Annotated in this window: 51 protein-coding genes and 7 tRNA genes (2 of these 58 only partly in view); 13 read left to right on the top strand and 45 right to left on the bottom strand. The window is 71.3% G+C overall.

All coding sequences use genetic code 11. The features are described 5' to 3' along the window. The 14 genes from ACFY1J_RS19450 to pgsA all read right to left on the bottom strand — a co-directional run. Positions 1 to 313: the 5' portion of an adenine phosphoribosyltransferase gene (locus tag ACFY1J_RS19450; RefSeq protein ID WP_390710859.1), read on the bottom strand. It extends 227 nt beyond the left edge of the window; the window shows 313 of its 540 coding nt (coding positions 1-313); its start codon is at positions 311 to 313; its stop codon lies beyond the left edge, outside the window. Beyond that, the gene (gene secF, locus ACFY1J_RS19445) at positions 310 to 1419 is read right to left on the bottom strand and encodes a protein translocase subunit SecF (RefSeq protein WP_390710860.1); all 1110 of its coding nucleotides are present in this window, start codon (positions 1417 to 1419) and stop codon (positions 310 to 312) included. Before secF ends, ACFY1J_RS19450 begins: the two co-directional genes overlap by 4 nt. Position 1420: 1 nt before the next feature. Further along, the gene (secD, locus tag ACFY1J_RS19440) at positions 1421 to 3199 is read right to left on the bottom strand and encodes a protein translocase subunit SecD (protein ID WP_390731565.1); all 1779 of its coding nucleotides are present in this window, start codon (positions 3197 to 3199) and stop codon (positions 1421 to 1423) included. A 140-nt stretch (positions 3200 to 3339) separates the two neighbouring features. Beyond that, entirely contained in the window at positions 3340 to 3837 is a 498-nt protein-coding gene (gene yajC, locus ACFY1J_RS19435; protein ID WP_390710862.1) for a preprotein translocase subunit YajC, read from the bottom strand. A gap of 167 nt (positions 3838 to 4004) precedes the next feature. Further along, complete coding sequence (ruvB, locus tag ACFY1J_RS19430) at positions 4005 to 5075, bottom strand: Holliday junction branch migration DNA helicase RuvB (protein ID WP_390731564.1); 1071 nt, start codon at positions 5073 to 5075, stop codon at positions 4005 to 4007. A gap of 33 nt (positions 5076 to 5108) precedes the next feature. Next, entirely contained in the window at positions 5109 to 5714 is a 606-nt protein-coding gene (gene ruvA, locus ACFY1J_RS19425; protein WP_263206653.1) for a Holliday junction branch migration protein RuvA, read from the bottom strand. Beyond that, a complete protein-coding gene (gene ruvC / locus ACFY1J_RS19420; protein ID WP_390710863.1) occupies positions 5711 to 6250 on the bottom strand; it encodes a crossover junction endodeoxyribonuclease RuvC in 540 nt (179 codons plus the stop codon). Before ruvC ends, ruvA begins: the two co-directional genes overlap by 4 nt. Before the next feature lie 125 nt (positions 6251 to 6375). Then, on the bottom strand, positions 6376 to 7128 hold the full coding sequence (locus tag ACFY1J_RS19415) for a YebC/PmpR family DNA-binding transcriptional regulator (protein WP_390710864.1): 753 nt from the start codon (positions 7126 to 7128) through the stop codon (positions 6376 to 6378). A gap of 49 nt (positions 7129 to 7177) precedes the next feature. Then, positions 7178 to 7783: a pyridoxal 5'-phosphate synthase glutaminase subunit PdxT gene (gene pdxT / locus ACFY1J_RS19410; protein ID WP_390710865.1), complete on the bottom strand. Its 606-nt coding sequence runs from the start codon at positions 7781 to 7783 to the stop codon at positions 7178 to 7180. Positions 7784 to 7803: 20 nt separating this feature from the next. Further along, the gene (gene pdxS / locus ACFY1J_RS19405; protein WP_390710866.1) at positions 7804 to 8709 is read right to left on the bottom strand and encodes a pyridoxal 5'-phosphate synthase lyase subunit PdxS; all 906 of its coding nucleotides are present in this window, start codon (positions 8707 to 8709) and stop codon (positions 7804 to 7806) included. A gap of 126 nt (positions 8710 to 8835) precedes the next feature. Next, on the bottom strand, positions 8836 to 9378 hold the full coding sequence (locus ACFY1J_RS19400; RefSeq protein ID WP_390710867.1) for a hypothetical protein: 543 nt from the start codon (positions 9376 to 9378) through the stop codon (positions 8836 to 8838). Positions 9379 to 10096: 718 nt separating this feature from the next. Beyond that, the gene (locus ACFY1J_RS19395; protein WP_390710868.1) at positions 10097 to 11257 is read right to left on the bottom strand and encodes a glycosyltransferase family 4 protein; all 1161 of its coding nucleotides are present in this window, start codon (positions 11255 to 11257) and stop codon (positions 10097 to 10099) included. Beyond that, positions 11254 to 12162, bottom strand: a complete 909-nt coding sequence (locus ACFY1J_RS19390) for a phosphatidylinositol mannoside acyltransferase (RefSeq protein ID WP_390710869.1) — start codon at positions 12160 to 12162, stop codon at positions 11254 to 11256. The genes ACFY1J_RS19395 and ACFY1J_RS19390 overlap by 4 nt, the downstream gene beginning before the upstream one ends. Beyond that, entirely contained in the window at positions 12159 to 12842 is a 684-nt protein-coding gene (gene pgsA / locus ACFY1J_RS19385; protein WP_390710870.1) for a phosphatidylinositol phosphate synthase, read from the bottom strand. The genes ACFY1J_RS19390 and pgsA overlap by 4 nt, the downstream gene beginning before the upstream one ends. Before the next feature lie 284 nt (positions 12843 to 13126). Here pgsA and ACFY1J_RS19380 point away from each other — a divergent pair, with 284 nt between their 5' ends. Continuing rightward, positions 13127 to 15325, top strand: a complete 2199-nt coding sequence (locus ACFY1J_RS19380; protein WP_390711028.1) for an elongation factor G-like protein EF-G2 — start codon at positions 13127 to 13129, stop codon at positions 15323 to 15325. A gap of 217 nt (positions 15326 to 15542) precedes the next feature. After that, on the top strand, positions 15543 to 17189 hold the full coding sequence (locus ACFY1J_RS19375) for a hypothetical protein (protein ID WP_390710871.1): 1647 nt from the start codon (positions 15543 to 15545) through the stop codon (positions 17187 to 17189). Between the two features lie 180 nt (positions 17190 to 17369). On the opposite strand, the gene ACFY1J_RS19370 is transcribed toward ACFY1J_RS19375, so the two are convergent. From ACFY1J_RS19370 to ACFY1J_RS19355, 4 genes are all read right to left on the bottom strand, one after another. Beyond that, on the bottom strand, positions 17370 to 17930 hold the full coding sequence (locus ACFY1J_RS19370) for an HIT family protein (RefSeq protein ID WP_390710872.1): 561 nt from the start codon (positions 17928 to 17930) through the stop codon (positions 17370 to 17372). Between the two features lie 103 nt (positions 17931 to 18033). Continuing rightward, positions 18034 to 20010 carry a threonine--tRNA ligase gene (gene thrS / locus ACFY1J_RS19365; RefSeq protein ID WP_390731563.1) on the bottom strand — a complete coding sequence of 659 codons (1977 nt, stop codon included), beginning with the start codon at positions 20008 to 20010 and terminating at the stop codon, positions 18034 to 18036. A 144-nt stretch (positions 20011 to 20154) separates the two neighbouring features. Then, a complete protein-coding gene (locus ACFY1J_RS19360; RefSeq protein ID WP_390710874.1) occupies positions 20155 to 21390 on the bottom strand; it encodes a hypothetical protein in 1236 nt (411 codons plus the stop codon). Further along, positions 21387 to 21953, bottom strand: a complete 567-nt coding sequence (locus ACFY1J_RS19355; RefSeq protein WP_390710875.1) for a DUF4365 domain-containing protein — start codon at positions 21951 to 21953, stop codon at positions 21387 to 21389. Before ACFY1J_RS19355 ends, ACFY1J_RS19360 begins: the two co-directional genes overlap by 4 nt. 168 nt (positions 21954 to 22121) lie before the next feature. Between ACFY1J_RS19355 and ACFY1J_RS19350 the strand changes: the two genes are divergently transcribed. Continuing rightward, on the top strand, positions 22122 to 22847 hold the full coding sequence (locus tag ACFY1J_RS19350; protein ID WP_390710876.1) for a 3'-5' exonuclease: 726 nt from the start codon (positions 22122 to 22124) through the stop codon (positions 22845 to 22847). A gap of 81 nt (positions 22848 to 22928) precedes the next feature. Here the strand turns inward: ACFY1J_RS19350 and ACFY1J_RS19345 are convergent. Next, positions 22929 to 23000 (bottom strand) — tRNA-Val (locus tag ACFY1J_RS19345). 39 nt (positions 23001 to 23039) lie between these two features. Next, the gene (locus ACFY1J_RS19340) at positions 23040 to 23486 is read right to left on the bottom strand and encodes an SRPBCC family protein (protein ID WP_390710877.1); all 447 of its coding nucleotides are present in this window, start codon (positions 23484 to 23486) and stop codon (positions 23040 to 23042) included. Positions 23487 to 23589: 103 nt separating this feature from the next. Here ACFY1J_RS19340 and ACFY1J_RS19335 point away from each other — a divergent pair, with 103 nt between their 5' ends. Continuing rightward, complete coding sequence (locus ACFY1J_RS19335; RefSeq protein WP_390731562.1) at positions 23590 to 25998, top strand: SCO7613 C-terminal domain-containing membrane protein; 2409 nt, start codon at positions 23590 to 23592, stop codon at positions 25996 to 25998. 4 nt (positions 25999 to 26002) lie between these two features. On the opposite strand, the gene ACFY1J_RS19330 is transcribed toward ACFY1J_RS19335, so the two are convergent. The 7 genes from ACFY1J_RS19330 to ACFY1J_RS19300 all read right to left on the bottom strand — a co-directional run bounded on the left by ACFY1J_RS19330 (position 26003) and on the right by ACFY1J_RS19300 (position 33589). Continuing rightward, on the bottom strand, positions 26003 to 28741 hold the full coding sequence (locus ACFY1J_RS19330) for a Tat pathway signal sequence domain protein (RefSeq protein WP_390731561.1): 2739 nt from the start codon (positions 28739 to 28741) through the stop codon (positions 26003 to 26005). Between the two features lie 102 nt (positions 28742 to 28843). Beyond that, entirely contained in the window at positions 28844 to 29434 is a 591-nt protein-coding gene (locus ACFY1J_RS19325) for a hypothetical protein (RefSeq protein ID WP_390710880.1), read from the bottom strand. A 4-nt stretch (positions 29435 to 29438) separates the two neighbouring features. Then, positions 29439 to 30311: a carbohydrate ABC transporter permease gene (locus tag ACFY1J_RS19320; protein WP_390710881.1), complete on the bottom strand. Its 873-nt coding sequence runs from the start codon at positions 30309 to 30311 to the stop codon at positions 29439 to 29441. Then, a complete protein-coding gene (locus tag ACFY1J_RS19315) occupies positions 30308 to 31276 on the bottom strand; it encodes a carbohydrate ABC transporter permease (RefSeq protein ID WP_390710882.1) in 969 nt (322 codons plus the stop codon). The genes ACFY1J_RS19320 and ACFY1J_RS19315 overlap by 4 nt, the downstream gene beginning before the upstream one ends. A gap of 99 nt (positions 31277 to 31375) precedes the next feature. After that, the gene (locus tag ACFY1J_RS19310) at positions 31376 to 32662 is read right to left on the bottom strand and encodes an ABC transporter substrate-binding protein (protein WP_390710883.1); all 1287 of its coding nucleotides are present in this window, start codon (positions 32660 to 32662) and stop codon (positions 31376 to 31378) included. 339 nt (positions 32663 to 33001) lie between these two features. Further along, positions 33002 to 33073: transfer RNA gene (locus tag ACFY1J_RS19305), tRNA-Val, on the bottom strand. Positions 33074 to 33136: 63 nt separating this feature from the next. Beyond that, complete coding sequence (locus tag ACFY1J_RS19300) at positions 33137 to 33589, bottom strand: TIGR02611 family protein (protein ID WP_390710884.1); 453 nt, start codon at positions 33587 to 33589, stop codon at positions 33137 to 33139. 191 nt (positions 33590 to 33780) lie between these two features. Between ACFY1J_RS19300 and ACFY1J_RS19295 the strand changes: the two genes are divergently transcribed. Together ACFY1J_RS19295 and ACFY1J_RS19290 are read left to right on the top strand one after the other, a co-directional pair. Further along, positions 33781 to 34194, top strand: coding sequence for an SsgA family sporulation/cell division regulator (locus ACFY1J_RS19295; protein WP_004002642.1), 414 nt, complete (start codon positions 33781 to 33783; stop codon positions 34192 to 34194). 265 nt (positions 34195 to 34459) lie between these two features. After that, entirely contained in the window at positions 34460 to 35020 is a 561-nt protein-coding gene (locus ACFY1J_RS19290; protein ID WP_390710885.1) for a CGNR zinc finger domain-containing protein, read from the top strand. Between the two features lie 84 nt (positions 35021 to 35104). Here ACFY1J_RS19290 and ACFY1J_RS19285 read toward each other — a convergent pair whose 3' ends face one another. Beyond that, entirely contained in the window at positions 35105 to 35257 is a 153-nt protein-coding gene (locus ACFY1J_RS19285) for a hypothetical protein (RefSeq protein WP_263206696.1), read from the bottom strand. 189 nt (positions 35258 to 35446) lie between these two features. Next, positions 35447 to 35881, bottom strand: coding sequence for a hypothetical protein (locus ACFY1J_RS19280; RefSeq protein ID WP_390710886.1), 435 nt, complete (start codon positions 35879 to 35881; stop codon positions 35447 to 35449). 224 nt (positions 35882 to 36105) lie between these two features. Here ACFY1J_RS19280 and ACFY1J_RS19275 point away from each other — a divergent pair, with 224 nt between their 5' ends. After that, complete coding sequence (locus ACFY1J_RS19275; RefSeq protein ID WP_390710887.1) at positions 36106 to 36633, top strand: DsbA family protein; 528 nt, start codon at positions 36106 to 36108, stop codon at positions 36631 to 36633. A 30-nt stretch (positions 36634 to 36663) separates the two neighbouring features. Here the strand turns inward: ACFY1J_RS19275 and ACFY1J_RS19270 are convergent, their stop codons facing one another. From ACFY1J_RS19270 to ACFY1J_RS19260, 3 genes are all read right to left on the bottom strand, one after another. Next, complete coding sequence (locus ACFY1J_RS19270) at positions 36664 to 37488, bottom strand: GNAT family N-acetyltransferase (RefSeq protein WP_390731560.1); 825 nt, start codon at positions 37486 to 37488, stop codon at positions 36664 to 36666. Positions 37489 to 37573: 85 nt separating this feature from the next. Next, on the bottom strand, positions 37574 to 38395 hold the full coding sequence (locus ACFY1J_RS19265) for an aminotransferase class IV (protein ID WP_390731559.1): 822 nt from the start codon (positions 38393 to 38395) through the stop codon (positions 37574 to 37576). Further along, positions 38392 to 39444: a chorismate-binding protein gene (locus ACFY1J_RS19260; RefSeq protein ID WP_390710890.1), complete on the bottom strand. Its 1053-nt coding sequence runs from the start codon at positions 39442 to 39444 to the stop codon at positions 38392 to 38394. The genes ACFY1J_RS19265 and ACFY1J_RS19260 overlap by 4 nt, the downstream gene beginning before the upstream one ends. A 177-nt stretch (positions 39445 to 39621) precedes the next feature. On the opposite strand from ACFY1J_RS19260, the gene ACFY1J_RS19255 reads away from it, so the two are divergent. The 5 genes from ACFY1J_RS19255 to ACFY1J_RS19235 all read left to right on the top strand — a co-directional run bounded on the left by ACFY1J_RS19255 (position 39622) and on the right by ACFY1J_RS19235 (position 40054). Beyond that, positions 39622 to 39694, top strand: a tRNA-Gly gene (locus ACFY1J_RS19255). 38 nt (positions 39695 to 39732) lie between these two features. Then, positions 39733 to 39806 (top strand) — tRNA-Cys (locus ACFY1J_RS19250). 1 nt (position 39807) lies between these two features. Then, a tRNA-Val gene (locus ACFY1J_RS19245) sits at positions 39808 to 39879 on the top strand. Positions 39880 to 39898: 19 nt separating this feature from the next. Continuing rightward, positions 39899 to 39970 (top strand) — tRNA-Val (locus tag ACFY1J_RS19240). Between the two features lie 12 nt (positions 39971 to 39982). Next, a tRNA-Val gene (locus ACFY1J_RS19235) sits at positions 39983 to 40054 on the top strand. Between the two features lie 53 nt (positions 40055 to 40107). Here the strand turns inward: ACFY1J_RS19235 and ACFY1J_RS19230 are convergent. The 4 genes from ACFY1J_RS19230 to ACFY1J_RS19215 all read right to left on the bottom strand — a co-directional run bounded on the left by ACFY1J_RS19230 (position 40108) and on the right by ACFY1J_RS19215 (position 42501). Further along, positions 40108 to 40407 carry a zf-TFIIB domain-containing protein gene (locus ACFY1J_RS19230; RefSeq protein ID WP_363296784.1) on the bottom strand — a complete coding sequence of 100 codons (300 nt, stop codon included), beginning with the start codon at positions 40405 to 40407 and terminating at the stop codon, positions 40108 to 40110. Positions 40408 to 40487: 80 nt separating this feature from the next. Continuing rightward, entirely contained in the window at positions 40488 to 41597 is a 1110-nt protein-coding gene (locus ACFY1J_RS19225) for a phosphotransferase family protein (RefSeq protein ID WP_390731558.1), read from the bottom strand. A 239-nt stretch (positions 41598 to 41836) separates the two neighbouring features. After that, positions 41837 to 42028 (bottom strand): hypothetical protein, encoded by a 192-nt coding sequence (locus ACFY1J_RS19220; RefSeq protein WP_263206707.1) that lies wholly within the window; start codon positions 42026 to 42028, stop codon positions 41837 to 41839. A 203-nt stretch (positions 42029 to 42231) separates the two neighbouring features. Further along, positions 42232 to 42501: a hypothetical protein gene (locus ACFY1J_RS19215; RefSeq protein WP_390710891.1), complete on the bottom strand. Its 270-nt coding sequence runs from the start codon at positions 42499 to 42501 to the stop codon at positions 42232 to 42234. Positions 42502 to 42697: 196 nt separating this feature from the next. Here ACFY1J_RS19215 and ACFY1J_RS19210 point away from each other — a divergent pair, with 196 nt between their 5' ends. After that, positions 42698 to 44050, top strand: coding sequence for a serine/threonine-protein kinase (locus ACFY1J_RS19210; protein ID WP_390731601.1), 1353 nt, complete (start codon positions 42698 to 42700; stop codon positions 44048 to 44050). A gap of 592 nt (positions 44051 to 44642) precedes the next feature. On the opposite strand, the gene ACFY1J_RS19205 is transcribed toward ACFY1J_RS19210, so the two are convergent. The 9 genes from ACFY1J_RS19205 to ACFY1J_RS19165 all read right to left on the bottom strand — a co-directional run. Further along, entirely contained in the window at positions 44643 to 45044 is a 402-nt protein-coding gene (locus tag ACFY1J_RS19205; RefSeq protein WP_390710892.1) for an NUDIX domain-containing protein, read from the bottom strand. A gap of 8 nt (positions 45045 to 45052) precedes the next feature. Continuing rightward, positions 45053 to 45871 (bottom strand): TrmH family RNA methyltransferase, encoded by an 819-nt coding sequence (locus tag ACFY1J_RS19200; protein WP_390710893.1) that lies wholly within the window; start codon positions 45869 to 45871, stop codon positions 45053 to 45055. 63 nt (positions 45872 to 45934) lie between these two features. Continuing rightward, complete coding sequence (gene cobA, locus ACFY1J_RS19195; RefSeq protein WP_390710894.1) at positions 45935 to 47179, bottom strand: uroporphyrinogen-III C-methyltransferase; 1245 nt, start codon at positions 47177 to 47179, stop codon at positions 45935 to 45937. A gap of 144 nt (positions 47180 to 47323) precedes the next feature. Beyond that, on the bottom strand, positions 47324 to 51310 hold the full coding sequence (cobT, locus tag ACFY1J_RS19190) for a nicotinate-nucleotide--dimethylbenzimidazole phosphoribosyltransferase (RefSeq protein WP_390731557.1): 3987 nt from the start codon (positions 51308 to 51310) through the stop codon (positions 47324 to 47326). Positions 51311 to 51655: 345 nt separating this feature from the next. Beyond that, entirely contained in the window at positions 51656 to 52867 is a 1212-nt protein-coding gene (cbiE, locus tag ACFY1J_RS19185; RefSeq protein WP_390710896.1) for a precorrin-6y C5,15-methyltransferase (decarboxylating) subunit CbiE, read from the bottom strand. 123 nt (positions 52868 to 52990) lie between these two features. Next, on the bottom strand, positions 52991 to 53629 hold the full coding sequence (locus tag ACFY1J_RS19180; protein WP_390710897.1) for a GNAT family N-acetyltransferase: 639 nt from the start codon (positions 53627 to 53629) through the stop codon (positions 52991 to 52993). Positions 53630 to 53771: 142 nt separating this feature from the next. Continuing rightward, on the bottom strand, positions 53772 to 54608 hold the full coding sequence (locus ACFY1J_RS19175; RefSeq protein ID WP_390710898.1) for a MetQ/NlpA family ABC transporter substrate-binding protein: 837 nt from the start codon (positions 54606 to 54608) through the stop codon (positions 53772 to 53774). A 123-nt stretch (positions 54609 to 54731) separates the two neighbouring features. Then, the gene (locus ACFY1J_RS19170; RefSeq protein WP_363296774.1) at positions 54732 to 55469 is read right to left on the bottom strand and encodes a methionine ABC transporter permease; all 738 of its coding nucleotides are present in this window, start codon (positions 55467 to 55469) and stop codon (positions 54732 to 54734) included. After that, a protein-coding gene (locus ACFY1J_RS19165) for a methionine ABC transporter ATP-binding protein (RefSeq protein ID WP_390710899.1) crosses the window boundary here: on the bottom strand, positions 55466 to 55921 show its end. Its footprint extends 588 nt past the window's final position; the window shows 456 of its 1044 coding nt (coding positions 589-1044); the start codon falls outside the window, past its right edge; it ends in the stop codon at positions 55466 to 55468. Before ACFY1J_RS19165 ends, ACFY1J_RS19170 begins: the two co-directional genes overlap by 4 nt.

Raw genomic sequence — 55921 nt, 5'->3', positions numbered from 1 at the left:
CCGCCGAGCCGTACTCCAGGTCGTATGCCTGGCGCAGCGTGGCACCGGGAAGCTTGCCCGCCTTGCGCACGGGGATGAACCCGAGGCCCGCGCGGACGGCGACCGGAGCGCCGAGGATGAAGCCACGGGCCTCCAGGCCGACGATCTTGGTGGCACCGCTGTTCCCGGCGATCTCCGCCAGCGCGTCGGTGAGCACGGTGAACGCCGCCGGGTCCGCCAGGAGCGGGGTGATGTCCTTGAACATCACCCCCGGCTCCGGGTAGTCGGCCACATCGCGGATGCGGCTGAGCAGCAGTTCCTCGATACCCGTCATCGGCGCTTGCCCGAGGCTCGCCCACGGCCCCGGCTGCGGGACGCGGACTGGCCGCGGGGGCCGACCACGGCGGCCGCGGCGTCCTCCGGCTCATCCGCGGCCACGGACCGGTTCTCCGCGAGCTCTTCCTCCGCGGCGGCCTGGGCCCGCTTGGCCAGGACGCGCTTGCGGAGGGCCTTCATCTGCGGCTCGCGCTCCTTGAGGTCGGCGACGAGCGGCGTGGCAATGAAGATCGAGGAGTACGCACCTGCCGCGAGGCCGACGAACAGCGACAGCGAGATGTCGTTGAGCGTGCCGGCACCGAGGAAACCGCCACCGATGAACAGCAGGCCCGCCACCGGCAGCAGCGCGACCACCGTGGTGTTGATCGAACGGACCAGGGTGCCGTTGATCGACTGATTGGCGATGTCGCTGTAGGTGAAGCGGGTCTGCTTGGTGATGTCCTTCGTCTGCTCCTTGAGGCTGTCGAAGACGACGACCGTGTCGTAGAGCGAGTAACCGAGGATCGTCAGCAGACCGATGACCGTACCCGGGGTGACCTCGAAGCCGACCAGGGCGTAGATACCGGTCGTGATCGTGATGTCGTGGATCAGCGCGACGAGTGCCGCGACGGCCATGCGCCACTCGAAGGCGATCGCCAGATAGATCACGACGAGGACCATGAAGATCGCCAGGCCCTGCCAGGCCTTGGAGGCGATCTGCTCGCCCCAGCTGGGGCCGACCAGGTCGGCCGCGAGCTTCTCCGGGTCGATGCTCAGGTCCTTGGCCAGCGTCTGCTTGACCTGGTCGGACTGGTTGGTCTCGATGCCGGCGATCTGGATGCGCATGCTGCCGTCGCCGAGCTTCTGCACGATCGCCGCATGGCCGGAGGCGTCCTTCGCGTACTCCTCCGCCTGGGTCACCGAGACGTTCATGCCCTTGGGCGTCGTGAAGACCGCTCCGCCCTGGAACTCGATGCCCATGTTCAGTCCGCGCACCGCCAGGCCGAGGATGGCCGTGATGGTGATCAGGATGGAGATGCCGTACCAGAGCTTGCGGTGGCCGATGAAGTCGTAGCTGACCTCACCACGGTGCAGTCGGGCGCCGAGGTTGCCGAGTTTCGACATCTCACGCTTCCTTCGGGTCGACAGGGCCGGCGGCAGGACCGGCGGGACGGCGGGTGCGGCGCAGCGGGGCCTTGGCACCCAGGCTCTTCGGGTCGAGGCCGGACCACTTGTGGCCGCTCGCGAAGAACTTGCGGCGGGCGAGGATCGTCATCAGCGGCTTGGTGAAGAGGAAGACGACGACCACGTCGAGCACGGTGGTCAGACCCAGTGTGAACGCGAAGCCCTGGACCTTGCCGACGGTGACGATGAACAGCACCGCAGCGGCGAGGAACGACACGAAGTCGGAGACCAGGATGGTGCGCCGGGCACGCGGCCAGGCCCGCTCGACGGCGGGTCGCAGCGAGCGGCCCTCGCGGATCTCGTCCCGGATGCGTTCGAAGTACACGATGAACGAGTCCGCGGTGATACCGATGGCCACGATGGCACCACAGACCGCGGGCAGGTTCAGCGCGAAGCCGATGGCCGGGCCGAGCAGCGCCATGAGCACGTAGGTGAGGACGGCGGAGACCAGCAGCGAGGCCATCGCGACGAGCGACAGACCGCGGTAGTAGACCACCAGGTAGATCACGACCAGCGCGAGGCCGATCGCGCCGGCGAGCAGACCGGCGTGCAGCTGGTCGCCACCGAGCGCGGCGGTCACGGTGGTGACGCTCTGCTCCTGGAAGGACAGCGGGAGCGCGCCGTACGACAGCATGTTGGCGAGGCTCTGGGCCTCCTGCTGCGTGAAGCTGCCGGAGATCTCCGCCTGGCCGCCGGTGATGGACTGCTGGACGTACGGGCTGGAGACGACCTCGCCGTCGAGGACGATGCCGAACTCGTTCTGCGGCTGCTGCTTCTTGGACAGCTCGTCGGTGATGTCCGCGAACTTCTTGGCACCGCTGCCGTTGAAGTTCATCTGGACCTGCCAGCCGGAGGCGCCCTGCGTGTCGTACACGGCCTGGGCCTTCTTGACCTCGGTGCCGTCCACGGCGGCCGGGCCGAGCAGGTACTTGTACCAGACCTTGTTGTTCTCGCCGCAGGCCACCGTGGGCTCACCGGGCTGGGCCTTCTTGCCGGCGGTGGCACGGACGGTGGGCTTGGAGCAGTCCAGGGCGGCGTACTCGGCCTGGAGCTTCGCGGCCGCCGCGGCGTCGGCGCCGCCGCTGGCGGAGGCGGACGGGCTCGCGGAGGACGTGGCGCTCCCGGACGCGGAGGAGGACGGTGTGGCGTCGTCCTTGAGGGCGTCGGTGACCGCGCGGCCCTGCGAGGTGGCGGTGGCCGTCGGGGACGCGGAGGAGGACGAGGACGCCTTCTCGTTCGAGGACGCGCTGCTCGACGGGCTCGGCGAGGAGCTGCCGCTGGAGGAGGCGCTCGGCGAGGGGCTCGCCGACGCCGGAACGCTGGCCTCGCTGGCCAGGACGGGCCGGAAGTACAGCTTCGCGGTGGTGCCGACCTGCTCCTGGGCCTCCTTGGAGTTGGTGCCCCTGGGGATGTTGACGATGATGTTGTCGGTTCCCTGGGTCTGCACCTCCGCCTCGGAGACGCCCAGGCCGTTGACACGGCGGTTCATGATGTCGACCGCGGTGTCCATGTTGGCCTTGTTGATCGCGGACCCCTGGTCGGCCTTCGCCTTGAGCGTGATGCTCGTGCCGCCGGCAAGGTCGATGCCGAGACGCGGGGTGGTGTGCCCGGTGGCGAACATGCCGCCGGTCAGCGCCGCGATGGCGATCAGGATGAGGGCCAGCGAGCGCCCCGGCTTGCTCTGGGCGCTCGCGCTCCGGCCCCTCTTAGGTGCTGCCACCTTCTCGTACTCCCTCTCGGGCCGTTTCGCGCCGGTCGGCGCGGTCGGCCATGACATGGTGTCGGGATCCCGTCCGGGAAACAGGCGCGCCCGGGGCGCGCTGGGCGCGAACGGATCGCGCCGCGCTCCCCGGGACGTGGCTACTTCGCGTCGGAGTCGCCGTCGGTCTTCTTCGGCTCGTCGTCGGCCTTCGCCTCGACGGACTCGGCCTGGTCGGCCTGCTCGTCGGCCTCGTCCTTCTTACCGAGGTCGACGGCCTTGTCGTCGGAGGCGGCGGCAGCGTCGGCGGCGGACGCGTCGGTCTCGGTGAGGGAGGAGGCGTCGTCCGGGACGACGTCGGACTTCAGGTCGTGCTCGATGCCGTGGACGATGCGGTTGTACTCGTCGTCGGTGAGGACGGCGCCGATCGCGTTCTTCGCGAAGAGGAGCTCGACACCCGGGCCGGCGTCAAGGAGGACCGTGTCCTCGTTGACCTCCTTGACCGTCGCGTACATGCCCCCGATCGTGCGGACGCCGGAACCGGGCTGCATCTCGTTCCGCATGTTGGCGGCCTGCTGCTGCTTCTTCTTGGCCGAGCGCGTCATCAGGAACATGGCCGCGATGAGCACGATGAACGGGAGAAGGGTCAAGGTATTCACGGGACGGGATTTCCTTCGCACGACCGCGGCGGGGAGCGGCCTGGTGGATGGGGGTGTGGTCGGCGCCGCCGGTAAGAGCGGCATCGGCGGAGTCTAAGCGAGTCCGCGTGCATGGAACAACGCTCAGCATGGCACCTGGGTTCCTGCCCCGGCCAATGCGCTCGCCGTCACGCCCCGAACAGGTCCTGTTGTCCGGTTCCCGAGGCCGTCGAGCGGGGCGGGGTGAGGCCGAGATGCGCCCATGCCGCGGGCGTGGCGACGCGTCCGCGGGGGGTCCGGGCGAGCAGTCCCTCCCGGACGAGGAAGGGCTCGGCGACCTCCTCGACGGTCTCGCGCTCCTCGCCCACCGCGACGGCGAGCGTCGACAGGCCGACCGGGCCGCCGCCGAACAGCTTGAGCAGGGCCTGCAGGACGGCGCGGTCCAGGCGGTCGAGGCCGCGGGCGTCGACCTCGTAGACCTGCAGGGCGGCCGCGGCGATCTCCTTCGTGATGATCCCGTCCGCCTTGACCTGCGCATAGTCGCGGACCCGGCGCAGCAGGCGGTTGGCGATACGGGGCGTGCCGCGGGAGCGGCCGGCGATCTCGGCGGCGCCGTCGGACCCGATCTCGACGTCGAGCAGGCCCGCCGAGCGGTGGACGACGCGCTCCAGTTCGTGCGCCTCGTAGAACTCCATGTGCGCGGTGAAGCCGAAGCGGTCGCGCAGCGGGGGCGGCAGCAGGCCCGCACGGGTGGTGGCGCCGACCAGGGTGAACGGGGGCAGTTCGAGGGGGATGGCGGTGGCGCCGGGGCCCTTGCCGACGATGACGTCGACGCGGAAGTCCTCCATCGCCATGTAGAGCATCTCCTCGGCGGGCCGGGACATGCGATGGATCTCGTCGAGGAAGAGGACCTCGCCCTCCTGGAGGGAGGAGAGGATCGCCGCGAGGTCGCCGGCGTGCTGGATGGCGGGGCCGCTGGTGATGCGGATGGGGGCGCCCATCTCCGCCGCGATGATCATCGAGAGGGTGGTCTTGCCGAGCCCGGGGGCGCCGGAGAGCAGCACATGGTCGGCGGTGGCGCCACGCGCGCGTGCGGCGCGCAGGACCAGGTCGAGCTGCTCGCGGACCTTCTCCTGGCCGATGAACTCGCCCAGGTCCTTGGGGCGCAGCGCGGCCTCGACGGCCTGGTCCTCACGGTCGGCGACAGGGCCCACCAGCCGCTCGGCGGCGGAGGTGTCGGTCGTGTCGTCCCAGTTCACTGAGGTCTCCTAGCTGAGGGTGGCGCAGTCGGGTCAGCGGGCGCGGTTCAGGGTCTGCAGGGCGGCCCTCAGCAGCTGGCCCACCTGGGGCGTGCCGCCGGCGGCCTCGGCCTGCGGTGCCACGGCGGACACGGCCTCGTCGGCCTCGCGGGTCGCGTAGCCGAGGCCGATGAGGGCCGCGTGCAGCTGGTCGCGCCAGCCGCTGGTGACCGGTGCGCCGATCGCGGGGGCGCCGACGGGCTCGCCCAGGCGGTCCTTCAGTTCCAGCAGCAGCTTCTGGGCGCCCTTCTTGCCGATGCCCGGGACGGCGACGAGGGCCTTCTCGTCCCCTGTGGAGACCGCCCTGCGCAGCGCGTCCGGCGTGTGCACGGCGAGCATCGCCTGGGCCAGGCGCGGGCCGACTCCGCTGGCGGTCTGGAGCAGCTCGAAGACCTGGCGCTCGTCGTCGTCCACGAAGCCGTACAGGGTCAGCGAGTCCTCGCGGACGACCAGGGAGGTGGCGAGCTTGGCCGACTGGCCCATGCGGAGCGTGGAGAGCGTGTTCGGCGTGCACTGGACGGCCATGCCGACTCCGCCCACCTCGATCACCGCTGCGTCGGGAGCGAGTGCGGCGACCGTGCCGCTGACGAAGGCGATCATGCCGTACGGCCTTTCGTTGCTCGGGCTGTGTGCAGGGCGACGGCCTGCTGGAGTCGGTTCTGGGCGGGGGCGCGCCAGATGTGGCAGATGGCGAGGGCGAGGGCGTCGGCCGCGTCGGCGGGCTTGGGCGGCGCGCTGAGTCGCAGCAGGCGGGTGACCATGGCGCCGACCTGTGCCTTGTCGGCACGGCCGCTGCCGGTGACGGCGGCCTTGACCTCGCTGGGGGTGTGCAGGGCGACGGGGATGCCGCGGCGGGAGGCGCAGAGCAGGGCGACGGCGCTGGCCTGGGCGGTGCCCATGACCGTACGGACGTTGTGCTGGCTGAAGACGCGCTCGACGGCGACGCACTCGGGCCGGTGTTCGTCCAGCCACTGCTCGATGCCCTGCTCGACGGCGACCAGCCGGTGTCCCAGGTCGGCGTCCGCCGGTGTGCGGACGACGCCCACGCCGAGCATGGTGAGCGGGCGTCCCGCCACGCCTTCGACCACCCCGACACCGCATCGGGTCAGTCCCGGGTCCACCCCCAGAACGCGCACCGGCCCCTCCCTCTCGCTCGCCTGTTTGTGCAGGCTATCGGGTGCCACTGACAACGGCCGACACGACGACGGGCCGACGGGGTGTGTCCCGTCGGCCCGTCGAGCCCGTGGAGGTGGCGAAGGCGTTACGCGTCGACCTTCTCCATGATCTCGTCGCTGACGTCGAAGTTGGCGAAGACGTTCTGCACGTCGTCGCTGTCCTCGAGGGCGTCGATCAGCTTGAAGATCTTCTTGGCGCCCTCCTCGTCCAGCTCGACCTGGACGGACGGCACGAAGCTGGACTCGGCGGAGTCGTAGTCGATGTCGGCCTCCTGGAGGGCGGTGCGGACCGCGACCAGGTCGGTGGCCTCGCTGATGACCTCGAAGGACTCACCGAGGTCGTTGACCTCCTCGGCACCCGCGTCCAGGACGGCACCGAGGACGTCGTCCTCGGTCAGCGCGCCCTTGGGGACGATGACGACGCCCTTGCGGCTGAACATGTACGACACCGAGCCCGGGTCGGCCATGTTGCCGCCGTTGCGGGTCATGGCGACGCGCACGTCGGAGGCGGCGCGGTTGCGGTTGTCGGTGAGGCACTCGATGAGCACCGCGACACCGTTGGGGCCGTAGCCCTCGTACATGATCGTCTCGTAGTCGGCGCCACCGGCTTCGAGACCGCCACCGCGCTTGATGGCGGAGTCGATGTTCTTGTTCGGGACCGACTGCTTCTTGGCCTTCTGGACGGCGTCGTACAGGGTCGGGTTCCCCTCGAGGTCGACGCCACCCATACGCGCCGCGACCTCGATGTTCTTGATCAGCTTCGCGAAGAGCTTGCCGCGCTTGGCGTCGATCACGGCCTTCTTGTGCTTCGTCGTGGCCCATTTAGAGTGGCCGGACATCTGCCTGTCTCCTTCGCGTAACCCATCTCTGCAACGAACTCCAGCGATCCTACAAGGACTCCGGCGTCCGGTTGGCGCGCACCATGTCGACGAACAGGGCGTGCACGCGGTGGTCGCCGGTCAGTTCCGGATGGAACGACGTGGCGAGCGCGTTGCCCTGGCGGACCGCGACGATGTGGCCGCCGTGCTCGGCGAGCACCTCGGCCTCGGCACCCACGGACTCGACCCAGGGGGCGCGGATGAAGACGCCCTCTACAGGATCGCCCTCGACGCCGCGGACGTCGACCGCCGCCTCGAAGGACTCGTTCTGCCGTCCGAAGGCGTTGCGGCGCACGATCATGTCGATGCCACCGACGGTCTCCTGGCCCGAGCGCGGGTCGAGGATCTTGTCGGCGAGCATGATCATGCCCGCGCAGGTGCCGTAGACCGGCATGCCGTCCCGCACGCGCGCGCGGAGGGGCTCCATCACTCCGAAGAGGATGGCCAGCTTGGAGATGGTCGTGGACTCGCCGCCGGGGATGACGAGCCCGTCGACCTCGGCGAGTTCTTCGGGGCGCCGCACCTGCCTGGCCACGGCGTCCGCCGCGGCCAGGGCGATGAGGTGCTCCCGTACGTCGCCCTGGAGTGCCAGGACACCTATGACAGGAGTGCTCATGGGGTCTCTACCAGGGCCTCTTACCAGCCGCGGTTGGCGTAGCGCTCGGCCTCGGGCAGGGTGTCGCAGTTGATGCCGACCATGGCCTCGCCGAGGTTGCGGGACGCGTCCGCGATGATCTTCGGGTCGTCGTAGAACGTGGTGGCCTTCACGATGGCGGCGGCGCGCTTGGCCGGGTCGCCGGACTTGAAGATGCCGGAGCCGACGAAGACGCCCTCGGCGCCGAGCTGGCGCATCAGCGCGGCGTCGGCCGGGGTGGCCACGCCACCGGCGGAGAACAGCACGACCGGGAGCTTGCCGAGCTCGGCGACCTCCTTGACCAGCTCGAACGGGGCACGCAGCTCCTTGGCGGCGGCGTAGATCTCGTTGTTGTCGCAGCCGCGCAGCTTGGCGATCTCACCCTTGATCTGGCGCAGGTGGCGGACCGCCTCGACGACGTTGCCGGTGCCGGCCTCGCCCTTGGAGCGGATCATCGCGGCGCCCTCGGCGATGCGGCGCAGGGCCTCGCCCAGGTTGGTGGCACCGCAGACGAACGGGGTCGTGAACGCCCACTTGTCGGAGTGGTTGACCTCGTCGGCCGGAGTGAGGACCTCGGACTCGTCGATGTAGTCGACGCCGAGGGACTGCAGGACCTGGGCCTCGACGAAGTGGCCGATACGGGACTTGGCCATGACCGGGATGGAGACGGCGCTGATGATGCCCTCGATCATGTCCGGGTCGGACATACGGGCCACGCCGCCGTCCTTGCGGATGTCGGCCGGGACCCGCTCCAGGGCCATGACGGCGACGGCGCCCGCGTCCTCGGCGATCTTCGCCTGCTCCGGCGTGACGACGTCCATGATCACGCCGCCCTTGAGCTGCTCGGCCATGCCGCGCTTCACGCGGGCGGTGCCGGTCTCGGGAGCCTGGTTCTCGGTGGTGGACACGGGTGACCTCACTGAAGTGAAAGACAGTTTCTGCTGCAGAGCAGGAAACGTGAGTGGACCAGGCCACAGCAAGGGCCAATGTGAAGGCGGTGGATCCTTTTGGCCTACGATCCCGAGAAACCGCAGCTAGACGGCTCGGTCCACCAGCGCCGCCGGGGGCTCGTCGTCCATCTCGAAGGCCGGCGGGAAGGGGGCGTGGCCGGCCAGCCGGAACCAGCGCACCTTGCGGTGCTCGCGGAGCCGGCGGGCCGCGCCCACCGCGTCGTTGTGGAAGCGGCGGGCCATCGGGACGCGTCGCACCGCCTCGGTCAGCTCGCGGGCCGCCGCATCCCCTCCGGGGGCCTCGCGGACCGCCTCGACCTGCTGGGACTCCGCGAAGACCGCGCGCAGCGCCTGGCTCAGTTCGCTCTCGGCCACCTCCCGCTGCTCCTCCTCGGCTTGTCGGGCCGCGTGCGCGGCCTCGTACAGGACGATCGAGGCGGCCGGATCCAGCACACCGGAGGTCGCCAGCTCCTGGGCCACCGAGGCGCGGCGCAGCAGCTGGGCGTCGAGGGCGGCACGGGCGGCGTCGATCCGGGAGTGCAGACGGTCCAGGCGGCCGGCCGTCCAGCTGAGGTAGAGACCGATCACGACAAGGGCGACGAGGATCCAGATCAGGGTTGCGCTCACGGGCGGCAAGGCTACCGGGGCGCTCCGCTGGGTTGGCCGAGTGCCTTGCTGTTGCCGACGTCGCAGTGGCCGTCCGGGGGCTGCCGCCCCCGGTCCCCCGCATCGGCCCGAACGGCCTCGTCCTCAAACGCCGGACGGGCTGAATTTCACCGACCTGGGCATCAGGACCAGGCGGTCCGGTCAGCGGTCACTTCGACACCACGGCTCCCGGCCGTACCCGTTACCACCGCCCCGGGCCCTCAGGCCCGTCTGGGGGCTGACGCCCCGGACCCCGGATCGGCCCTGAACAGCGTCGTCCCCAAACGCCGCACAGGCTGAATCTCGCCGACCTCGGCATCAGCACCCGGCCGGTCCGAATACCGGCGACCCCAACCTCAACGCTCCCGGCCAACCCGATACCGCCACCCCGACCCTCACGCCCGCCCGGGGCTCCCACCCCCAGCCCCCCGCATCGGCCTCAACGCCCTTCGTCCCCAAACGCCGCACAGGCTGAATATCGCCGACCTCGGCATCAGCACCCGGCCGGTCCGAATACCGGCGACCCCAACCTCAACGCTCCCGGCCAACCCGATACCGCCACCCCGACCCTCACGCCCGCCCGGGGCTCCCACCCCCAGCCCCCCGCATCGGCCCGAACGGCCTCGTCCCCAAACGCCGGACGGGCTGAATATCGCCGGCCTCGGCATCAGGACCAGGCCGAATACAGGCTGGTGCCGGCTCAGTCCCGGGCCAGTCCCAGGCGGGCTCTCAGGCCCGATCGTTCGTCCGTGGCCACCGCGGCCGCGCCCGTCGTGACCGTTTCGTAGACCGAGAGGATGTCCGCGCCGACCGTCGACCAGTCGAAGCGGCGTACGTGGACGCTGCCGTGGGCGCGGAGTTCGGCGCGGCGGGCCGGGTCCGCGAGGAGGCGTACGGCCGCATCCGCCAGGGCGTCCGCGTCCTCGTTGGTGAAGAGTTCTCCGGCCGCGCCCTGGTCCAGGACCTGGCCGAAGGCGTCCAGGTCGGAGGCGAGGACCGGCGCGCCCGCCGACATCGCCTCGACGAGGATGATGCCGAAGCTCTCGCCGCCGGTGTTGGGCGCCACGTAGAGGTCGATGCTGCGCAGGAAGCGTGCCTTGTCCTCGTCGCTGATCATGCCCAGGAACTCGACGCGGGAGCGGAGCTCGGCGGGGAGGGTTTCCACCGCCTCCTCCTCGTCGCCGCGGCCGGCCACGAGGAGCCGGGTCTGCGGGCGGGCGGCGAGGATCTTGGGGAGGGCCTTCATCAGTACCGGCAGGCCCTTGCGCGGCTCGTCGATGCGGCCGATGAAGCCGATCGTGTCGCCCTGCCAGTCGGGATTCGGCTCCGCCTTGGCGAAGAAGTCGACGTCGACGCCGTTGGGGATGACCACCGCGTCCCCGCCGAGGTGTTCGACCAGGGTGCGTCGGGCGTACTCGCTCACCGCGATCCGCGCGCTGATCTTCTCCAGCGCGGCCTGCAGGATCGAGTACGCGGCGATCATCGCCCGGGACCGGGGGTTGGAGGTGTGGAACGTCGCGACGATGGGGCCCTGGGCCGCCCAGCAGGTCAGCAGGCCCAGCGAGGGCGACGTCGGCTCGTGGATGTGGACCACCTCGAACTCGCCGTCGTGCAGCCAGCGCCGTACCCGGGCCGCGGAGAGGAATCCGAAGTTCAGCCGGGCCACCGAGCCGTTGTACGGCACCGGGACCGCGCGGCCGGCGGAGACGACGTACGGCGGGAGCGGGGTGTCGTCGTCGGCCGGGGCGAGGACGGACACCTCGTGGCCGAGGCGGATGAAGTACTCGGCCAGGTCGCGGATGTGGAACTGGACGCCACCGGGCACGTCCCAGGAGTACGGGCAGACGATGCCGATCCTCACGGCGTCTCCTTCGCGGGATCGAGATCGGCGAGCCACAGCCGCTGGAGCATGTGCCAGTCCTCCGGATGTTCGGCGATACCCGTGGCGTAGGCGTCGGCCAGCGCCTGTGTCATGACAGACGTCTTCTCGTCCCGCGTACCTGTCTCGGGTACCTCGATCGGAGGATGGACCCGGCCCTGCATGACGGGCGAGTCGTCGTACCAGAGGGTGACGGGCAGCAGCAGCGCGCCCGTCTGCTGGGCGAGCAGGGCCGGGCCCGCGGGCATCCGTGCCGCCTCGCCGAAGAACTTGACCTCCACGCCGGAGGCGGACAGATCACGGTCGGCGACCAGGCAGATCAGGCCGCCGTCGCGCAGCCGCCGGGCCAGCGTGCCGAACGCGGAGCCGCCGCTGTGCGGCAGGACCTCCATGCCGAGGCCCTCGCGATAGGCGACGAAGCGGTCGTACAGGGTCTCCGGCTTGAGGCGTTCGGCGACCGTGGTGAAGGGCGTCTCCAGCTTGGTGGTGACCCAGGCGCCCGCGAGGTCCCAGTTGGCCAGATGCGGCAGCGCGAGGATCACGCCCCGGTCGGAGGCCAGACCGTCGGTCAGGTGGTGGACGTCCTTGCACTCGAAGCCGGTCCTGATCCGCTCCGGGCTCCAGGAGGGCAGCCGGAAGGACTCCATCCAGTAGCGCAGGTACGAGCGCATGCCCGCGCGCGAGAGCTCGGCCAGACGCTCGGGGGTCGCGTCGGGCACCACGCGCGCGTAGTTGCTCTCCAGGCGCTGGACGCCCTTGCCCCGCCGCTTCCAGGCGAGGTCGGCGATGCCGTGGCCGAGGCGCACGGCGACCGGCTCGGGGAGCTTCTTGACGGTGCTCCAGCCGAGGCCGTACAGCGCGTCGGTCAGCCGCTCCGCGGTGCTCACTTCGCCGCCTCGCTCCCCTGGGACGCGTTGGCGTTGTCGTCGGACGCGGCCGCCTCCGCCTCGGCGGACTCCCTGCGGACGGTGACCACCCGCTGGATCAGGGTGACCAGACTGCCCACGGCGACGATCCACAGGGCGATCGGCAGCAGCACCTGGATGCCGGGAACGCCGAACTTGTGCAGGCCGGCCAGACCGGCGGCGACCAGCGAGATCACCAGCCGCTCGGCCCGCTCGACGAGCCCGTTGACGGCGACCGGCAGGCCGATCGACTCGCCACGGGCCTTGGTGTACGACACCACCTGACCGCTGGCCAGGCAGAAGATCGAGACGGCGCACAGGACGTTGTCGTTGCCGTTTCCGGCATACCACAGAGCGAAGCCGCCGAAGATCGCCCCGTCGGCGACCCGGTCGAGGGTGGAGTCCAGGAAGGCTCCCCAGCGGCTGGAGCGGCCCAGCTGGCGGGCCATGTTCCCGTCGACCAGGTCCGAGAAGACGAACAGCGTGATCACGATCGTGCCCCAGAAGAACTCGCCCCTGGGGAAGAAGACCAGCGCGCCCGCGACCACACCGGCCGTGCCGATGAGCGTCACCGTGTCGGGGCTGACGCCCCTGCGGATGAGAAACGCGGCGAACGGCGTGAGGACACGCGTGAAGAATGCACGCGCGTACTTGTTCAGCATGGCCTTCCCGACGGTCGGTGGCGCCGCGCGGCCCTGATGGTCGCCGGCTGGCCCATCGTAGTCACGCGCGCGTGCGGGTGACCGCCGGGCACCCGAAGCCCGTCTCCGGATCCGGCGGATGGCCCGCAAGTGACGGTGGGCCACGCGATCGGCGTCCGTCGTATGGACGCACCGTGACGGGAGTGGAAAGCTCGAAGGACCGCGGGCGTCATCGGAGCCGCCACCGCACGCGGCCCGGCATGCCCGCGCCCACAGTGACCTCACCGTGCACGGGAGGCAAGGCCATGGGCGACAAGGCACAATCACACCCCGGGGCCGCCGGCAGGGCTACGGCGGCCGACCATCCCGCGTCCCTACGGAATGTGGTGCTGGTCGGCCACTCCGGTTCGGGCAAGACAACTTTGGTGGAGGCTCTCGCGCTGACCGCGGGGGCCGTGAACCGGGCGGGCCGTGTGGAGGACGGCGGCACCGTTTCGGACTTCGACGAGATCGAGCACCGGCAGCAGCGCTCCGTACAGCTCTCTCTCGTGCCCGTCGAATGGGACGGGTTCAAGATCAATCTTCTGGACACCCCCGGATACGCCGATTTCGTCGGAGAGCTGAGGGCCGGTCTGCGAGCGGCGGACGCGGCCCTTTTCGTCGTCTCGGCATCGGACGGCGTGGACGGCTCGACCCGGATGGTGTGGGAGGAGTGCGCGGCGGTGGGCATGCCGCGGGCCATCGTCATCACGCACCTGGAGGCCGCCCGCGCGAACTTCGAGGAGATGACACGGGTGTGCGCGCAGGCGTTCGGCGCGGACGACCCCGACGCCGTACTCCCGCTCTATCTGCCGCTGCACGGCCCGCAGGCCCCCGACGGGCACGCGCCCGTGACCGGGCTGATCGGGCTGCTGTCGCAGCAGCTGTTCGACTACTCCTCCGGGGAGCGCAAGGAGTCCGAACCGGGTCCGGACCAGCTGCCGCAGATCGAGGAGGCGCGCAACCGGCTCATCGAGGGGATCATCTCGGAGAGCGAGGACGAGACCCTCATGGACCGCTACCTCGGCGGGGAGCAGGTCGACATCAAGACATTGATCGAGGACCTGGAGCGGGCCGTGGCCCGCGGGGCCTTCTTCCCGGTCCTGGCCGCCGCCCCCGCGGCCGAGGGCGCCAAGCAGGGCATCGGCACGGTCGAGCTGCTCGAACTGATCACCCGTGGCTTCCCGACCCCGCTGGAGCGGGAGGCGCCCGGGGTCGCCACGGTCGACGGGAAGTCGCGCGAGCTGAAGGCGTGCGATCCGGGCGGGCCGCTGGTCGCGGAGGTCGTGAAGACCTCGTCCGACCCGTATGTCGGCCGGGTCTCCCTGGTCCGGCTGTTCTCCGGCACGCTGCGCCCCGACGAGACGGTGCATGTCTCCGGGCACGGGCTCGCCGACCGCGGGCACGAGGACCACGACGTCGACGAGCGGATCGGCGCCCTGTCGACGCCGTTCGGCAAGCAGCAGCGGCCGGTGACGCACGCCGTCGCGGGCGATCTGGTGTGCGTCGCGAAGCTGAGCCGCGCCGAGACCGGGGACACGCTCTCGGCCAAGGACGACCCGCTGCTCATGGAGCCGTGGCAGATGCCCGACCCGCTGCTGCCGCTGGCCATCCACGCGCACAGCAAGGCGGACGAGGACAAGCTCTCGCAGGGCCTGAGCAGGCTGGTCGCCGAGGACCCGACGATGCGCCTGGAGCAGAACCAGGACACCCACCAGGTGGTGCTGTGGTGCCTGGGCGAGGCCCACGCGGACGTCGCCCTGGAGCGGCTGCGCAGCCGCTACGGCGTCCAGGTCGACGTCGTACCGCACAAGGTCTCCCTCCGGGAGACGTTCGGGAGCAGGTCCGCGGGACGCGGACGGCATGTGAAGCAGTCCGGCGGGCACGGGCAGTACGCCATCTGCGAGATCGAGGTCGAGCCGCTGCCCGGAGGCTCGGGCATCGTGTTCGTGGACAAGGTGGTGGGCGGAGCCGTGCCCCGGCAGTTCATCCCGTCGGTGGAGAAGGGGGTACGGGCCCAGGCGGCCAAGGGGGTCGCGGCCGGCTATCCCCTGGTCGACGTGCGGATCACGCTGCTCGACGGCAAGGCCCACTCGGTGGACTCCTCCGACGCCGCCTTCCAGACGGCCGGAGCGCTCGCGCTGCGGGAGGCCGCGGCGGACGCCAAGATCCATCTGCTGGAGCCGGTGGCCGAGGTGAGCGTGCTGGTCGGCGACGACTACGTGGGCGCCGTGATGAGCGACCTGTCGGGACGGCGCGGCCGGGTGCTCGGGACCGAGCAGGTGGGCTCCGGGCGCACGCTCGTACGGGCCGAGGTGCCCGAGTTCGAGATCGGCCGCTACGCGGTCGACCTGCGGTCCCTCTCGCACGGCACCGCCCGCTTCAGTCGCGCGTACGCGCGGCACGAGCCGATGCCGCCCCAGGTTGCCGAAAAGATTCGCGAACAGGCCAAGGAAGCCTCGTAGTCGGCGTTCCTGGAGGGCACCGCACAGCCTTCCGGAACGTCATCCTCCGTACGGGCGGGCGGCTTTGGCCGTCCGCCTACGGATGTCGGTGCCTGCGGATACGCTGATCACCTGATCCCGTCATGCTGGATCAGGACGATGACCTGTTCAACAGGTGTGCGGGGCAAGGAAGTCGGGAAGGCCGCAGAAGCGACACCGGCGGCGATCGGGGGCGGGAATGTCGATTGGAACCGAGTGGGACGGGCCACAGGTGCCCATCTCCGGCGGCGAGAGCCAGGCGGCGACCTTTGCGCTGGCCTCGGCCGCCTACCGGGACAGTCCGTTCGACGAGATCAAGAAGGCCGACAACGAATGGCACAAGTCGACCGTCAAGACCGGCCGGATCGCGCTGTTCCGGCCGAATCTGGGCGAGGCCTTCTCGCGGGCCGTGGTCGACCGCATGCTCCGTTCCGGCCGCGCGCCGCTCATCCAGTCCTTCGGGATGGATCCCCAGGTGGTCGTGGAGCACAGCCTCGCGGCCAACAACATCCGCAAGGCGCGTGACAACCGGCTGAGCACCGTCATGGTGCTGTGCGGCCTGCTGTTCCTGCCCGGACTGCTGCTGTGGCTGCTCGTCTTCCAGCTCCGCACGTTCGTCGCCAAGCGCGACGACAAGCGGGCCGGGGCGCTCGCCACCACGCTGCTCGTCGCGGTGGGCGCGGTCGCCGCGATCTTCCTGGTCCGCATGCCGTTCACGGGGTTCTGGGCCTGGTATGCGCGCGGGTGCGTCGTCGCCCCGGTGCTGGGCTGGTTCTGGGCCAAGCAGATCTGCGAGCGCACGGCGCAGGACCTGCGCGGGCGCTGGGACGGCCTGCTCTCCGGCAGCAGCGTCGGCGCGAAGATCCCCGAGACCGTGCCGAGCAGCCCCGGTGAGACCGCGGCCGAGCAGCTGCGCCAGTCCCTCGCCCGGCTGAGCGCCGAGCAGCGGTCCAACTCCGTCTTCTACGCCGGGCCCAAGGGCATACTCGGCATGGGCACGCGCTGGGGTTCCTGGCAGCTCGCCGAGGACCTGCTGCCGGCCGATCCCACCCGGGAGATCCACCCGTTCCGCAGCTGGGACGTCATACGGTCCATCCACGACCAGCTGCGCATGCTGGAGCGCGGCCCGCTGAACACCGGCGGGTTCCCCAAGCCGTCCATCAAGCACTGGATCGTCACGCCGATCGGGGAGAACGCGGCAGCGGTGTCCCGGCCGGAGGGCACGGACGTCGAGGCGTACTCGGTCAAGACCCACGCGATACAGGACATCTGCAACAAGCAGCAGTTCGGCAGCGGCGACCGGCACTACCTTGGCGTGCAGTGGACGCTGTGGGACGGGCAGCTGGTGCTCACCATGCTGATCACGGTGACCGTGCTGCACCAGACGCTGCGCATCGAGGTGACCGGGCATGCGCTGGGGCCGGTGCACTCGCTGTTCACCACGAAGCCCGCGGCGCCGACGAAGGAGGTCGCCAAGTCCTTCAAGCCCTGGGAGAACCGGACGATCAAGCTCCCGCTGGTCGGCACGGACGAGGTGGTACGGCTCGCCGCGCGGGCGCCGCTGACCTGGTATCCGCCGCTGCTCAACTGGCTCGGCGGCTCGCTGGGCCTGCCCGAGCCGTTCGGTCTGCGGCATGCGTGGGCGGACCGGCCGTGGCGGCACCGCTTCATGGCCGACGATGCGCTGCGGGCGGCGACGCCGGTGCTGCGGGTGGTGCACTCGGCGGCGATCCGGGTACTGGAGGAGAACGGCGTCGACACGGAGAAGTTCGGCACGCGCTCGGCGTTCCTCAGCACGGCTGTGCAGGATCCGGCGCCCAAGAAGGCCGACCTCTACGACGCGTAGGCCTCCGGCGGTTCGGCCGGGTTGTTCGTGCGGGTAGGTGGGGGGTCCCGTCTCCTGGGGGTTGCCGCCCCCAGGCCCCCGCTTCGGCCTGGACGGCCTCGTCCTCGAACGCCGGACGGGCTGAGATGTGCGGGCCGGACTGCGATGTACCGGCGGCCTGCGAAGCGCCGGAAGCCTCGCTCACGCCATCGGCCAGGCCTCTGCCAGCATCTTCCTCGTGTCGGCCAGGAGCTGCGGGAGCACCTTGGTGTGGCCCACCACCGGCATGAAGTTCGTGTCGCCGCCCCAGCGGGGGACGATGTGCTGGTGGAGGTGGGCCGCGATGCCCGCGCCCGCGACGGTGCCCTGGTTCATGCCGATGTTGAAGCCGTGGGCGCCGGAGGCGGTGCGCAGGGCCGTCATGGCCTGCTTGGTCAGCTCGGCGAGCTCGGCGGTCTCCGGGCCGGTCAGGTCCGTGTAGTCGGCGACGTGGCGGTACGGCACCGTCATCAGGTGGCCGCCGTTGTACGGGTAGAGGTTCAGCACCGCGTAGACGTGTTCGCCCCGGCGGACGATCAGACCGTCCTCGTCGGACTTGGCCGGGATCGAGCAGAAGGGGCAGCCGTCGTCGGCACCCGGGCCGCTCGGCTTGTTCTCGCCCTGGATGTAGGCCATCCGGTGGGGTGTCCACAGGCGCTGGAACGCGTCCTGCGTCCCCACTCCGATCTGCTGCTCCGGCTCACTCGTCATGCTACGCAGCATATGGCTTCGCCCGTTCGTGGCGTGTCGCCGGGGCGTCCCGGGACGGGGAAGGGCAGGGCCCCGGGGATGTCGTCCATCCGCCGGGGCCCCGAGGCGAGCAGGGTCAGACCTGCGTCCGGTCCTGCACCACCTTCGCGATCTTGGCGATCGCCTCGTCGAACGGGATGCCGTTCTCCTGCGAGCCGTCGCGGTAGCGGAAGGAGACCGAGCCGGCCGCCATGTCGTCGTCGCCCGCGATGACCATGAACGGCACCTTCTGCTTCTGGGCGTTGCGGATCTTCTTCTGCATACGGTCGGAGGAGGCGTCCACCTCCACGCGCAGACCCTGCTTCTTCGCCGCCGCGGCGAACTTCTGCAGGTAGTCGACGTGCGCGTCACCGATCGGGATGCCGATCGCCTGGACCGGGGCCAGCCACGCCGGGAAGGCGCCCGCGTAGTGCTCCAGGAGCACCGCGAAGAAGCGCTCGATCGAGCCGAAGAGGGCCCGGTGGATCATGACCGGACGCTGCTTGGAGCCGTCGGCGGCCGTGTACTCCAGGTCGAAGCGCTCGGGCAGGTTGAAGTCGAGCTGGATGGTCGACATCTGCCAGGTGCGGCCGATCGCGTCCTTGGTCTGGACGGAGATCTTCGGGCCGTAGAAGGCGGCGCCGCCCGGGTCGGGGACCAGCGGCAGGCCCTGCTTCTCGGCGACCTGGCGGAGGGTCTCCGTGGCCTCCTCCCAGACCTCGTCGGAGCCGACGAACTTCTCCGGGTCCTTGGTCGACAGCTCCAGGTAGAAGTCGGTCAGGCCGTAGTCACGCAGCAGGCCGAGGACGAAGGTGAGCGTCTTGTCGAGCTCGTCCGACATCTGCTCACGGGTGCAGTAGATGTGCGCGTCGTCCTGGGTGAAGCCGCGGGCCCGGGTCAGGCCGTGCACGACGCCCGACTTCTCGTACCGGTACACGGTCCCGAACTCGAAGAGGCGCAGCGGCAGTTCACGGTACGAGCGGCCGCGCGCGTCGAAGATCAGGTTGTGCATCGGGCAGTTCATGGGCTTGAGGTAGTAGTCCACGCCCTCGTCGAGCTGCATGGGCGGGTACATGCCCTCGGCGTACCAGTCCAGGTGGCCCGACGTCTCGAAGAGCTTCCCCTTGGTCGCGTGCGGGGTGTAGACGAACTCGTAGCCCTCTTCCTCGTGGCGGCGCCGCGAGTAGTCCTCCATCACGCGGCGGACGATGCCGCCCTTGGGGTGGAAGACGGCGAGGCCGGAGCCGATCTGCTCCGGGATGGAGAACAGGTCGAGCTCGTTGCCCAGCTTGCGGTGGTCGCGCTTCTCGGCCTCGGCGAGGAAGTCGAGGTACGCCTTCAGCTCGTCCTTGGACGGCCAGGCGGTGCCGTAGATGCGCTGGAGCATCGGGTTCTTCTCGCTGCCGCGCCAGTAGGCGGCGGCGTTGCGCATCAGCTTGAACGCCGGGATCAGCCGGGTGGAGGGCAGGTGGGGACCGCGGCAGAGGTCCTTCCAGCACAGCTCGCCGGTCTTGGCGTCCAGGTTGTCGTAGATCGTCAGCTCGCCGGCGCCGACCTCGACGTCCGCGCCGTCCTCGGAGGAGGCGGAACCCTTGAGGCCGATCAGTTCCAGCTTGTACGGCTCGGCGGCGAGCTCCTCGCGGGCGGCCTCGTCGGTGACCACACGGCGGGAGAACTTCTGGCCCCGCTTCTGGATCTCCTGCATCTTCTTCTCGACGGCCTTGAGATCCTCGGGCGTGAACGGCTTCTCGACGTCGAAGTCGTAGTAGAAGCCGTCCTTGACCGGCGGGCCGATGCCCAGCTTGGCCTCGGGGAAGATCTCCTGCACGGCCTGGGCCATGACGTGCGCGGTGGAGTGGCGCAGGATGTTCAGGCCGTCCTCGGAGGAGAGCTCGACGCCCTCGACGGTCTCGCCGTCCTTGAGCTCGTAGATGAGGTCCTTGAGCTCGCCGCCCACGCGCGCCGCGATGATCGAGCGCTCGCCGGCGAAGAGGTCGGCGGCCGTAGTGCCCGTCGTCACCACGCGCTCTTCCCGCTCGGAATCGCGTTGGATGATCACACGGACGTCTGACACCGGTCTCTCCTGACTGCAGGTGGGGTGCGGCGCCATACCGGGAGCGCGCGCAATAGGGGATCGTACCGACCCGGACCGGCCGACCGCGAAACGGTCACCCACAGTCCCCGGCCGGTCGCAACCCCGTGCCCATCGCGGCCGCGCTCAGTCGCAGTCCTCCCCGCTGCACGCCTCCTCGAAGAAGTCGAGGTTCTCCTGGAGCGACTTCAGCAGCCGGTCCCGCTCGGCATCGTCCACCTGCACCGGTACGACCCCACAGGCCCCGGTCAGCCGCCGGAAGCCGCCGCGGCTCTCCAGCCGCCCGTGCACCCGCACCGGCAGTCCGACGAGGTGGGCGTGTCCGGCTATCCGGTAGTCCTCCTCGTCCAGCGTCACGCGCACGTGCGGCACCTCGGCACCCGCGAGCACCCGCAGCCGTACGCTGCCCTCGCCGCGCGGCCCCGACCGGCGCATCCGGACGACGGAACCGGTGATCCGCACCGGCACGGACGGTTCGTCGCGCAGATAGCGGGCGCCCGCCTCGCGCAGGACGGGCAGGTCGCCGGGCGAGAACTCGACCGGTTCGGCGGACGCCGCGCAGTCCTCGGGGACACCCGCGGCCGGCGCCCATTCGACGGCGATCCGGGCTCCCTCGGTGCCGCGCACCAGGGCGACGAGGGACTCGGTGAGCTCCCGGCTGACGCCGGCCTCGACCGCGCCGTCGAAGGCGTCCATGCCGCCGGCGGCCCGCTGGTAGTCGATGGCCTCGCGGATGGCGTACAGGGCCTGCTGGAGGCGTACGGCGAGCGGGCGAGCGGCGGCCACGGGGGCGAAGGCGGTGAGCCTGCGGCCACCGGTCGCCGAGCCGACCAGGACGTTCTCCAGCATCACGGCCGCCGGCCGGCGGTGCCGGGCGCCGTAGTAGCCCGCACGCGCACGTGTGGCGAGCGCGGCCGCGAGCAGCATCTGCCGGGCGGCCGTGCGCAGCTGCTCCTCGACCGTCCAGGGCGCGGTGTCCACCGGTCCGGGCGGTACGTCCCGCCACCACCGGATCTCGTCGCTGGGCACGGCGAGTCCGACGAGGACCTCGCGCGCCGAGGGGTTGCCGCTGCGGGACAGGGCGACCAGGGCCTCGCCGAGCAGGTCGTCGCTGTCGGGGAAGGCCCGGCTCTCGGGCACCAGCAGGCTGGTCCCGCCGCCGCCCGGCCCGGGCGGGGTCCAGCGGCCGTAGCGCCCGGGGGCGCCGCCGCGCCGCTGCCAGCCGTGCCGGTGCAGCAGGGCGCCGAGCACGGCGGGGTCGACGTCGGCGGGGTCGGGGGGACGGTTCCAGTGGGCGGCGTCCCCGGTGACGGGATGCGGCCTGCCCTCCCGCAGGGGCTCTTCGTACGGACGGTCCCTCATGGTCTGCCTCCCGTCCCGACCCGCGTCATGATCTCGCACAGCGCCCGGTCGTCGAAGATGCGCGAGGTCGGGAGCCGCACGGTGGTCCGGTGCCGGCCGGTGATCGGGTGGCCGGCCAGGTTGACCCAGTAGCAGCAGTGCCGCAGGTCGAGCCGGTCGTGGCTGGCGCGCAGCCAGTCGTCCTGGGAGCGCGGCACCAGCATCACGACGAGGATCTTGTGCACCGAGACCGGGGTGCGGGCGAGCTTGCGCAGATGGTCGTTGTCGAGCGTGAAGGAGAAGAAGCGGCCCGGCGGGTTCGGCGCGATCTGGTACGTGCACTTCAGCTGCACCTTGATGGTCACCTCGTCGTCGACGGTGTGGCCGGGTGAGCCATGGCTGACGTGCCAGTCGATGCCGTTGTCCGGGAACGGCTGCGACAGCGAGCAGCCGGCCGCCGCGGCGACCGCGTGCAGATAACCCACCTGCAGTGTCTCCATGCAGGCGGTGGTGGCGAGTGTGCCGCGATGGGGTGCCGTCCGTTCGGGCAGCAGCCCGCCCCGCTCGGGCTGCGCTATCACCATGACCAACAGCCTTCCAAGCCAAGTGTTTCCCCGCTGCGGGCCGCTGAACTGCAAAGACCCGCACTCCTGTTGTGTCCTTCCGGCGTACGGCGCAAACAGCCCGGGTATCACCAAACAGGCAGAAGACGGGACGTCAGCTGCCGTGGGTGAACGAGGAGTTGTGTTGCGATGACGTGCTGGTACGAGGGGCCGCTGGCCGCCTTCGACACGGAGACCACGGGCGTGGACGTCGAGACCGACCGGATCGTGTCGGCCGCCGTCGTGGTCCAGGACGCCCCGGGCACCCGGCCCCGGGTGACCCGTTGGCTGGTCAACCCGGGTGTGCCGGTGCCGGAGGCGGCGACGGCGGTGCACGGGCTGACGGAGGAACATCTGCAGCGCAACGGCCGCTGGCCGGCGCCGGTGATGTTCGAGATAGCGGAGGAGCTGGCCGAACACGCGACCATGCACCGCCCGCTGGTGGTGATGAACGCGCCGTTCGATCTGACGCTGCTGGACCGCGAGTTGCGCCGCCATCGCGCGTCGTCGCTCGACCGCTGGTTCGAGGCGTCACCGCTGCTGGTGCTCGACCCGCGGGTCCTGGACAAGCACCTCGACCGCTACCGCAAGGGCCGCCGCACGCTGACGGACCTGTGCGCGCACTACGGTGTCGTGCTGGAGGGCGCGCACGACGCCGGCGCGGACGCGCTGGCGGCGCTGGAGGTCGTACGGGCGCTCGGGCGGCGCTTCGCGACCCGGCTGGAGCGCCTGTCCCCCGCCGAACTGCACACCCTGCAGACCACCTGGCACGCGGCACAGGCACGCGGCCTGCAGGCCTGGTTCGCACGCAGCGGATCGGACGAGGCGGTGAGCACGGACTGGCCGCTGCGACCGGAGCTGCCGGCGGCGGCGTAGCTGCTCAGGGGCCCGGCACCGGACCCCGGTGATGGGCAACAAAAAAGCCGGTCCGCGAGTTGCGGACCGGCTCTTTCCCGGTGGGCGATACTGGGTTCGAACCAGTGACCTCTTCGGTGTGAACGAAGCGCTCTCCCACTGAGCTAATCGCCCGGGAACGCACTGAACAATACAGGTCCGGGCGGGCTTCCTTCAAACCGCTTCGAGGTACGCGGCCAGGCCGCGCCGCCCGGCCCGCATCATCAGCCGGTGGTTGGCGCGGAAGAACGGGCGTCCGGGCACGGCCAGTCGCCGCAGCAGGGGCTTGCCGACGTCGACCACCTGGTCGTAGCGGGCGAGGGTGCCGGAGCCGTCGGGGGTGACGGTCCAGCGGGCCCAGCCGTCCATGTCGCCGGACAACGCCGTCTCCAGGACCCCGGCGGCCGGGTCGCGGCGCACCTCGCGGGCGGTGATGGTCAGGTCGTACGGGAGGAACGCGCGGATGGTGAACAGGCCCGTGGTGTCGTCGAGACGGTGCACCGAGCGCACCTGGGGCCACCAGCGCGGGTAGTCCTCGGGACGCTCCAGAGCCCCGTAGACGACGTCGGCCGAGGCGGTCAGGGACCACAGGCTGAGGAAGCGATAGTGGGTCCAGTCCATGGGCGGAGTCTGTCCCGTCCCCAGCACCGCACACCGGTATCTGAGTACGTTCTGAGTACGCGCACTCATGTCGGGTGACGTGACGCGGACCACACTCCAGGGCATGACGTACCCTCTGCCCCCGGTCGAGGAGCTGCGGCTCATCGATGCGGAGCTGTGGCAACTCGACGCCCGCCGGGCCCAGTTGCTGACCCGCCGCGCCCGGCTGGTCGCCGCCCTGCACCGTCCGGTGCCGCCGATGCCCCTCGCGCCGCCGCGCCCCGAGGCCTCCGCGCCGCGCGTGCAGAACGTGCTGCTCGTGCTCGGCGGTGTGCTCCTCACCATCGCGGCGGTGGCGTTCACGCTGGTCAGCTGGGGGCATCTGGGCATCGCCGGGCGGGCCCTGGTGCTCGGCGCGGTCACCCTGGCCGCGCTCGCGGCGCCGGTGGCGCTGCTGAAGCGGGGGCTCGGATCCACGGCCGAGTCGGTGGCGGGTCTGGGTCTCGCGCTGACCGTGCTCGACGCGTACGCACTGCACGAGGTGGCGTTCACCGGCACGGGCGGCACGGCATACGCGGCGCTCGCCGCGGCGGCACTGGCGGGGCTGTGGGCGGCGTACGGGCTGCTGCCGCCGACAGCACCACTGCGCTCGCCCGTCCCCGCCGCGCTGCTCTCGACCCAACTCCCGCTGCTCCTCTGGGCGCTGGCGGTGGGCGGGGGCCCGTACCGCATCGCGTCGGCGCTCCTGGCGACGGCCGGATTCGACACGGTCGTGGCACTCATGAGCACCGCCGGGGCCGTCCGCCTCGTCGCCGCCGTCGGCGCGTGCGGCACGGGCGCCCTCGGCGCATGGACGGCCGGCTGGCTCTCCTGGGACGCAGCCGGCCCGAGCGCCGCCGCCCGTGCGGCGGCGCTCCTCGCCCTCGCGGCGGTGATCGCGCTCGGCGCCGCATGGCGCCTGGAGCAGCCGGTCACCGCCGCGGGTGGCGCTGTGGCGGGTGGTCTGCTGCTGGTGACGGCGCTCGGCGGCCTCCTGCGCGTGACGCTGCCGGACGACTGGACGGTGCCCGGCCATCTGGCCTTGGGCGTCGCCCTGCTGGCGGCCGTACGAGCTCCGCTCCCCGAGCCCGTACGCCGCGGCCTTCTCCTGGCCTCGGGCGCAGTCCAGGCCCTGGCGCTGCTGTGGACCGTCCCGTTGGTCGCCGTCACCCTCCTGGGCCCCGTCGCCCGGGCGACACACGTCTGGTCCGGCGCCCCGTCCGACGCGCGCGCCACGGTGACGGCCGACGCGCCGTGGCCGACGCACGCGATAGCGGTGCCGGTCGTCCTCGCGGTCGTCACCGCCGTGCTGCTACTGGCAGTCCGCGACACGACCTGGCGCCCACGGGCCCTCGTCGGCGCCCTGACCCTGGCGTGGGCCACCGCTCTCGTCCTCCCGGCGGTGCTCGAACTGCCGTATGCCGCCGGGCTGTCGGTCCAGGGGGTCACGACGGCGGCAGCGCTGCTGATGGCCGGATCCATACGTCACCACGCCCCCGCGCAGGAGCCCGGCCGCCCGAGCGCGCAGGCGACCGCCTACCTGCCCGCGCAGGTGACCGCCCTGGTCCTCGCGCTCCTCACCGCCCTCGCCCTCTCCTTCGGCGCGCTCGCGACGCGGACGGCGACCTTGACCGTGCTCTGCGCCCTGACGGCCCTGTTCGCGGGGGCATCCCTCGTCTCGCGTCTCGCCCCGGTCACGGCCCCCGCCGCGCTCACCCACGCCACCGCGCTCGCCGTCGCCACGGGCGCCGCCGCCGGCTGGCAGCCGTCGCACACGGCCCTGCTCGTGCTGGCGGTGCCCGTGGCCGCCGCGCTCCTCGCCGCGCGTCTCGGCGACTCCCCGGCGACCGTCCCGGTGGAGGCGGCGGGAGCGGCGGCCGGGCTGCTCGCGACCGGGCTCGCCCTCGCCGACCCGCCGATGCTGGCCCTCATGCTCGGCCTGTGCGCAGTGATCACCGCGGGCGTGGCGATCCGCCCCGACCGCCGCCCCGTCGGCCATGCGTCCGCGGCCCTGTTCGCCCTGGCCGCCTGGGTGCGGCTGGCGTCCTGGGGTGTCTCGGCACCCGAGGCGTACACGCTCCCGGTCACCGTCCCGGCGCTGTTCCTCGGCGTACTGCGCAGGCGGCACGATCCGCGGACCTCGTCCTGGACGGCGTACGGCCCCGGACTCGGCGCCACCTTGCTGCCGAGCCTCGCCGCCGCCTGGGGCGACCCGCACTGGACCCGTCCCCTGCTGCTGGGCACGGCGGCGCTCCTGCTCACCCTGCTGGGCGCCCGGCACCGGCTGCAGGCGCCGCTCGTGCTCGGCGGCGGCGTGCTCACCCTGGTCGCGCTGCACGAACTCGCCCCGTATCTCGTGCAGATGGCCGGCGCGCTGCCCCGCTGGGTGCCTCCCGCCCTCGCCGGACTGCTCCTGCTCGCGCTCGGGGCGACGTACGAGCAGCGCATCCGGGACGTCCGGCGGGTGCGGGAGGTCCTGGGGAAGATGAACTGAGCGGCTACGACGGCATCTTGTCGCCGAGCAGCGCCAGGTTCTCGATGGCGGCGAGGCCGTAGAGCGCGGTGTCGTTCGAGGACACCCAGCTCGCCTCGCCGCCCGCGACCAGCGTGGCCGGGCCGGTCAGCTGCTCCGTCCTCCACGGCGAGGACTCCGCATAACCGTCGGAGCTGTAGAACTTCGTCCAGGCACGCTTGGCGAGCGTCGCGTCGCCGGTCTGTACGGCGGCGTAGGCGTCGAGGCGCGAATGGCCCTGGAAGAGCAGCAGGGTGCCGAAGTTGGAGCCGTAACGGGCCGTCTGCTCGGCCTTGGTGGCGTTGAAGTAGCGGCAGTAGTCGAGGTAGGCCTCCTTGAACCGCGGCATGTCGACGAGGTGGATGAGCTCGGCGCACAGTTCGTTGAGGCCGAAGACGGCGGAGAGGTGGGACACCGAGACCACGGGCGTGTCGGCGACGGCGAACCTGCCGGTGTCGAGGTCGTACAGACCGCTGCCCTGCACGAAGCCGTTGGGCTGGGCGGCGATGGTCTCCATGGTGGACAGCACGCGCGCCTTGGCCTTCTCCCACTTGGGGCCCTTGCGCTCCCACTCGGTGAGCCAGGCCGACACCAGTCCGCTCCAGTCGGTGCCGAAGCCGATCGACAGGGCGTGCCGGTCGGGTGTGTACGGCTCGGTGCGGATCTTGCGGATCGGGTCGAGGACGAGGAACGTCTCGTCGGAGTCGACATTGGCGTGCATGAGGTCGCCGACGCGCTCGTCGGCGGTGAGGAAGTAGTAGTAGCGCCGGTAGGTGGTGTTGGCGATGCGCTGCTGCTTGGCGCTGTCGGCGAAGTGCTGCACGCCGTGCCGGGTACCGAGTCCGGCCCATTTGCCCAGGTGGTAGACGTCGACCTCGCCGGTGTGCCGGGTCATGGCCTCGGCGAAGCGGAAGATGTCGGCGCGGCCGGAGCGCAGGTAGGCGAACCAGAGCCACAGGTCGGGCGACAGCTCGGAGTTGTCCCAGGCGTAGCCGCCGACGTCGTACCGCCACTGGTGCCGGACCGTGTCATAGGTGTGCATGATGTCGCCGTAGTCCCAGAAGCCGTACCAACGGCGCATCTCTACCTGGTCCTTGTAGTAGGTGAAGAGGAAGTCGAGGTGGTCCTCGATCTTCGCCTTGGCGGCCGTCGAGCGGTCGGGCTCGGAGTAGAGGCCGGGGCCGAAGACCTTGGCCTTGATCAGCTGCTTGGGCGGGGCGGCGAGCTGCGGCAGGACGCGGACCGCGGCGACCTGGTCCGCGAGGGTCTGCGGGGCCGGGGTGGACTCGTTGGCCCAGAAGAGGAGTTCGGAGGTGCGGGCGATGCCGTAGGGAGTGCCGAACCCGGGCTCGTAGTCCTCGTAGGTGATGTTGAGGCCCTCCAGCTGCTCGGGGTAGGTGTCCTGGCCCATGCCGTCGTGGTAGAAGCGCAGGTCCATGGGCTGTGCCTCGGGCGACCAGAGCCAGAGGGTGACGGTCGCCTCGTCGGTGTGGGCGTCGCGGATGTCGAGCTGGGCGGGGAACTGCTCCCAGAAGTCCCTGAGCCCGAAGGAGAATCCGCCGCTCGCCCCGCCCACATAACCGAACCCGGAGGCCCGCCCGCCACCGCCGGCGGCGATCCAGCCGTACCCCTTCCTCGTCCGCTTGCGGACGGTGAAGCCGTCGGCGGAGAGCTGGGAGAGGGTGTAGTCGCCCCACTGCGGGATGTACTGGAGCCGGGTCGTGACGCGCTGGTCCCAGGTGGCGGGATCGGGCAGCCTCCGGCCCGCGTACTGGGCCGCCTGCACGGCCGCCCCCGGGTCACGGCGCAGCCCGGTGATGCCCTGGACGGCCTCCCGCAGCAGGCCCGTTCCCTCGCCGCCGATGCGGATGTGCCGGTCGTAGGCGGCGTCCCGCATGGGCACGGTGAAGCGGACACCGAGCCCGCGGACGAAGTCGCCGCTCGCCTTCCCCGGCTCCTGCGTCCCGTCGTAGGTGATCGTGTGCACCATCCGGAAGGAGTCGGCGCCCGCGTAGAAGTAGAGCCGGATCGAGAACGGCAGCCAACTGCGGTCGCCCTTGCGGTGCTTGCCGTCGATGCGGACCACGGCACGGACCGGTCCGTCCTGCTCGACGGTGACCGACGCGATCGCGCCGTCGAAGCGCTCGGTCTTCACCGTGCCCTGGTCCTCGTCCTCGATCTCCGGCCCGCGGAGGAGGACGAGACGGCCGTTCCTGGCGATCTCCGTCGAGCCGCGGGTGACCGACTTGACGAGCGTGGCACCGGACGTGCCGATCCGGACGGTGATGACGCCGGTCGACACATCGACGGTCCCGCCGCTCTTGTCGACGGTCACCTTCTTGTCGGGGGACTGCGGTGTGCCCGCCGCGAGGGTGAGCTTTCCGCTGCCCGAGGAGACCGCGTGCGCGGTCCACTTGAGGGAGCCGTCCGGCCAGTGGGCGATCGGCCAGGACTGCACGGGCACGGCCCTGCCGTCCGAGTCCGTCAGCTCGAAGGTCTGGTCCTCCTGGTACGCGCCCATCGGCCAGGGCACGCCGACGGTGGAGCCGGGGGCCGCGCCGAGGCCGCCGTCCTCCAGCCAGTCGAGGGTCACCGGGTCCGCGTCGGCGGCCTGGGCTCCCGGCGCGGCCTGGGCGTCCTTCGACCCCAGTGCCCAGCTGAACTGGGCGGCGGCTCCGGCGACGGCCGCCGCCTTGAGGAGGGACCTGCGGGGAATGGAAGACATATCGGATTCAGCCTTTCCTATCCGTGCGAACGCAAGGCGGTCAGGGGCATGACAGTGCGAGGTACGGCGCCGAGGCACCGACCCTGATCGAGGAACCACCGCTCAGCGGCGCCGGTACCGCTCCTCCACGGCGACGGCCGCGGCCACGACGGCCCCCAGCACGGGGACCGCAAGCGGCGCGATGAGCAGCGCGGAGCAGACGACGAGCACAGCTCCGCCGACGAGCAGGAAGGATCCGGCGGGGTCGAGCACGGTACGACGGCCCGCGTCCGCGAGCAGCGCGCGCCAGGTGTCCCCCGGCGCCCAGACCGCGGCCGCGCGCAGCCCGGCGACGGCGAGCCCGATCACCGCGAACATCCCCGCGGCCCCGACGAGCGGCCCACCCGGCAGCCCGGCACGCGCCGCCCGGACGTCCACCCAGGCGGCGGCCACCGCACCCCACCCGACGGCGCCGACGACCCAGCCGCCGCGCAGGGCGGCCCGCAAGTCCACGACGAACTCCCGCCACCCACCGCGCTCATGGGCCGTACGCCGCCGCAGATGCCGGGCGCCGGCCGCAAAGGCCGCCGGCCAGGTGACGACCCCCAGCGAGGCCACAGCGATCCACACACCCGTGAGCAGACACTCGGCGAAGACGGCGAACCTCTCCGCGAACACCGGCTCGCGCCGCGCCCTCACCCGTACGTCGGCCACGGCCTCAGCCCTTCAGTCCGGAGGTCGCCATCCCGTCGATCAGATACCGCTGGAAGGCGAGGAAGAACAGCAGCACGGGCAGCAGCGCGACCAGCGACATGGCGATCATGCCGCCGTAGTTGGCGGCCACGCCGTCGGAGTCGCGGAACATCATCAGCCCCAGGGAGACGGTGTACTTGCCGGGCTCGTTGAGGTAGATCAGCGGGCCCATGAAGTCGTTCCAGGCGTTGATGAAGGTGAAGATCGCGCTGGTGATGAGCGCGGGCCGGCACAGCGGCAGCACGATCGACCAGTAGATGCGCAGATGACCGCAGCCGTCCAGCCGGGCGGCCTCGTCCAGCTCGCGGGGCAGGTTCCGCATGAACTGCACCATGAGGAAGACGAAGAAGGCCTCCGTGGCGAGGTACTTGCCGATCAGCAGCGGAGCGTAGGTATTGATCCAGTGCAGCTTCTGGAACATCACGTACTGCGGGATCAGGAGCACGTGGTACGGCAGCAGTAGCGTGCCGATCATGAGTGAGAACAGCAGGTTCCGGCCGACGAACCTGATGCGGGCGAAGGCGTATGCGGTCAGCGAGCAGGAGATCAGGATGCCGACGACGGAACCGACCGCGTAGAAGAGGGAGTTCTGGAAGAACGTCCAGATCGCGACATCGGCTATGCCGTCCGCGAGGCCCTTGAAGTTTCCGAGGATCGGATGGCCCGGGAACAGCTGGAGGCTGTTGATGATGTCCTTGCTGGGCTTGAACGAGGCGCCGACGACCCAGACGACCGGATAGAGGATGACGGCGAGGATCAGCAGGGCGCCCAGGTGCCAGCCGAGCGAACCGGTCCGCCGACGGCCCCCTCCCGTCGCCTTCGTCGTCATGACACTCATCGGGCCTCCTCCTCGTAGTGCACCCACTTCTTCTGGGACCAGAAGAGGACGGCCGTCACCAGAGCCACGGCGAGCAGCAGCATCCAGGCCATCGCCGCGGCGAAGCCCATCTGGGAGTTCTTGAAGCCCTGCTGGTAGAGGTAGCAGGTGTAGACGAGCGTGGCGTCCGCGGGACCGCAGTAGGTGTTGGAGACGACGTACGCCGACCCGAAGATCTGGAACGAGTGGATGGTCTCCAGGAGCACGTTGAAGAACAGCACCGGGGAGATCATCGGCAGGGTGATGTTCCAGAACTTCCTCAGCGGCCCCGCGCCGTCCATCTCGGCAGCCTCGTAGAGCTCCCTGGGCACCTGTTTGAGCCCGGCCAGGAAGATCACCATCGGCGCCCCGAACTGCCAGACGGTCAGCGCCACCAGGGAGTACAGGACCCAGTCGGCGTTGCCGACCCAGCCGCCGACGTGGAAGCCGAGCAAGGACTGCGTACGGTCCACGACGGCGCCGTCGGAGAAGATCGACCGCCAGACGAAGCCGACCGACACGCTCGCGCCGATGAGCGAGGGCGCGTAGAAGGCGGCCCGGTAGAAGGCCTGGCCACGGCGGCTCTGCGCGAGCAACAGGGCGACGCCGAGGGCGAGCAGCAGCTTCAGCGGGGTGCCGATGACCACGTACTTGGCCGTCACCTCGACCGACTTCTGCCACCGGGGGTCGTCGAACATCTTGGTGAAGTTGTCGAACCCGACCCACTTCGGGGTGTTGAAGAGGTTGTAGTCCGTGAAGGCGAAGTAGAGCGAGGCGACCATCGGGCCTGCGGTCAGCAGCACAAAGCCCGCGATCCACGGGGACATGAACAGATAGCCGGCGAGGTTCTCCCGGCGGCCCCGCCGCCCCCTGGCCGTGGGGGCGGCGGAGCGGGCCTTCCGGGTGGCGGGCACGGATTCCTTGACGAGCGTCACGGAGGTTCCCATCGGACTTGTCGGGCTGATCGGGCGGTCGGGCTGATCGGGCGGTCGGGCTGATCGGTCTGATCGGGCTTGTCGGCCTGATCGGACCGAGGCACAGCCGGCTCAGGCTTGGAAGGCGGCTTCGGACTCGGTGAAGAACTGCTTGACCGAGTTCGCGACCGTGGTCTTGCCCTGTCCGAGGTCACCGCCGATGCGCAGGAAGGCGGCCTCGACGGTGTCGGCACCGGAGGGGTGCGGCGTGATCGTGCCGAGGACGCCGGACTTGGCGGTGTCCGCCTCGTACTGCGCGATCTCCTTGCTCACCGCGTCGGTCGGCCTGAACGCCGCGTACTGCTCGGTGCTCGCCAGGATGCCCCGGTCGTAGCCCATGATCTTGCCGACCTCGGGGTCGTGGACCATGAAGTCGATGAACTGGGCGACTTCCTTGGGGTGCGCGGTACGGGCCGAGGCGCTCAGCATCAGCGACGCCAGGTACTGGCCGGTGTGCGTGCCGTCCACCGTGGGGATCGGGGCCAGGCCGTAGGTGCTGCTGCCCTCCGCCGAGTAGCGGACCGTGAAGTTGTCCCAGGTGAACTCCGAGGCGCCGTGGCCGGCGGAGAGCGAGGACTTGGGCTGGTCCTGGGAGACGACCTTCGGGTCGGTGACGATGCCTGCCTTCACCCGGTTGTAGCCGTCCTGCCACCACTCCGTCAGATCGGCCTTGTCGAAGCCGAGTCCGTCCTTGGTGAAGAACGCCTTGCCGTTCTGCCGGAGGTACAGGTCGTAGAGGTACATGATGGTGAAGTAGCCGGTGTCGCCGGGGATCCTGGTCTTGTCGTGGATCGTCTTCAGGGCCTTGAAGTACTCGTCCCAGGTCCAGCCCGCCCGAGGGTCCACGCCCGCCCGCTGGAAGACCTTCTTGTCGACGACCAGCGCCATGGTGTTCGAGCCGACGGGGACGCCGAGCTGCTTGCCGTCCACCTCGCCGACCTTGGTGACACCGGCGCGGAAGTGATCCAGGCTCAGATTGCCTGCCTGCACCTGGGACTTCAGGTCGAGAAGAATGCCTCTCTTGTCGTACTTCCGAAGAAATCCGACGGCATTCTGGAAAACGTCCGGCGGATTTCCGCCCGCGGCCTGCGTCTGAAACTTCTCCCAGAACGAGAGATACGTCTGGAAGTCGGTCTTGACCTTGATCTTCGGATACTTCTTCTCGAAGAGCGCGATGCTCTGATTGATCCTTTTCGCCCGCTCCTCGGCACCCCACCACGAGTAACGGATCGTCACCGTCCCGCCCCCGGAACCGCTGTCGCCGCCACACCCCGTCGTGGCGGCCAGCCCGAGCGCGGCCGCCGATGCCCCGGCCGCCTTCAGGATCGTTCGCCTCTCCACATTCCCGCTGGTTCCCACAGTCGAACCCTCCCCGCGCGTCACCGCTGCATATATGAATCGTTTCAAGTAAGCGCTTGCTGGCACAAGGTACGGAGGGCCCAGGGGTGCGTCAATGACTCGGACAGGATTTTCTCGCGCGGGGCGCCGGGCGGCAGGTCGACGAGGGTGGGGCGGCGAGCCGGGAGCAACTGGAAGGTTTGGGCCGCCCCCGAGCCGTCACACCTGGGCGTTTGACTCCCGCGGCCGGCCGAATCGCCCAAATGGCCGAGCCGATGCCTCACAGCGCAGCGGGACGCGGCCGGCGCCGAACGACCGACGGCCCGCCTGCGGTGATGCAGACGGGCCGTCGGTTCCGGGTGGGCGATACTGGGTTCGAACCAGTGACCTCTTCGGTGTGAACGAAGCGCTCTCCCACTGAGCTAATCGCCCGGGCGCAGGGAGAACATTACCCCATGTCACAGGGTGCCTCCGACCAGCGCCGACCGGTGCGGATCACTGATGCTTGAGCTTCCAGGGCATCACGACGCCGAACTTCCAGACGTAGATCCCGACGAGGACGGCCACGATCACCAGGCCGATCACCGTCAGGGCGATGTTGCGCCGACGGACCTTCGGGTCCAGCGCCCGCTGGGCCGCCTCGGTGACCTTGCGCTTGGTCCAGCGGAGCACGAGCTGGGCCCAGACGAACTCGGTGGCCCAGATCGCCATACCGCCGAAGATCACCACCCAGCCGGGTCCCGGCAGCGGCAGCAGGATGATGCCGGTGACCACGACCGCCAGGCCGACGACGAAGATGCCGACCTGCCAGCTCACGTGCAGGGCGCGCCGCGCCTTGATGAACTCCGGCGCCTTCGATCCGAGCCCGCCCTCGACGCGCACCCCGTCAGCCTCCGCCTCGCCGGACGCCACCGCGACGTCGCTCGGCTCGTTACTCCCCGTATTCATACGGCCAAACCCTACCCGAGTGAAACAGGTCACCGGAATGGTCGTACCTCGCGTACTGGTTCTCGGCCGGAAGAGTTACGTAAAGACACGCAAAACACTCAGAGGGGTTTACAACGGCACCGTAGGTGGCATGTCGATTTCGCCGACGTGCGAATCCCCGAGCGCACACTGAGCGAAAGGCCCTGGCGCTTATGAACACCACGGTCAGCTGCGAGCTGCACCTGCGCCTCGTTGTGTCGAGCGAGTCCTCCCTGCCTGTCCCCGCAGGCCTGCGGTACGACACGGCCGACCCCTACGCCGTGCACGCCACCTTCCACACCGGAGCCGAGGAGACCGTCGAGTGGGTGTTCGCCCGCGACCTCCTCGCCGAGGGTCTGCACCGGCCCACAGGCACCGGCGACGTCCGCGTCTGGCCGTCCCGCAGCCATGGCCAGGGCGTCGTGTGCATCGCCCTGAGCTCCCCGGAGGGGGAAGCCCTGCTCGAGGCCCCTGCGCGGGCCCTGGAGTCCTTCCTGAAGCGGACGGATGCCGCCGTGCCTCCCGGCACGGAACACCGGCACTTCGATCTGGATCAGGAGCTCTCGCACATCCTGGCGGAAAGCTAGGTCGCGGCCCCTCGAAGCCGCCCGGCGCCGTCCACTCGGGGAGACGGCTCGGGCCCAAGACAATCGCATACGGGATGCGCACCGGCGCCGTCACCGTGGGTTTCCGCGGGGGCGGCGTCGGTGTGCGCGGGCGTCCGGCGCCCGCGGTCACGGAGCGTGCTCCGGGGAACCCCTTCGGCCACCGGAACGTTCTACCGGCAGCCAGCCACTACCATCGGCCAGCATCGGCGGGCGCCCGCCCGACCCCCAGGCCAGGGAGCAAAACGTGCTGATCACCCACGACACCCGGTGCGCCCTCGACACCGTGGTGGATCTGGTGAACACCGTGCCGGAGGACGACACGACGGCGGACGGACTGCCGGATGTCGCAGCCCTCGAAGTTTTCGTGCGAACGCACAAAATAAGTGATGTAGGGATCCTGTCCGAGTTCGACCTGTCGGCGGTGCGCAAGATCCGCGGACGGTTCGCGGGGATCTTCGCGGCCCCGGACGCCCGGTCCGCGGCCGGCCTGATCAACGAACTGGTCGCCGCCGCGGGCACGACGCCCCGGCTGACGGACCACGACGGCTACGACTGGCATGTGCACTACTTCGCCCCCGGCGCCTCCGTGGCCGACCACCTCGCGGCCGACTGCGGAATGGCACTGGCCTTCTTCGTGGTCGCCGGGGAGCAGGAGCGGCTCAGGCGCTGCGAGGCCCCCGACTGCCGGCGCGCCTTCGTCGATCTCTCCCGGAACCGCTCGCGGCGCTACTGCGACAGCCGCACCTGCGGAAACCGGCTGCACGTGGCCGCGTACCGGGCGCGCCGCAAGGAAGCGGCGGGCTGACCGCCCGGCCTGCCCTTCTCGATACGGGACACCTCGGTGCCGACGCCCGTCCCGGCGGGTGGCGCCGGGAGGAGCGTGTACGGCTCAAAGCCACAGCAGATCGTGCAGCGCGGCCATGAGGAGCAGACACCCGATCACCGCAAGAAAGATCATCAGCGGTGGCTGGGAAAGGGCGAAGAGGCATCCACGCGGCTCGTCCTTCGGCGGCGCGGCATCGCTCTGTGTCGTGTCCAGCATCTCGCGGCGATGATGACCCAGGGAGCACCCTCCGCGCGATCAACACGCCCGTTGGATGCGGGAGTTCGCCGAATTCTGTGATGTCCGGTCCGGTTCCGGTCCGACCATGATCACTTCCGGGTGCGGTCTCGACCCACTGTGTCGTTTCAGTGCGTCACGCGGCCGTCATGTGCGCTGCTTCCTGAACCGTCATATGCCGTGCTTCTTGAGGATGGCCTCGATGTCGCTGAAGTCGTCCGTGGCGCCGGTGGCGCGGGGCGTGGTCGTCGGCCGGGTCGCCGGGCCGAGAGAGGGCGCGGAGGCCGTCGGAGCCACCGCCGTCTCGCTCCGGGCGGCGCGGGCGGCCCTGCGCTCCGCACGGGTGCCCCCGCGCCGGCGTTCGACGGCGCGTGTGGTCGCGAGCAGGGCCCAGGCCCCGCCCAGCAGGCCGAAGCCGATCCAGGCCGTGGGGCTGAACGCGGTGTCGGCCAGCCAGCCGACGACACCGGTCATCACCAGGCCGACGGGAATCAGCGAATAGGACGCGATACGGACCGCCGCCAGGAAGCGCTTGCGGTACGCGGTGACCGCAGCGATGCCCAGGCCGGCCGCGGACACGGCGGAACAGACGGTCTCGGCAATCATCCGGTCCTCCTGGCGGGCTCGGTCGGGCAGGGCGGAAGAGAGAGTGCGCTTACGGAAGAGCGAGCTGCGCTTCGTCCCTTCCATCCTGCACCGCCCGGTACCCGCAATGCCATGGTCGGGCCCGACATCAGGGACATCTCCGGGTCGCATCCTCCCCAGGTGCCGGTCACCGCCGTACGGTCCCCATTCGGCCCCCGGCAGGCTCGCCTGGGAGACTGGTGCCCATGAGTGACTCCTCCCCCGCACCCACCGGTACCCCCGTTCCCGTACTCGACGTGTGGTGCGAACTCCAGTGCCCGGACTGCCGCAGCGCCCTGGACGACCTCCACGCCCTGCGCGCCCGCTACGGCGACCGGCTGGAGCTGCGGCTGCGGCACTTCCCGCTGGAGAAGCACAAGCACGCCTTCGCCGCCGCGCAGGCCGCCGAGGAGGCTCTGGAGCAGGGGAAGGGCTGGGCGTACGTGGAGGCCGTGCTCGGCCGGGTCGAGGAACTGGACCGCAAGGGAGAACCCCTCCTGGTCGAGGTCGCCGGCGAACTCGGTCTGGACGCCGAGGAGTTCGACACCGCGCTGATCGACGGGCGGCACATCCTGATCGTCGACGCCGACCAGGCCGAGGGCAAGGCGATCGGTGTGACGGGCACCCCGACGTATGTCATCGGCGGTGAGCGCCTCGACGGCGGCAAGAGCCAGGAGGGGCTGCGCGAGCGCATCGAGGAGATCGCCGACCGGCTGCTGGCCGGGGAGAGCTGACCTCGGAGCAAGCTCTTGTACGTCGAGACCTCAGAGCAGGTTCTTGTACATCGAGTACGACGTCGGCACGTATCCCAGTGACGCGTACAGCCGCTCGGCCGGTGTGTTGCCGGCGAAGACGTTGAGGCCCAGGACGCGCTTTCCGGCGGCGATCGCCTGGGCCTCGGCCAGCAGCATCAGCGAGCGTCCGTGGCCCCGGCCGCGGGCGTGCTCGTCGGTCTCCACGTCGTACACGTACGCCGTGTCCCCGGCGAGCGACAGCCACAGGGTCCCGACCCTGGCTCCCTCCCGCTCCAGCACGCTCACCAGCATGTTCTCGGTCGCAAGGCCCTGGGGCAGCAGCAGTGCGTGGTCGTGCTCCGACTTGGCCCGCACCTCGGCCCCGGGCACGCCGCGGTCGATCCAGTCCTGCGCGTAGTCCGCGAGCTTGCGCGCGAGCCAAGGCCCGTACTCGGCCTCGGTCATGGGTCTGCCCCGGCTGCCCGCGGGCAGTCCGGGCGGTGTGTCGCCGAGCGGCTTCTCCATGCCGCGGTTGCGGTGCACGTAGCCGAGCGCCGTGGCGAGCCGCAGCGCGCCCTCGGCGTCGGCGGGCACCGAGACCTCGACGCGCTTGCAGCCCCAGCCGCGCGTCACCTCCTCGGCGGCGAGCGCGGCCACCGCGCCCCGGCCGCGTCCGCGGTCGGGCTCCTCGATGCGCAGATCGTCGATCCGGGCGACGGAGGGCCCGAAGACCGGGTGCGTGGAGAGGTGCACCACACCGACGGGACGGCCGTTCACGCACACCTGGAAGTGGCGCGACAGCGCCCCGTCGGTGGCGCGCTGAAGCGGCTCGGTCGGCCGCAGGGTAGTGGTCATCACGGGTGTTCTACCCGTTCCCCGGGCCCGGAGCAGCCCAATATCCGGGGCCCCGTCCGGAAGCGTCGGGGAGCGACCGGGCCGGTCAGGGGTCGAGGTCGTGCCCGGAGCGCTCGTCGAAGATCCGCATCGCCTTGGCGGTCACCGGGCCCGGCGCGCCGGGCAGTTCGCGGGCGTCGACGCGGTGCACGGCCTGTACGTCCCGGAGGGTGGACGTGAGGAAGACCTCGTCGGCGCGTTCCAGGACGTCCAGCGGCAGGTCGGTCTCCTTGGCGCCGGTCCACTCGACGGTCAGGGCGCGGGTGATGCCGGGAAGGCAGCCGGAGGCGAGCGGCGGGGTGTGGATCTCGCCGTCGAGGACGACGAAGACGTTCGAGCCCGTGCCCTCGCAGAGTTGCCCGACCGTGTTGGCGAACAGCGCCTCGGAGGCGCCCTGTTGACCGGCCCGGGCGAGGGCGACGACATTCTCGGCGTACGAGGTCGTCTTCAGGCCGGTCAGCGCGCCCCGCTCGTTGCGGGTCCATGGGACGGTGATCACGGCGGTGGAGTCGGCGCGACGGGTGGTCTCGCCGAGGGCGACCACCAGGGTCGGGCCGTGCTCGCCGCGGTCGGAGCCGAGGGGGCCGTGGCCGCCGGTGTAGGTGATCCGCAGCCGGCCCAGTGGCATCGGGTTGGCCTCCAGGACGGCGGCGCAGGCGCGGCGCACCTCGTCGTGGTCCGGGTCGGGCAGCCCCAGCCCCCGGGCCGAGCGGGTCAGCCGGTCCAGGTGGCGGGTGAGCGCGAACAGCTTCCCGTCGGTCGCCTTCACCGTCTCGAAGATGCCGTCGCCCACGGTCAGCCCGTGGTCGAAGACGGAGACACGGGCGGATTCGATGTCCTGCAGCCCGCCGTCCAGCCAGATCTTCACCCAAGACCCCTTCCACTCTCCGCGTACGTGCCCGACGCTACCGCGAGCAGCCGGGACGCCTTCAGTTCGGTCTCCCGCCACTCCCCCTCGGGGTCGGATCCCCAGGTGATACCGGCGCCGGTGCCGAAGCGCAGCGTCGCCGCGCCCTGCGCGGACCGGTCGATCCAGAAGGTGCGGATGCCGACGGCCAGCTCGCCGGTGCCCCGGTCGGCGTCGACCCAGCCGATGCCGCCGCAGTACGGGCCGCGGGGCGCCGTCTCCAGGGCCTCGATGATCCGCAGGGCGCTCGACTTGGGCGCGCCGGTGACGGAGCCGGGCGGGAAGGCGGCCGCGAGCAGCCCGGGCCAGCCCGCGCCGTCACGCAGCTCACCGCGGACCGTCGACACGAGGTGGACCAGGCCGGGGTGCTTCTCCACGGCGCACAGGTCGGGGACGGTCACGCTGCCGGTGGCGCAGACCCGCCCGATGTCGTTGCGGACCAGGTCCACGATCATCACGTTCTCGGCGTAGTCCTTCTCCAGGAGGTCCGCCTCGGTGCGCCCGGTGCCCTTGATCGGTCCGGACTCGACGATCAGTCCGGCACGGCGCAGAAAGAGCTCGGGCGAGGCCGTGGCGATCTCCACCCCGTCCCCGGGCAGCCGAATCGTTCCCGCGTACGGCGCCGGGTTGCCGCGGGCCAGCAGTGCGGTCAGGGCGTCCACGTCGGCGTCGGGGGCGACCGGCGCGGAGAGCACCCGGCAGAGGTTGGCCTGGTAGACCTCGCCGGCCGCGATGTGCTCGCGTATCCGGTGCACGGCCGCGATGTACGCCGCTCGGTCGAGGGACGACGTCCAGTCGCCGGCCGCCGGGCCCCGCCACCGGCCCGGCACCGGGGCGGGCACCGGCTCGTCCCGTACGTCCGCGAAGCGGGCGCAGGTCAGCCGCCCCTCGAAGTCCGCGCAGACCGCCCAGAAACCGGAGGAGTCCAGGGCCGCGGGATCACTGGTGACATCGAGCAGGCCGGTGGCGACACGGTCGCCGAAGCGGGCAAGAGGAGCAAGGTCGTGCACGGAGTCGAGTCTATGGCGGGTGTCGTCAAGGTGGCCCGGGCATGTCCCGCCGGTGCCCTGACCGCGTCCTTCGGCGGGTGCAGCGCAGCACGCTGCGCAAACGCGTTTTTGTGCTGGCCCGGGAATCCGCTAGAGTTCAACACGTCGCCGGGACGCGGAAGCGGACCGAAACGACAGGCGGACGTAGCTCAGTTGGTAGAGCGCAACCTTGCCAAGGTTGAGGTCGCGAGTTCGAGCCTCGTCGTCCGCTCGAAGGAACCAGGGGTCTTCCCGATCCCCTACACTCCTGGTGGAGTGGCCGAGAGGCGAGGCAACGGCCTGCAAAGCCGTCTACACGGGTTCAAATCCCGTCTCCACCTCCAAGGACGATTAGCTCAGCGGGAGAGCGCTTCCCTGACACGGAAGAGGTCACTGGTTCAATCCCAGTATCGTCCACTGATCCGCGAGGATCCCCGCGCGATTAGCTCAGCGGGAGAGCGCTTCCCTGACACGGAAGAGGTCACTGGTTCAATCCCAGTATCGCGCACGCAGTACTCCCGGACGATTAGCTCAGCGGGAGAGCGCTTCCCTGACACGGAAGAGGTCACTGGTTCAATCCCAGTATCGTCCACGCACCGGAGCCCCCGGCCGTCTCGTACGGCCGGGGGCTCCGTCGTGCGCGGCTCAGCTGGAGAACAGCATGTGGCCGAAGCTCTTGTGGCGGTGGTGGCCGCCGTGACCGCCGTAGTGGCCGCCGTGACCACCGTGCGGGGCGCCCCAGGCGGGGGCGGACGGCGCGGCCGGGTACGCCTGCGGGGCGGCCGGGGGCGGCGGGGCGGGCTGGGACCACTGGGACTCCAGGCGGGTCAGCGCCTCCAGCTCGCCGTAGTCGAGAAAGATGCCGCGGCAGCCGCTGCACTGCTCGATCTGGACGCCATTGCGGTTGTAGGTGTGCATCGGCGCATGGCACTTCGGACACTGCATGGTCGGCTCAACTCCTCGCCGGTAGGTCCTGCTTCGTGTTTCCCCAGGACAGACTCAGTCCGGCCCCGGTCGGTTGCACCCTACTTCGGGAATCCGTGCGACAACTCGGGCGGTACGGAACCCATTCGGTCACAGGCGTCGACCAGGGACTGCTCCACCTCGTCCAGGGGGCGGCCGGCCGCGAGCGCTTTCGTGACAAATAGGGCCGCGGTCTGTGCGGTGAGGGCACGGGCCGGGACGTCCAGGGCCGGCCAGGGGTCGCCGTCGGCGGGTACGGCCGGGCCGCCGGCCGCGCGGTAGGCGGTCAGGAAGCGGGTCCACTCGTCGGGCGGGAGGAGTCCGCAGGCGTACCAGGCGGCGGGTCGTGCGAGATCCCAGGCCGGGACGCCCACACCGAGGTCGTCGACGTCGATGAGCCGCCAGGGACCGCCCGGGGACGGGTGCCGGACCAGCTGGCCGAGGTGCAGGTCGCCATGGCACAGGGCCGGGGCGCCGGGCATGGGGGCCTCGGCACGGGCCCAGGGCGGGAGCGCCGCCCAGGCCCGCAGTATCGGGGGTGCGGCGGGGTGGGGGGCCGGTGCCGCGGCGAGGGCCGCCCGGAGACGGCCGATCGCCCGGGCGGCCTTGGCGGGGCCGCGCATGGGAGGCAGGGGCAGGGCGGATGTGGATGTGGATGCGGAGGTGGAGGTGGAGGTGGCAGGGAGGGTGGCCGCAGGGGGGCGCCGAGGGGCAGGGACGGCGGGGGGCTCGGTGGGCGGGTCGTACCGGGGGCCGGAAGTTCCGGTAGCGGATGCGCGCTCAGCGGGGGCGCGGTCCGTGGCCGGGATGCGATGGAGGCGGGCGAGCAGGGTGGCCGCGGCCTCCCAGGGGGCCGCGTCCGGGTCGTCCGGGTCCACGGGGGTGCCGTACGGCCAGAAGGTCACAAGGCGGTCGTCCAGGGCGGCGGGGGCCGGGGTCAGCGGGGCAAGGAGGATGTCCGGGTGGCGGACGGCCGCGGTGAGACGGAGGGCCAGCTCGGCGGGGTCGGTGCCCGGGGCATGGGCCTTCGCGACGGTGTCGGCATGGCGGACGACGGTGGCGTCGGGACGGTCGGCGAGGGTGACGGTCGCACCGCAGGCACAGGAGGCTTCGCCGGGGTGGGCCGCGGCGGTGGCCTTCGCGGTCAGCTGCGGCAGTACGTCTGCGGTCACGGGGTTCCCTGAGTGCGTACGGCTGTGTCCGGCGAGCGTACGCGGCTGTGCAGCGCCGTGCCGCCGGGCCGGCGTCGGCCCCTGCGCAGGAGCTCGACGCCGGCCGGCGCACAAAAGCAATGCCGGCGCAGCTCCCCAGCTGCGCCGGCATTTGTGCCGTCCGCCGCACCCCCGTCCCCACGGGGTTTCATGGGTGGATGTCCCCGCCCGGACCGCTCTTCCGGGCCTGGGGTCGCCGCTCAGCGCCCCAGCATCACGCCCACGGACGACGCCTGTGTGGCCACTGTCTCCCAGCCGTCGAAGACGAGGAGGAGCAGGGCCGCCAGGGGAAGGGCCATGATCGTCGCCACCAGGGGGTGGCGGCGGCCTGTGCGGCGGGGCGCTGTGCGCCCCTGCGTGCGAATCAGTGTCCGCGGTGCCGTCAGGGCCATGGTCCCTCTCCTGACCGTCTCGGTTGTCGTTGGCAGCGGCGGGTGTCTGACCTCGGGGGACGAGTGCTGCACCCGCCGCTTGACCTCAAATCTAGGCTCGTGGCGCCCACCGGGCGTCATGCCGTCGTACCGAATCGCGGGCCTCCCGGAGGATGAGCCATCACCTGCGGAGTACTCCCCTGGGTGGAGACGAGGTCCTAGGTCTAGGGGTCTTCCCTGAGGGGTCGCCCGGTGTGTCCGGGCTTTTCCGAGCTGTCCTCGCGGGGCACCGGCTGCTCCACGAGGGCCAGGACCCGGTTCGCCATGAAACGGGCCGTACGGACGACGGAGCCGTTTCGCGTGACTTCGCTCACTTCCACGACGCCTCGGCGCACCGCTGTCTCCACCCTGCGGCCCGCTCTGCTCGCCACCACCTCGTATGTGCGCGTCGTGTCGCCGGCATCCACGACTATCTCCACGCGGTCACCCTTCACGGGTTCAATCCCCCTTCTGTGACAGGCGGTTGAGGTCACAGCACGGTCAAGGCCGCCCGGATCGGCGGCTTTCTGACCACCCCTCAAGTCTCCCACTCGGCACTGACAATCCTTCGGGCCGAGAGGGCGCGGCCTCTGCGCGCAGGCGGCCGCGGAAACGTAAGCTGTGGCACGTCACACGGACCGGGCAGCGGGGATGAACATGGCGATGATGCGCCTGAGGCGCGAGGACCCGCGCGTCGTCGGCTCGTTCAGGCTTCACAGACGGCTGGGCGCGGGCGGGATGGGCGTTGTCTACCTGGGCTCCGACAAGAAGGGGCAGCGGGTCGCCCTGAAGGTCATCCGGCCCGATCTGGCCGAGGATCAGGAGTTCCGGTCGCGCTTCGCCCGTGAGGTCTCGGCGGCACGGCGGATCAGGGGCGGGTGTACGGCGCGGCTCGTGGCGGCGGATCTCGACGCCGAGCGGCCGTGGTTCGCCACGCAGTACGTGCCCGGCCCCTCGCTGCACGACAAGGTCGCCGACGAGGGTGCGCTCGGCGCGGCGGAGGCGGCCGCGATCGGTGCCGCCCTGTCCGAGGGGCTCGTCGCGGTGCACGAGGCCGGGGTCGTGCACCGGGATCTGAAGCCGTCCAACATCCTGCTGTCCCCGAAGGGGCCGCGGATCATCGACTTCGGCATCGCCTGGGCGACGGGGGCCTCGACGCTCACGCACGTCGGCACGGCGGTCGGCTCTCCCGGGTTCCTGGCGCCCGAGCAGGTGCGCGGTGCCGCGGTCACGCCCGCCACGGACGTGTTCTCGCTGGGCGCGACCCTGGCGTACGCCTCGACCGGTGACTCCCCCTTCGGGCACGGCAGTTCCGAGGTGATGCTGTACCGCGTGGTGCACGAGGAACCGCACCTGCACGGCGTACCGGACGCGCTCGCCCCGCTGGTACGGGCATGTCTGGCGAAGGACCCCGAGGAGCGGCCCAGCACGCTCCAACTCTCCCTCAGGCTCAAGGAGATCGCGGCCCGCGAGGCCCAGGGCCTGTCCGACGTACGGCCGCCCACGCCGCGGCCCGGCGAGACCGACCGGCCCACCGGTCGACTCACCGACACCCACCCCGAGCAGCAGCGCACACTGCGCCGTACACAGCCCTCCCCGAGCTCGACCCCCGCACCGCGCGGCGGCACTCCCGCACGGGGCGGCACTCCCGCACGGGGCGGCAGCGCCTCGCGCGGCGGCGGCGCCCCGTCGCGGGGCGGATCACGGCCGACCCCGGCGGCCCGCAATACGACACGGTCCGGCAGCGGCAGCCGCCCCGCGCCCCGCAGCGGCACCGGCCGCCCGGGGCCGCGCACCACGGGGACCGGGCGTCGGCCGGCCAATCCGCGGCTGCTGCGGCAGCGGCTGTTCGTGTTCGTCGTGGTGACCCTGCTGGTTGCCCTCGGCATCGCGACGGCCCAGGGCTGTCAGGGGCCGTCGCGGGGACTCGGCGGCGTGGGAGGAACGGTGTCGCCGCGGCACGCACACCTATATGCGCCACCGCCGGATGTCAGGGCGGCCTGAGGAGCCTGTGCGCCCTGGGCCTGCGGCGCGCTCCACCGGACCAGGGTCGATACGTGTTCAGCTGTGCGGAGGGGGATGCGGGCATCCACGACGCCTTGCGCCCCGACTCTGAGCTCGGCCGGGCGGTCGACACGCACCTGTGCGTCTTCTGCCGGGTGCCCGCCGAACCGTCGTCGCGCCGGGGTGACTTACGGCGGCGGCCTGCCCGCCCGGCTCCGGCCCATGCCGGACGGTTGCGCCACATCCTCGCCTCGGCCGTCGCCCGGACCTGTCCCGGCCCACCCGCGGCCTGACGTCGGCCATGCTCCGCGCGGACAAGCCCGAACTCAGGCAAGCGGCGCGCCGGAGCAGTGGCAGGGCGGCGGACCGCCCACTCGATCCGGCCGGCGCCGGGCGAATCGGTCGCGTCCTCTCCTCGGCCTTCGCCCGCAACCTGTCCCTGAGGCGCGACGACCACGGAGAGAACCGGATCGTCGCCGACACCGGCACGCGGTCGGCGACACCGGTCCGACGGGACCCGAGGCGGGACGTGACCTGTCACCGGCCGGCCGCGCCCTGGAGCCGGCCGTGCGCAGTGCGGGCAGGCCCGAACTCAGGGGGCAGCGCCCCCGAGTTGGGGCAGGATCCGCTCGAAGAACTCGCGGTCGCCGTCGAAGACGGGGTCCAGGTGCAGGAACTCCTGCGCTGTCACCCAGCGGACGTCGGCGACCTCACCGGGGTCGGGGACCGGGTCGGCGGTGCCGGGGTCCGCGGTCCACCAGTGGAGGCGGAAGGCGCCGTCGTCGGTCACCGACTCCCAGACCTTCTCCCCCGCGGTCACCACGAGGCCGACCTCCTCGCGGACCTCGCGCACAAGGGCCTCCGCCTGTGTCTCACCCGGTTCGAGCCTGCCGCTGAGAGGCGCCCAGTAGCCGGAGCGCTCGGCGGCCGGGCCGCGGCGGATGACCAGCACGCGGTCGCCTCGCGGGAGGACGGCGACGATCGCGTCGCGCATGTCAGGGCCTAGGCCACGGGGCGGCCGGTGGCCACCGCATAGAAGGCGACCGCGGCCGCCGCGCCCACGTTGAGGGAGTCGACGCCGTGGGACATCGGGATGCGTACCCATTCGTCGGCGGCGACCAGCGCCTGCGTGGACAGGCCGTCGCCCTCCGCGCCGAGCATCAGCGCCACCCGGTCCATCCGGTGCGGGGCGGCCTCGTCGAGGCTCTTCGCCTTCTCGTCCGGGGTGAGCGCGAGCAGCGAGAAGCCGGCCTCGCGGACCGACTCCAGGCTCTTGGGCCAGGAGTCCAGGCGGGCATAGGGCACGGAGAAGACCGCGCCCATGGAGACCTTCACGCTGCGGCGGTAGAGCGGGTCCGCGCAGTCCGGCGAGAGCAGGACCGCGTCCATGCCGAGGGCGGCCGCCGAGCGGAAGATCGCGCCGATGTTGGTGTGGTCGTTGACGGACTCCATGACGACCACCCGGCGCGCGGAGCGCAGCAGTTCGGCCGCCGTCGGCAGCGGCTTGCGCTGCATGGAGGCGAGGGCGCCGCGGTGCACGTGGTAGCCGGTGACCTTCTCGGCGAGCTCCGGGCTGACCGCGTACACGGGCGCCGGGAGCTCGTCGATGACGTCGCGCATGACGTCGACCCACTTGGCCGACAGCAGCATGGAGCGCATCTCGTAACCGGCGTCCTTGGCACGGCGGATGACCTTCTCGCCCTCGGCGATGAACAGGCCCTCGGCCGGTTCTCGCTTGCGGCGCAGCTCGACGTCGGTCAGGCCCGTGTAGTCGCGCAGGCGCGGGTCGTCGGGATCCTCAACGGTGATGAGATCGGCCACAGGGTGATACTGCCTTGTCCTGGGTGTGGTGCCAACGGCTCTGACGGGACAGGTTACCCGCGGTTACGCGGACGGTGCCGGGCCGGGCCGCGGGCCCACGCCGACGACCGCGCCGACGACGATGACCGCCGGCGGCTTCACGTCCTCGGCGCGCACGGTCTCGGCGACGGTCGCCAGGGTCGCGTCGACACGGCGCTGTGCGGCGGTCGTGCCCTCCTGGACCAGGGCGACCGGGGTGTCGGGGGACTTGCCGTGGGCGACCAGTGTCTCGGCGATCTTCCCGATCTTGTCGACGCCCATCAGGATCACCAGGGTGCCGGTCAGCTTGGCGAGCGACGGCCAGTCGACCAGGGAGCGCTCGTCGTCGGGCGCGACATGGCCGCTGACCACGGTGAACTCATGGGCGACGCCCCGGTGGGTGACGGGGATGCCGGCCGCGCCGGGCACGGAGATCGAGCTGGAGATGCCCGGGACGACCGTGCACGGGATGCCGGCCTCCGCGAGTGCCTGCACCTCCTCCATGCCCCGGCCGAAGACGAAGGGGTCGCCGCCCTTGAGGCGTACGACGGACTTGCCCTGCCGTGCGTGCTCGATGAGAGCGTTGTTGATGGCCTCCTGGGCCATGTAACGGCCGTAGGGGATCTTCGCCGCGTCGATCACCTCGACGTGCGGCGGGAGTTCGGCGAGCAGGTCGCGCGGGCCGAGGCGGTCGGCGATGACGACGTCGGCCTCGGCGAGGAGACGGCGGCCGCGGACCGTGATGAGGTCGGGGTCGCCGGGGCCGCCGCCGACCAGCGACACTCCGGGCGTCCTGGTGCGGTGGTGCGGGGCGACGAGGGTGCCGTCGCGCAGGCCCTCCACGACCGCGTCACGGATGGCCGCGGTGTGGCGCGGGTCGCGACCGCGCGCGTCCGTGGTGAGCACGGCGACCGTGACGCCCTCGCTGTGGCCGGTCGCCGGGGTCCAGGCGGTGGCCGCGTCGGCGTCGTCGGAGCGGACGCACCAGACACGGTGGCGCTCCGCCTCGGCGGAGGCGGCGGTGTTGGCCTCGGCGTCGCTGGTGGCGATCAGTGCGTACCAGGCGTCGGCCAGGTCCCCGTCCGCGTACGGGCGCCGCTCCCAGGTGATCTCGCCCGCGTCCGCCATGGCCTCCACGGAGGGGGTCGCCTCGGGGGACACGAGGACGATGTCCGCGCCCGCCGCGATCAGTGCGGGCAGGCGGCGCTGGGCGACCTGGCCGCCGCCGAGGACGACCACTCGGCGGCCAAAGAGGCGGAGGCCTACGGGGTAGGCGGGGTGTTCGGCCATGAGGGGCGGCTCCTCGTACAGGCAGCGGTGCGGTGGGCGCGCTGCGACTTCGGAGCGGCCCTGACGTGCGGATTTTAAGGTGCGGACGGGACACACGGCTCGGTGGTCCGATGGCTGAACACCGGACCACCGCCGCCGTGACGCCTACTTCTCGGTCACTCCGGCCGAATCGAACGTCGCCACCTCGTGCATCGCCCGTGCCGTGCTCTGCACCAGCGGCAGGGCGAGCAGTGCTCCCGTGCCCTCGCCGAGGCGCAGGTCGAGGTCGACCAGCGGGCGCAGCCCGAGCTTGTTGAGGGCGGCCACATGGCCGGGCTCGGCGCTGCGGTGGCCCGCGATGCAGGCCGCGAGGACCTCGGGGGCGATGGCACGGGCCACCAGGGCGGCGGCTCCGGCGCTGACGCCGTCCAGGATCACCGGCGTTCGCAGCGAGGCGCCGCCGAGGAGCAGGCCGACGATCGCCGCGTGCTCGAAGCCGCCGATCGCCGCGAGGACGCCGATCGGGTCGGCCGGGTCCGGCTGGTGGAGCTCGATGGCCCGGCGGACGACCTCGGTCTTGCGGGCCAGGGTCTCGTCGTTGATCCCGGTGCCACGGCCGGTCACCTCGGCCGGGTCGGCGCCGGTGAAGACGGAGATCAGGGCCGCGGACGCGGTGGTGTTGGCGATGCCCATCTCGCCGGTGAGCAGCGCCTTGTTGCCGGCCGCCACCAGGTCGCGGGCGGTCTCGATGCCCACCTCGATGGCGGCCTTGGCCTCCTCGCGGGTCATCGCGGGACCGGTCGTCATGTCGGACGTACCCGCGCGGACCTTGCGGGGCAACAGCCCGGGCGTGGCGGGCAGGTCGGAGGCCACGCCGACGTCGACGACGCAGACCTCGGCGCCCACCTGGTTGGCGAAGGCGTTGCAGACTGCTCCCCCGCCGAGGAAGTTGGCCACCATCTGGCCCGTGACCTCCTGCGGCCAGGGGGTGACGCCCTGGGCGTGCACCCCGTGGTCGCCGGCGAAGATCGCAACGGCCGCGGGCTCGGGGATCGGCGGCGGGCACTGCCGGGACAGCCCGGACAGCTGCGCGGAGATGATCTCCAGCATGCCGAGCGCACCGGCCGGCTTGGTCATCCGCTTCTGCCGCTCCCAGGCCTCGCCCAGCGCCTTGGCGTCCAGCGGACGGATCCCGGCGACGGTCTCGGCGAGCAGGTCGTGCGGGTCCTCGCCGGGCAGCGCGCGACGGCCGTACGTCTCCTCGTGCACGACCCAGGACAGCGGACGCCGCTTCGACCAGCCCGCCTGCATCAGCTCGGGCTCGTCCGGGAACTCGTCGACGTAGCCGACGCACAGGTAGGCGATGACCTCCAGGTGCTCGGGCAGGCCGAGGGCGCGGACCATCTCGCGCTCGTCGAAGAAGCTGACCCAGCCGACGCCGAGGCCCTCGGCGCGGGCGGCCAGCCAGAGGTTCTCGACCGCGAGCGCCGCGGAGTACGGAGCCATCTGCGGCTGCGTGTGACGGCCGAGGGTGTGCCGGCCGCCGCGGGTCGGGTCGGCGGTGACGACGATGTTCACCGGGGTGTCGAGAATGGCCTCGATCTTCAGTTCCTTGAACTGCTTCGCCCGGCCCTTGGGCAGCGACTTCGCGTACGCGTCGCGCTGGCGCATGGCCAGTTCGTGCATCGTGCGGCGGGTCTCGGCTGACCGGATGACGACGAAGTCCCAGGGCTGCGAGTGGCCGACGGAGGGCGCGGTGTGGGCGGCCTCCAGCACGCGCAGCAGCACCTCGTGCGGGATCGGGTCGCTGCGGAAGCCGTTGCGGATGTCGCGGCGCTCACGCATGACCTTGAGGACGGCCTCGCGCTCGGCGTCGTCATAGGCGGGCGCGGCCGGGCCGGTGGACTGTCGTGCTTCTGCCACTGGGGCCGTGCTCTCTTCCTGGTCGGCGGCCCTGGTCTCCAGGTCCTCCGCGTGCTGTACGACTTCGGGGCCGGGCTCCACGTCCGGCGCGGCCGGGACGGGCGCGGGTTCGGCCTCGCGGGGTGCGGGGACCGTGGCCGCGGGCTCCTCCGGGGCCGCGGCGGGCGGCTCCTGGAGGGGGAGGACCAGCGGGTGCGGCGGGGTCGGGGCCAGGTGCGGAGTGGTCGGCACCGTTCCCTCGACGGGCACGAACTGGCCCAGGGGCTGGTCCGGGTGCGCCACCAGCGGAACGCTGCCCGGGAGGGAGTCGCCGGGAGCGGCCTGCTCGGGGACGGCCGCGGCCATGGGGGCGTCGGCCTCCGGCGCGGCTTCGGGGGTGCCCGCCTCGGGGGCAACTGCCTCAGGGGCAACTGCCTCGGCGGCGTCGGTCGCGGGGAGCGCGACGGCCGCGGGCGGCACGGTCTGCGGCCCCTCGGCCACGACGGGCGCCTGCGGCTGGGCCTGGGGCTGGGCGTGCGGCGCGACGGGGTCGACGGCCGGCTGAGCCGCCTCGGCCTCCGGGCCGACGGGCCCCTGCGGCGGTACGGCGATGACGGCCGGGGCTTCCTCGGCGTGGCCGGACTCGGCCGCGACGGCCTGCGGCTCCTGGCCGGGCTGGGGCTGCCGCGCCTCCTCGGCGGACGGCTGCTCGCCCACGGCACCGACGGCCTGCGGGACCTCGTCGGCAGCGGGGTGCGCGGGCTGGGGGGCCGGGGCGGCGAGGTCCGGCTGCGCGGGCTGGGGGGCCGCGGGCACGGGGGTGCCCGCGGCGGGCGTCGCGACGGTCTCGCCGGTGGGCGTGGTCAGTACCGCGTCCGGGGCGGACACGATCGCCTCGGCCTCCGGCGTCTCCTGGACGACGGCCACGGGCTCGGGTGCCGGTACGGCCTCGGCGACGGGGGCGACCGGGGCGACTGCCTGAGCCGGCGAGACGATGACCTGGGCACCGGGCACGCCGGCGGCGGGCGTCTGAGCCTGAGCCTGTGCGGCCTCGGCGAGCTGCGCTCCCTCGGGCTCCGGGAACAGCGGACCTTCGGGAGCCTGGTTCGGCGGGGCCTGTGGGACCTGCGGGACCTGCGGTCCGTTTGGAGCGTGCCCCTCGGGGACCGGCGCCCCCTGCGCCTCGGTGCCCTCCGCACCCTGTACGGCGACCGGGCCCTGCACACCGTCGGGAGCCCCGGCGACCTGCGCGGCCCCGGTCTCCTGCGGGCCGGCCCCGCCGGGCACCTGAACGACGCCTGCGGAAGGCTGCGCGACCTCGGCACCCTGGCCGCCCTCGGCGCCCGGCACGGCCGCCGGACCCTGAGCCGGCCCGGTCTCCTGCGCGACCGGCGCGCCGTACACCCCGTCGTGTCCGTGCACGGGCTGCATCCCGTCGTGCCCCTGCACGACCTGCGGCCCCCCCTGCGCGGCGGCCTGGACGCCCTGGACGGACAACGCCGCATCCGCCGGAGCGGCGGCGGTCGCGAAGCCCGGCGCGGGCGCCTGCTCCGCCGTACCGCTCGCGACGGCCTCCGTGGCGAGCCGGGCCACGGCCTCCTGGGCCGCGCCGGGTCGGCCGGCGGCCGTCTCTGCGGCCGACTCCAGAAGGGGAGCCACCACTTCCGCGGCCGGGACCGGAGCCGGGACCGGAGCGCCCGCCTGTGCCGCGGGCGCCTGCGCCGCGCCCCAAGGGGCCGCGCCCTGGGGAGCCGCGTCGGGCAGCGCCTGGACGTCGAGGTACTCGGGGCCGGTCGTCTGCGGGCCGGGCTGTCTCACCGGCGCGCCCGCGGGACCGCGGTCGGCGAGGGAACGGACCGGGCTGGCCGAGGCGTTGGGGATCGGCGGACCCATGTGCAACGGGCGGCGCGGGGCCGCGGTCTGCTCGTGCGGGGCCGAGAGGATCGGGGACGGCGGGACGGACACGGGCGAATCGGGCAGGCGGACGCCACCGAGGTCGACGGAGCCGCTGTCGCGGCCCGCCGCCTCGTGCGGTCCCGGCTCGTGCACGGCCTCGACGACCGGCTCCGGGGCGGGCGGCGGCACCTCGTTGCCCCATGCGCTCTGGGCGCCCGGCAGGAGCAGGTCCTCGTCCTCGGCGGTCGTCTCGGAGAGGTAGGTGTACATGCCGTGCGCGGGAACGCCTGGCTGTTCCACCCTGCCTGCGCTCTCCGGCAGTCCCTCGCCCGGGACCTGGCCGGTGTCCGTCATGCGTACCCCTCGCCCATCGGTTAGTGCTTCTACGACCAGCTCACCCGGAACGGCGCACCGACCGCCCCGCAGTGAAGAACGAGCGTGCGTGCCCAGCGGCACGAACGACCGTCCCACAAAAGGCGACAAAGCCATTCGGTGGCATTGTCCCGGTCGTTCCACCCTCGCGGCAGCTTGATCCGCGACAGCCCGCTGTGGACTGCGCCACGTTGCGCGTCCTCCGGTTCTGCCGTACCACACCCACCCCAAAACGGGCATGTTTTCCGGACATTGACGAACGAATTTCCGGGCCACCGGAGCGGTACAACGATCGGCCAGCCTACCGCGCGCAGTACGACAACAGGATCACGGGGCGCGATCCGGTAGAAGCCCGCTGAGCAGGAACGCAACGTTCCGCTCCGTTTCCGTCCAGCCTCGTGTCTCCAGTTCGACGGACTGCATCAGGGCGCACTCGACCCGGTAGCCGTGCTCAGTCAGATCGCGGCCGACGAGTTCGGCCGCGTCGCGGGTCGCGGCGTGCGTGACGATGCGCTGCGGGCGCCGGTCGGCGACCGCGGAGACCACGGCCGCTCCCCCGCCGCCGACACGGACGACGTCCGGTTCGGGCAGGTTCTCCAGGACGTGCGGGGCAGTGCCGTGCACGATCTGCAGTTGCACGCCGAAGTGCCGCGCGGCGGCCTCGGTGCGGGCGCATGCCTCCGGGTTCCGGTCGACCGCGATCACGGCGGCACCGGCGCGCGCGGCCTCGGTGGCGAACGCGCCGCCGCCGCAGCCGATGTCCCAGACGAGGTCGCCGACGCGCGGTCCCAGGCGGGCGAGTTGGGCCGCCCGGAGCAGATCCGTCTCCCCCTCGCCGAGTCCGCCGCCATAGGCCTCGTCGGGCAGTACCCAGCCGCGCGGACCCGCGCCGGGGTCGCGTCCGGAGATCCAGCCACCGCCCTCGCCCGCCCCGACCGGCCCGCCGATGACGATGACGACGTTCGGGTCGCGCCAGGTGTGGTCGGCTGCCTTGTCGGAGGTGACGACGGTGACCTGTTCGCGCTCGGTGCCCAGTTCCTCGCAGATGACGAAGGTGCGATGGACCCCGTCCAGGAGCAGCCCGAGTTCGGCGGGGCCGGCGCCGGGTGAGGTGAGTACGGCGACCTTGGTGTGGGCCCGGCACACATTCACCGCGCGTCGCAGGGTGCGCCGGTGCGCGACGACCACTTGGGCGTCGTCCCAGGGCATTCCGGCGCGGGCGAAGGCGGCGGCCACGGAGGAGACGGCGGGGACGACTTCGACCTCCAGGCCGAACTCGGGTGCGCGCAGGGTCCGTACGACACCGAAGAAGCCGGGGTCCCCGTCGGCGAGCACCACCGCGGTGCCCCGGTGGGCGGCGATACGGCGGGCGGCCAGGGCGACGCTGCCGAGGCGGATGCGTTCGGCGGCGTGCGGCACCTCGGGGAGCGCCAGGTGATGGGCGGCGCCCGCAACGAGGGTGGCGGCGCCCAGGGCTCCGCGGGCCGCGGCGGTCAGCGGTGAACCGTCCCAGCCGATCACCGTGACGCGGTCGGCCATCGTCGTCAGTCTCCAGGGTTTGCGCAGGTCGTCAGGGGTGGGGGCCCGCAGGCAGGCTCCGTGAGAGTACCTGGTGGGGGCGACGGGCGCGCGACGGGCGGTGCCCCTGTGGGTCCCGTGCTGTCAGTTCCAGTCCGAGAACGACGTGAAACCGCCGGTGTCGGCGAACTGCTCGCCCGCGCCCTCCAGGTCCTCGGGCAGGAGGCTCCACACGATGAAGTCGGTGCGCACATCGGCCCACGCGCCGTCCTCGGTGCGGACGTGGACTATGCACGCGTTGCGCAGGACGCCCTCGCTGATGCAGCCGATCTTCTGCGCGACCTGCTGGGAGGCGGTGTTGTCGGCGGCGGTGCGCAGCTCGATGCGTTCCAACTTCTGGTCACCGAGGAGCCATTGGGCGGTGGCGAGCGCGGCTTCGGAGGCATAGCCCTCGCCGCGGGCCCAGGGGGCGATGATGTACGACAGTTCGGTGGACCGGATCTGCCAGTTGGTCTTCGTCAGCTGGACGATGCCGACCAGGCGCTGGGTGAGAAACTCGGTGACGGCGAGGTCCAGGCCCCGGCCGGCGGCGCGCTCGGCGGGCGCGTACTCGGTGATCCAGTGCCGGGCGCCGTCCTCGGTGAACGGCTGGGGGACGTCGGTCCAGGCCGCGACCTGTTCGTCGTTCATCATCTCGGCCAGGGCGGACACGTCGTCCTCGTCGAGGGGCCGCAGCACCAACCGCTCCGTGCTGATGGAGATGTTGGGGAAGGTGCTAGTCATGCGCCACTCCGTAACCTTCGGAAAACCTTCAGGGCCTGCTGAACTGCCCAGCATGCAGCATGAAACCACTCAACCCCACAACGGGGCCCACTCCGGGTGAGGGAGTGGACCCCGTGCGTGGCGATACGCGGTATACGCCCCGTCAGAACGAGGCGATGACCGAGCCCTGGTACTTGTCCTCGATGAACTTCTTCACCTCGGGCGAGGTCAGGAGCTTGGCGAGCTTCTTGACCCGCGGGTCCTTCTCGTTGCCCTTCTTCACAGCGAGGAAGTTGCCGTACGGGTTGTCCTTCGCGGACTCCAGGACGAGGGCGTCCTTGGCGGGCTTGAGACCGGAGGAGATGGCGTAGTTGCCGTTCACGACCGCGGCGTCCACGTCGTCCAGGGAGCGCGGGGTCTGGGCCGCCTCGACCTCCTTGAACTTGAGGTTCTTCGGATTCTTGGTGATGTCCTGCGGGGTCGCTTCGGTGCCCACGCCGTCCTTGAGGGTGATGAGCCCGTTGTCGGCGAGGAGCTTCAGGGCGCGCGCCTCGTTCACGGTGTCGTTCGGGACGGCGACGGTCGCACCGCTCTTCAGGGCGTCGGTGCTCTTCACCTTGTGGGAGTAGAGACCGAGCGGCTCCAGGTGCACCGTGACGACGGGCACGATGTGGGTGCCGCGCTTCTTGTTGAAGTCGTCCAGGTACGGCTGGTTCTGGAAGTAGTTGGCCCCGACGGAACCGTCCTCCGTGGCCGTGTTCGGCACGATGTAGTCGCTGAACTCCTTGACCTCCAGGTCGAGGCCCGCCCTCTTCGCCAGGTTCTGCTTGACGAAGTTCAGGATCTCGGCGTGCGGGGTGGGGCTCGCGGCGACGACCAGCGGGCCGCTGTTGTCGGCGGAGGAAGAGGAGGATGCCTTCTCCGAGCCGCAGGCGGAGAGCCCGAAGGTGAGGGCTCCGGCGGCGAGGACGGCAGTGGTGATCTTGGCGGTGTTACGCACGAAAAGTGCCTTTCCTGGGGTGGTGCGACCCCTTGAATCAAGGGGCGTCGGCGCGAAGCGCCGTCGTTGAGGGGCGGTGGTCGGGCGACGGGTGGGTGTGACGGGGAGTCTGTGGAGAGGTGCTCAGGCGGCCTTGCTCACGTCGGCGGGCGCGGGTGTCCTGGCCTTGAGCAGGCGCAGCTTCGGTGCCGGGCCGGAGCGGCCGCCGCGCCGGTGCAGGGAGCGGGCCGCGTAGTCGCCGGCGAACTGGATGACCGAGATGACCACGGCGAGGATCGCCACGGTGATCCACATCATCTGGGTCTCGAAGCGCTGGTAGCCGTAGCGGATGGCGATGTCGCCGAGGCCGCCCGCGCCGACCGTGCCGGCCATGGCGGAGTAGCCGATCAGGGCGACGACCGTGGTCGTGGTGCTGGAGATCAGCGAGGGCAGCGACTCGGGTACGAGGACCTTGCGGACGATGGTCCAGGTGTTGCCGCCCATCGACTGCACGGCCTCGACGAGCCCGCCGTCCACTTCGCGGACAGCCGTCTCGACGAGGCGGGCGAAGAAGGGGATGGCGCCGATGGCGAGCGGCACGATGGCGGCCTCGCGGCCGATGGTCGTCCCCGTGATCCAGCGGGTGAAGCTCATCAGCGCGACCATCAGGATGATGAACGGCATCGAGCGGGCGATGTTCACGATCTGCCCGACGACCTTGTTGGCGACGACGTTCTGCAGCAGTCCGCCCTTGTCGGTGAGGACGAGCAGGATGCCGAGCGGCAGCCCGCCGACGACGGCGATGAGCGTGGACCAGCCGACCATGTAGAGCGTGTCCCAACACGCCTGGGACAGCAGCGGCTGCATCTCGGACCAGGTCACTTGGCACCTTCCTTCACCAGCACGGGCTCCTGGCCCGCTTCGCCCACGACATCGATCTGCAGGCCCTGTTCGCGCAGGAACCCGATGGGCACGACGTTGTCCTCGTAACGGCCGGGCAGTTCGATGCGCATACGGCCGATCTGGAGGCCGCCGACGGTGTCGATGGCGGCGCCGAGGATCGATATGTCGATGTTGTAGGTGCGCGAGAGCTGGGAGATGACCGGCTGGGTGGCGGCCTCGCCGTGGAAGGTGACGTCGAGCACGGTCCGGTCGGCGCCGGTGGCCTCGCCGCCGACCGGGAACAGTGCGGCGGCCAGTTCGGAGCCGGGGGTGGCGAGCAACTCGCTGACGGTGCCGGACTCGACGATGCGTCCCTGCTCCATGAGCGCGGCCGAGTCGCAGATGCTCTTGACCACGTCCATCTCGTGCGTGATGAGCAGGACGGTCAGGCC

Origin of the sequence: Streptomyces sp. NPDC001406 (genome assembly GCF_042895285.1) — a bacterium.
Taxonomy (GTDB): domain Bacteria; phylum Actinomycetota; class Actinomycetes; order Streptomycetales; family Streptomycetaceae; genus Streptomyces.
This window is presented reverse-complemented; position numbering and strand designations above follow the sequence as displayed.

Excerpts from the sequence above, each read along its gene's own strand:
- ACFY1J_RS19350 (WP_390710876.1), top strand. The coding sequence starts at position 22,122 with ATGACGTGCTGGTACGAGGGGCCGCTGGCCGCCTTCGACACGGAGACC.
- ACFY1J_RS19380 (WP_390711028.1), top strand. The coding sequence starts at position 13,127 with ATGGGCGACAAGGCACAATCACACCCCGGGGCCGCCGGCAGGGCTACG.
- ACFY1J_RS19280 (WP_390710886.1), bottom strand. The coding sequence starts at position 35,881 with ATGATTGCCGAGACCGTCTGTTCCGCCGTGTCCGCGGCCGGCCTGGGC.
- pgsA (WP_390710870.1), bottom strand. The coding sequence starts at position 12,842 with ATGCTGAACAAGTACGCGCGTGCATTCTTCACGCGTGTCCTCACGCCG.
- ruvA (WP_263206653.1), bottom strand. The coding sequence starts at position 5,714 with ATGATCGCCTTCGTCAGCGGCACGGTCGCCGCACTCGCTCCCGACGCA.
- ACFY1J_RS19230 (WP_363296784.1), bottom strand. The coding sequence starts at position 40,407 with ATGCAGTGTCCGAAGTGCCATGCGCCGATGCACACCTACAACCGCAAT.
- cobA (WP_390710894.1), bottom strand. The coding sequence starts at position 47,179 with ATGGCCGAACACCCCGCCTACCCCGTAGGCCTCCGCCTCTTTGGCCGC.
- ACFY1J_RS19275 (WP_390710887.1), top strand. The coding sequence starts at position 36,106 with ATGAGTGACTCCTCCCCCGCACCCACCGGTACCCCCGTTCCCGTACTC.
- ACFY1J_RS19340 (WP_390710877.1), bottom strand. The coding sequence starts at position 23,486 with ATGGACTGGACCCACTATCGCTTCCTCAGCCTGTGGTCCCTGACCGCC.
- ACFY1J_RS19330 (WP_390731561.1), bottom strand. The coding sequence starts at position 28,741 with ATGTCTTCCATTCCCCGCAGGTCCCTCCTCAAGGCGGCGGCCGTCGCC.
- ACFY1J_RS19360 (WP_390710874.1), bottom strand. The coding sequence starts at position 21,390 with ATGAGGGACCGTCCGTACGAAGAGCCCCTGCGGGAGGGCAGGCCGCAT.
- cobT (WP_390731557.1), bottom strand. The coding sequence starts at position 51,310 with ATGACGGACACCGGCCAGGTCCCGGGCGAGGGACTGCCGGAGAGCGCA.
- ACFY1J_RS19375 (WP_390710871.1), top strand. The coding sequence starts at position 15,543 with ATGTCGATTGGAACCGAGTGGGACGGGCCACAGGTGCCCATCTCCGGC.
- ACFY1J_RS19220 (WP_263206707.1), bottom strand. The coding sequence starts at position 42,028 with ATGGCCCTGACGGCACCGCGGACACTGATTCGCACGCAGGGGCGCACA.
- ACFY1J_RS19335 (WP_390731562.1), top strand. The coding sequence starts at position 23,590 with ATGACGTACCCTCTGCCCCCGGTCGAGGAGCTGCGGCTCATCGATGCG.
- ACFY1J_RS19415 (WP_390710864.1), bottom strand. The coding sequence starts at position 7,128 with ATGTCCGGCCACTCTAAATGGGCCACGACGAAGCACAAGAAGGCCGTG.
- ACFY1J_RS19205 (WP_390710892.1), bottom strand. The coding sequence starts at position 45,044 with ATGCGCGACGCGATCGTCGCCGTCCTCCCGCGAGGCGACCGCGTGCTG.
- ACFY1J_RS19315 (WP_390710882.1), bottom strand. The coding sequence starts at position 31,276 with ATGGGAACCTCCGTGACGCTCGTCAAGGAATCCGTGCCCGCCACCCGG.
- ACFY1J_RS19370 (WP_390710872.1), bottom strand. The coding sequence starts at position 17,930 with ATGCTGCGTAGCATGACGAGTGAGCCGGAGCAGCAGATCGGAGTGGGG.
- ACFY1J_RS19295 (WP_004002642.1), top strand. The coding sequence starts at position 33,781 with ATGAACACCACGGTCAGCTGCGAGCTGCACCTGCGCCTCGTTGTGTCG.
- ACFY1J_RS19320 (WP_390710881.1), bottom strand. The coding sequence starts at position 30,311 with ATGAGTGTCATGACGACGAAGGCGACGGGAGGGGGCCGTCGGCGGACC.
- ACFY1J_RS19180 (WP_390710897.1), bottom strand. The coding sequence starts at position 53,629 with ATGACTAGCACCTTCCCCAACATCTCCATCAGCACGGAGCGGTTGGTG.
- ACFY1J_RS19210 (WP_390731601.1), top strand. The coding sequence starts at position 42,698 with ATGAACATGGCGATGATGCGCCTGAGGCGCGAGGACCCGCGCGTCGTC.
- ACFY1J_RS19300 (WP_390710884.1), bottom strand. The coding sequence starts at position 33,589 with ATGAATACGGGGAGTAACGAGCCGAGCGACGTCGCGGTGGCGTCCGGC.
- ACFY1J_RS19285 (WP_263206696.1), bottom strand. The coding sequence starts at position 35,257 with ATGCTGGACACGACACAGAGCGATGCCGCGCCGCCGAAGGACGAGCCG.
- ACFY1J_RS19270 (WP_390731560.1), bottom strand. The coding sequence starts at position 37,488 with ATGACCACTACCCTGCGGCCGACCGAGCCGCTTCAGCGCGCCACCGAC.
- pdxT (WP_390710865.1), bottom strand. The coding sequence starts at position 7,783 with ATGAGCACTCCTGTCATAGGTGTCCTGGCACTCCAGGGCGACGTACGG.
- ACFY1J_RS19355 (WP_390710875.1), bottom strand. The coding sequence starts at position 21,953 with ATGGTGATAGCGCAGCCCGAGCGGGGCGGGCTGCTGCCCGAACGGACG.
- secF (WP_390710860.1), bottom strand. The coding sequence starts at position 1,419 with ATGTCGAAACTCGGCAACCTCGGCGCCCGACTGCACCGTGGTGAGGTC.
- cbiE (WP_390710896.1), bottom strand. The coding sequence starts at position 52,867 with ATGGCCGACCGCGTCACGGTGATCGGCTGGGACGGTTCACCGCTGACC.